Consider the following 56,974-nt stretch of genomic DNA (forward strand, 5'->3'; position numbering starts at 1 on the left):
GGCAGGTACTTGCCGTCGAGGGTGATCACAGCACGGTGGCCACCATCCGGGTCCGGAACCTTCTGGATGTCCAGACGGAAGTTGATGGCGCTGATGATGCCGTCGCCGAACTTTTCGTGTACCAGGGCCTTCAGCGTCGAGCCATAGATCTGGACGATTTCATAGAATCGGTAAATCGTGGGGTCGGTCGGAACGCCGCCGGGAATGCTGCCGCGCACGGGAATCGTTTGCAGTTGCAGCGCCGCGTCGTCACCGAGTTCAAGCTTGTCGGCGACCTTCTTTGCCACTTCAGCCGGCAGGGGGTGTTGGCCAAGCAGGGCGGCCGTCACGAAGGCCAGCGTTAGGCCCGAGCCCTCGTTGATCTCTTCGAAGGTCAGATTCTTGCGAATCTTCGAGTCGATGATGGCGTCGGTAAGAGCTTGACGATTCGATTGGCTGTATTGCGATTGAGGCATTTTCAAATCTCCTGAGGATGGGAGGGAAGGCTCAGACGGTTGCGCTGAGTCGGGGCGGGTTCGCGGTTACCCGGGGGTTTTCCGCAAGGGAAATGAAGCGGTTGGTAGTACCATCCAGTGCGTTGATGGAACCGGTCTCGATGTCATAGACCCAGCCGTGCAGGTTCAGGCGACCTTGTTCGATCGCGAGCGCCACCGACGGATGCGTCCGCAGATTGGCCAGTTGGGCAATGACGTTCTCACGCACCATCGAATCAATCCTTGCGCGTTCGGAAGCGTGCTCTCGCGCTTCGTTCACCGCCTTTGCGGCGTCCGCATGATGCAGCCAGCCAGCAACAGCGGGCATATGGTCCAGGCACTTGCACGTAGCGACAGCAGTCATCGCACCGCAATCCGAGTGACCGCAGATAACGACGTCCGTCACATTAAGACCGGCAACTGCGTACTCGACGCTCGCCGACACACCGCCAGGCTGTACGCCATAGGACGGGACAATGTTTCCCGCATTACGGATGACGAACAGCTCGCCGGGCTCTTGCATCGTCAGCAGTTCCGGCACGACACGGCTGTCAGAGCAGGCAACGAAGAGAGTGCGAGGATTCTGGGTAGTAGCGAGGTGCTTGAACAAGGCGGTGCGCTTCGGAAACTCTTCGCGCTGGAACTTCAGAAAGCCTTCGATAAGATCTTGCATGGTGGCGCTCCGGTGGGTTGCGGGGGACTCGATGTGCAAAGAATGGACGATCGCATCTATAGCGTCCAAGACTGGTTTAATATCGAACCTATTTGTAATCTAAATAGTTGCCATGCTGCTCCGACACATCCGTTACTTCTTGGCCGTGGCCGAACACGGGAATTTCACGCGAGCAGCTGAGGCGCTGCATGTCTCGCAACCGACGCTTTCGCTCCAAATACGGCAGCTTGAGGAGAGCTTGCGAGCACAATTGTTGGATCGCACTGGGAGGACCGTGCGCTTGACGGATGCGGGCGCTGCGTACCGGGCCTACGCGCAAAAGGCGCTTCAGGATCTGGAGGCAGGCAAGCGTGCGTTGCACGACGTACAGGATTTGACTCGTGGCGAGCTCCGTCTCGCCATCACGCCTACCTTTACGCCATACCTGATTGGTCCTCTGGTAGCCGCCTTTAACGAGCGGTACCCAGAGATTTCGCTCGGAATACTGGAGATGCCACAGGAGCGCATCGAAGCAATGCTTGCGGATGATGCACTCGACATCGGCATTGCATTCGAAGAAATATCGCACCCAGACGTCGAATCGAGACCGTTGCTGGTCGAGACACTCGCAATGGTCGTGGGTCCCCTGCATCCTTTCGCCAGCAAGCGCACGGCGCTTTCGCTGAAGCAATTCGAGCGAGAGAAGTTCGTTCTGCTCAACGAGCAGTTCGCAACGCGGCTGTACATCAACCGCTACTGTCGGCAACACGAGGTCGTTCCACATATCGCGATGGAGTCCAATTCGGTTAGTGCGGTGATAGAGATCGTGCGACGAACAAACATGGCGACACTGCTTCCTTCTGCGGTTGCAGACACGCAGGAAGGCCTGTATCAGGTCAGACTTGAGCCGGCGCCATCGAATCGAGTCGCGGCACTACTGCAGCGTAAGGACGCATACCGTAGCGCCGCATCACGGGCGTTCATCGAAATTGCCAGTAATTTGCAAGCCTGAGCGGGCCGAGCTTTCCGCGTTGGAAGTGATAGCCCCTACAGTCCGAAGAGCGCCTGGTGGCGAAAGCAGCCTTGGTTTCGGCGAAGCGAAGTCCGCCATGAGTAGCGGTGTTCCCTACGCAGCGCTCGGCGGCGGGGCGTGCTGGCGCTGGCCGGCACGTCGAGCGAGGTAGTGCGAGTTGGGAAATGAACTCGTGTCATTTCCGTTCTCTTTGCCCACAAAACGAGGCTCCCGAGCAACGCGGATTGCAACGGAAAGGGCGACGTCGCCGGACGACAAGCAGGCACTGGGAACTGCGTCCTCGGCTGAGTATGTGCAATTGAGCCTTGCATGGCTACGTCTCCTGCATCGGTTCTTTGAGGGATCACAGGTCGATGGTAGGAGGCGATTGTCTTCACAATTGCTACAGCCCGAAGCGATATCGAGCAGTACAGATGGCCGGAGCTTTCGCGGACGTTAGCCGAGAATTGAGTCGCGTCCGGACCGCTTCCGAGACGCACGGAAGGGGCTGGTCACCCAGGCACAGCAGTGTGGGAAGCAAGGTGGGGGCAGCATAGCTTTTGCCGGGAGGCAAAAGCCGCGGAGATATCGCAGAAGAAAATGGCAGTCTCCCTTCTCGCGTACTACGAAAAGGGAGACTGCCACACTTGGCGCGTTATCCGTGCGGAAGTTGGGTAAGGCGATTAGGCAGCTGAATCCAGGAGAGCCAGAATCGACGTGGAAATTTCACGCAGATGGGTCTCTAGCGCAAAGTGGCCGGTATCGAGCATCTGTACCCGAGCGTTTGGGTTGTCGCGCCGGAAGGCTTCCGCACCAGGAGGGGTGAAGAACGGGTCGTGACTGCCCCAGATAGCAAGCATTGGCGGTTGATGCTCGCGGAAGAACGCCTGGAAGGCAGGGTAAAGGTCTAGGTTGTTTGCGTAGTCAAGAAACAGATCCAGCTGGATGTCTGCATTCCCAGGGCGCTCCATTAGCGCTGCATCGAGGTAGTAGGCTTCTGGTTCGATTGCTTCGGGGTTTTTGACGGCGTGAACATACTGCCAACGTGTGCCTTCCAGCGTCAGGGCGTCGCGCAGGGCATCTCGGTTTGCACTGTTGTTTGGTGCATTCCAGTACCGACGAATCGGATCCCACGCATCGCCGAGGCCCTCAAGATACGCATTGCCATTTTGGGACACGATAGCCGTCACTCTTTCGGGCTTGGCAAGGGCGAGCCGCAGTCCGACGGGTGCGCCATAGTCAAAGATGTACAGCGCATAGCGAGTCAGACCAATCGCTTCGACGAACGCCATCATTGTCGTCGCGAGATTGTCAAACGTGTAGATGTACTTTCGTTCCTCAGGGACTACGGTGAACCCAAACGCTGGAAAGTCAGGCGCGATGACGCGATAGCGCTGCGCCAATAGCGGAATAAGGTTGCGAAACATGTGCGACGAGGACGGGAAGCCATGGAGGAGGAGCATCACCGGAGCGTCGACCGGCCCTGCTTCACGATAGAAAATCTGGACTCCGTCTGCCTCAATGGTCCGCACTGACACTTCCGGGATGGCGCAGGGTGTAGCAGTCATGGTTGCTCCTGAATGCATTGTGGAAATTTACGCAAAAAGCCCGGAGCCGTGGCTTCAAGTCCGCGCACGCCATGCAACGCCCGCTACCAGGGGAGACGATCCTGGTGCCAACGTTGTTGCAATACACGGGCCGAAATACCCTGCCACGGCCCCATATGGGGAATTGAATGTCGCGGGAAAGCCTGTGAGAGGGGTGTCCCTGTCGGGAGGCAAGCTGAGGAGGCCTGCGAGACTTTGGCGCCGCGACAGGTGAAATATAAGCAGGATGCTGCAGGACCGTTCGGAACAGTTTGCTACATCGACTTGCAGTACAGTCCATTGCTACCATCCAAGGCCAGTTCGGTAGTAGCAATGGACTCTGCCGCTGATTGAAGCAATAGGCGAGGGTGGTATGCACAGAGCAACCTACAAGGCATCCTTGGGCGAGAGCTGCCCGCGATGTTGACTCCGCACCGAAAGGGGAACTGTGCAGCCACGTCCACGGGGGAATACAGTTCGTGCTTGCTTCGGTAGCGGCTAGCGTTGCGCATCCGGGCGGTATGCGCAACGTGGGGATTAGTCAAGGTGGATGTGGTTGATCCTTGCAATGTTTTGCCATACGAATAGGTCCGCTTGGACTGTCTGCCCGAATTGTTCTGGGGTCTTCAAAGGCGGATCTACAAGGTTAAGTTGTAGGAACCGCTCACGGAGTTCGGGCGCAGAGAGCGTGCCTAGGATTTCCCGATGTACTGCTGTGATGATGGACTTTGGAGTTCCTTTGGGTGCGAAAACTCCGTACCACGCGTCGGTGTCGAAAGGATAGCCCTGCTCGGTCATTGTCTGCAGCGTAGGCAGCGCCGGCCCTCGATGTGACCCTGTGATGGCAATACCCCTCAGCTTTCCATTCTTGATGAGGGGGACCGAACTTGTGGCATCGACGAAAGCAACCTGTATCCGACCGCCTTGCATGTCCTGGTAGATCTGTCCGATGGTCTTATATGGAACATGTCGAATATCGAGGCCATTTCGATTTTTCAAGGACTCCATGACGAGTTGACCAGTTGATCCTGGCCCCCAGGTTGCGTAGTCGTACTTTCCCGGATTCGCTTTCACTAACGTTACGAACGCCCGAAGGTCGCGCGCCGGGAAGTCGTTGGAAACCACCAGATGAATGCCGCCGGAGAAGATCTGCGCCACCGGCACAAGGTCACGCGTTACATCAAACGGCAACTTAGTAAGCAATGCCTGGCTAATGACGGTCGATGACGAGCTCGCAAACAGGAGCGTGTAGCCATCGGGGGATGCCTTAGCTACGGCATCGACACCAATTACTCCGTTGGCGCCGGGCCGATTGTCCACGACGACAGGCTGCTTCAGCGTTCGGCCTAGACGTTCTGCGAAGATACGCGCGATAGTGTCAGGCCCGCTGCCCCCTGCACTTGGCAGGATCAATCTCACGGGGCGCGCGGGCCAGGTCTCCGCCAGCACCGCGCCCGGCAGGCATGCCAAGAGGAGACACGCCGACAAAGTGATGCGGCTTGAAGCGGTGGAAGCAGCCTTGCCACATAGCGTCCTGAATTTCATGTGAGTATCCTCTTTGGTATGCCCGATCGGCTCTGGTTTGGGTCAGGCTGCCGTACGCACGGCACCGATGGAGAGTCCGCCGTCCACTACTAGCATCTGGCCGTTGACGTAGGACGATTCGGTGCTGATGAGGAACAGAGCGGCGTTGGCGACTTCCCAACCGGTGCCTTGGCGTCCAAAGGGCAGAGGGCGCGCCGCCCGTGACGGGCGGGCTCGGGAGGCATCTCGTCCCATTGGCGTGTCGATCAAGCCTGGCGCAAGCACATTGGCCCTCAGTCCTGACCCTTGACCCGCATAGGCGACGGCGCGGCCAAGCGCCATCAGCCCAGCCTTCGACGCTTCATAAGCTGGTAGACCGCTTAGGGGAGAGATGGCCGCGGTCGAGGCGACGAACACGACTGAGCTGCCTGGCTGCATTACAGCCGCCGCTTCCTGTGCGCAAAACATGGGCGCTCGCAGGTTCAGGTCCTGTACACGATCCCAGTCGGCGGGATTTTCGCCGCCAAACCGGTTTTGGTTGCCAATGCCAACATTGACAACTAGCCCGTCCAAGCCGCCCATGGCGTTTGCTGCTTCGCGAACCATCTGCGAAATCTGAGCAGGGTCTGAAACATCCGCTTGAACGACGAAGCCCCGGCCTCCTTCGTTCGCGATCCAGTCAGCCGTGTCTTGTGCCGCTTGCGGGTCGATATCCGCACAAACTACTGTCGCTCCCTCACGCGCAAAGAGTACGGACATAGCGCGCCCGTTGCCAACAGAAGGGACGAGATCGACGGTCTGGCGTTGGCCCGCTCCCACCACTAGGATTCGCCGTCCGGCTAGGCGCCCCTCTTTCCGGGCGGTGCCAAGCGCTGGCGAGAAAATCTGGTGTTCTGGGCTAGGTTGTAGAGTGTCAAGCACGGCGCATCTCCAAATGTTCAATCGGTGGGTTCTCAATATCGACTTCGAGGTTTTCCAGTAGGCGTGACACCAGCATGTAGTAGCCGACGGTCAACAGCAGTTCCATCGTCTGCTGATTTCCGATTGCCTTCACCACGCTTTCATACAGGTCTTGCGGTGCCTTGACGTCTCGTACAACAGCGTCAGTAAATGCGACCACGAGTGCCTCAAGCGGATCCAGACCTTCGATTCCTCCGTGCATGAGTACCGCTTCGATCTTTTCCTGAGGCACACCGGCGGCACGAGCAACTCGACGATGTTGGTGAATTTCGTAAGACGCCTTGCACAGCGCGCCAACACGAAGGATGGCTAGCTCGCGCAGCGTTGCGGGCAATTCCGATTTGGTGAGAATCGCGCGTCCCAGCGTCAGGAATCCGATAGCTGTCTCAGGAGCATGGGGAAGAATGCGGTACAAGTTCAGTGGCGGTCGGCCACGTACGAGCTCACCGAGCTGACCAGCCACTTCGTTGACGTCAAAATATGGCATGCGAGCCATGAGGTCTCCTTTAGCCGCTTTGACGCGGCGTTTTGTGTTGGATATAGCGTTGGCGTTGTGGAGATCAGGGCAGTACGTTGCGCTCGTCCTGGCGCAGCACTAGGTCCCATATCAGCGCTGCTGTCGGGTGCTCCCGCTCTTCGAGTACATGGGCGACCAAGCCGGCGCAACGCCCGATTAGTGCGAGGCCGCGCCCGAACAACGGATCTAACCCCATGTCGGCCAGAATGGCGCCGATTGCTCCTGCCGCGTTAAGAGGCAACTTGCGTTTGCTGCCCCTGACAGCTGGGTCGCCCGAAGCATCTACGAGTGCAATTGCCAGTCGGCAATGTCGCCCAAAGAATCCGTTGGCCTTGGCGGTATCGAACAATGCCGGCACCCGAGGATCGCCTTCAGTGTGAATTGGGTGGCCCAGGCCGGGGAGGGTGAGTCCCGTCTGTCGTGCGTTTGCCACCACGCGGTGCGCTGTCTCAATAATTGCCGACTCAGGTGCGTCCTGTTCCAACGCGGCGGCTTCTCGTAAGAGTAGTTCTGCTGTGTTTTGAACCGTGCCTAGAAAGCGCTCTCCCGCGCCAAGAAGGCCCGCGGCCACGGCGCCTTGTAGCGACTCGGGTGCCCCAAGCCACGTCATTCGCGTGCTTATCGCGCTCGGGGTCAGCCCGTGGTCCACGGCCGTGACAAGTAGCGTGTCGACCATGCGCGCTTCAGCTCTCTCTGGGAGCCTTCCCAGAGCAACCAGGCACAGCATCTGTACGAAATCTAGTTTCCCTATCACCTCGTGCGTGAGATCGCGCCCCCGAACCACAATACGCTCGGGAGTGGTGGTGCCAATCTCGGTTGTTACGCTCTTGCGGGAGGTGTTCATGTGGTCAACCCCACCGTAATGCCTCCGCAGACATGCAAGATCTGTCCTGTCATAAAGGAGGCCCGTGCGTCCAGGAAGAATTCGACGGCATGGACAATGTCGTCCGCCGTTCCCATCCGTCTCACGGGAACGCCGCTGACGATACGTTGCGTCAAAGCTTCCTGTGCCGGATTTGCAGTGCCGAAGGCCGCGGTGGCGATTGGGCCTGGGGCAACAGCATTGACGGTAATGCCATCGGAGCCCAATTCGAGCGCCCAGGTCCGAGTCATTGCATTGAGGGCGCCCTTTGTCGCGGCGTAGGCCGTCCGGAGCTCCTTGCCAAGCGCCGCTCGGCTAGAGATATTCACAATCCGGCCCGCTCGGGTTGCTCGCATGGCGGGCAGAACTGCTTGCAAGCATTGAAGGGCGGCGCGGGTGTTTACCTGCATCTGATAGTCGAAATCGTCCAAAGTGGTGTCGTCGATGCTGGCGGCCCGCAAAGTAGCGACATTGTTGACGAGTCCGCCAAACGCGTGCTTGCCGCATGCATCGCGCAGGACTGCGGCGAGGTCGGCTTCGTTAGCCATGTCGGCCTCATAGAACTCGACGACATTTGGCTCTGGTGGCGAAATGCGGTCGACGCTAACAACATGGCAGCCACGCCTGGCCAATGTCTGACATAGCGCCCAGCCAATGCCGCCGGATCCTCCGGTGACGAGTACGAATTCAGGGCTCATGATGCGAGCGTCTCCTTGGTTGCCCTGTTGTCAATTTCTGAGAATCGATGCCGAAGAGCTTGTTTCGAAACCTTGCCGTTTGTGGTCAGAGGTAGGCTGTCGAGGAAGTGGATTTTTTTCGGGGTTTGAACGGGGCCGAGCCGTGCTCTGACGACGCCCATGAGCGTTTCGGGCGCAACGTGTTTGCCCGGCTGAAGCTGGACAGCTGCATGAACGGCTTCACCCCAGCGAGGGTCGTCGACACCAAAGACTGCGCACCGGCAGACAGCCGGGTGTTCCCCCAGGGCGTTCTCGACGTCGGTTGGGTAGACGTTAAAGCCACCACTTATGACTACGTCGCGCAGCCTGTCCTTTAAGTACAGGAATCCTTCCGAGTCCAGATAGCCACCGTCCCCGGTGTGCAGCCAGCCGTCGATAAGTGTTTCGGCAGTCTTGTCTGCTTGTTTCCAGTAGCCGCCCATAAGCAAATCGCCTCGAACGACGATTTCACCGGTCTGGCCCGGCGGGAGCAAACGGCCATCCGGAGCCATAATCCCGATTTCCGTTAGCGGCGTGGCACGGCCAACAGATCCGTAGCGCGCAGGATTTCGCATTTCGGTTGCCGGCATGTGTGCGATGATCGCGGGCGCTTCGGTTTGTCCGAAAGACGTTTCAAGGGTGCCGAACATCTCGATGGCTTGGGCAATGCGGTCCGCTCGCATCGGAGCGGCGGCGTAGACAAAATGCCGTAAGTTCGACCAGTCTCGTTCGTTCACGCCTGGTTCGTCGAGTAAGTCGTAGATGAGCGTGGGAGGCATGAACGTTGCCGTAATGCGACCCTTCTCGAGTTGGTCTAGTACGGACTTCGGCTTGGTCGAAGTCGCGAGCACGATGGTGCCTCCGCAGGAAAACACAGGAAGCAGGAAAGTCGACGTGCCGTGCGTGATGGATGCCACCGCGAGATATCGTTCGTCTTGCCTCAACTGCATTGCCGTGAGGATGGAAACGACTGTCGCGTTCCAGGCGCGCAAGGATTGCATGACACCTTTTGGTGCGCCCGTTGTGCCGCCGGTGAACTTGATAGCCTGAGTTTCGGACAAGTCCCGTGAGTGACGTCTTGGAGTGCATCCGTGCCATGCTTCGAGCAGGTCCTCCAAGCGCTCCGTCTCGCGGGATTGAGTGCCGAAAGCAAGCTGATGCGTGACACCCGGTACGGCATAACAAGCTTGCTCGCGGTAGGCGTCGTCGAACACGAGAACCGATGGCGAAGTGAATTCAGTGATCCTGGCGAGCTCCGGGCCGGCACTGCGTGGATTTAGTGGTATCCACGTTTTGCCTGCCGCAAGAGTCGCCATTAGTGCGACCACGTGGAGGACGCTATTTCCGGCACAGATAGCCACCCGTGAACCTATGGCCGGATCGATATCCTGGAAAGCCGCTGCAAGCGCAGATACTTGAGTGGCCAGTTCGCTATAAGTCACTGAAACATCTTCCGTCTCAAGAGCAATACGCTCAGGGAACGCGCTTGCAGTTCTCATAAGAAAATCAACGGGTTGCACAATTTCTCCGTTTTGAAGAGTCGGGCGATGAGATCGCCGTCATGGACGATATCGAAGTGGTCACTCGGGCTTTGCTCCCGACAACTTGACGATGCGCGCCCATCTGGCCATTTCGTCGTCTACAAAATGAGCAAACTCTGTGGGGCTCATGACCTGCGTGTCGGCGCCCATTTCCATAAAGCGTTTCCGCAACATGTCACCACTCACCGCTTTCCCTACGGCGTCATTCAGACGATTTACGACCTCAGGCGATGTATTTGCCGGCACAAAGAGTCCGCTCCAATTGCTTACGACGTAGCCTGGAACGCCGGCTTCCGCGAATGTGGGCACGTTGGGTAGTGCTGGTAGACGGCGCGCCGATGTAACCGCAAGAGGGCGGACCAGCCCCTTGGCGATCAGAGGAAGCGAAGATGGAACGTTGTCGAACATCAACTGAACGCGACCGCCCATTAGGTCCGTGAGGGCCGCAGACGCGCCGCGGTACGGCACGTGAGTGAACCGGGTTCCGGTTAGTGTCTGGAATAGCTCGCCAGACATATGAATGCTGCTGCCATTTCCCGACGAACCCATCATGAGTTGACCGGGATGGCTTTTCGCCAACGCAACCAACTCACTGACGGTGCGGGCCTGCACACCTGGATTGACAACTAGAACATTGACGCCAGAAGAGACCAACGCAACTGGTATGAAGTCTTTGCGGGGTGAGTACGACAAGTTGCCGTAGAGGCTGGGATTGATGCCGTGGGTACCGATGGTCCCGAGCAATACGGTGTAGCCGTCAGCGGAGGCATTTGCGACAGCTCCTGCCGCGATGTTGCCCCCAGCACCTCCGCGGTTGTCCACCACAAATGGCTGGCCAAGTATTTGTGTCAGTTGCTGCGCCAGGAGACGGCCGAACACATCTGCGGTACCACCGGGAGGGAAGGGGACGACAAGTCGAACCGGTCGGGATGGGTAGGTTTGCGCTGAGGCAGGTGTGGCAATAGTCCAGACGGCTGCGATGGCGAGCAATCCTGAGAGAAGGCGGTGAAGCATGCAGAGTCTCCGTTGCGGGGCGCCTCTTCGTGCGCATCCATGAAGAAATTTCGGAAAACGTTTTCATATCCACTGCGGACAAAAAACGCAGTAGTGGTAAATTAACAGTCGGAAAAAATGGCGTCCAACTGTGGAACGTTTTCATTAGGGAAGACCATGACGCAACGGGTATCTGTGAGAGATGTTGCCGAGGCTGCGGGCGTTTCGATCGGCAGCGTGTCACGTGTTTTGAACGGGACAGGCTATGCGAGCGAAAAATTGAAGGCTCGCGTGCTATCCGCGGTGGAGTCACTCGGATACGCGCCGAGCTTTGCTGCGCGGCATCTGCGCACGGGGCGAAGCCGAACGGTGGGATACCTAGTTTCAAACATCAGAAACCCGCTTTTGGCAGCACACTTCAGCGAGGTCGAGCGCCATATGCAAGCGGCCGGATATTCGCTGGTCGTGGGAAATACGCTAGATCAACCGCATCGGGATCGAGAACTGGTATCGCTGTTTGAGACGCGTCGGTTGGAGGGAATCATTGCCGCGCCGAGCGTGGAAAGTGAGTCCCCGGCGGAATTCTTGTTCGGTTCATGCGAGCTGCCAGTCGTGATCCTTGACCGCGAAACACCGATACCGATGGACGTGGTCATGCTCGACCATCGGGCCGGCGTAAGGCAGTCGGTTGAGTACTTGGTTTCGTTAGGGCACCGACGCATCGCACTATTCGGACCAGGCGAGCACATCCGCCCGGGCCGCGAGAAGCTCTTGGGCTACCAGGATGGACTGGCAACTGCCGGCATTGCCTACGACCCGCTCCTCGTATTCATGTCGAGGTCCGCAGTAGATTCCTCCAGGGCGCAGATGAGTGCCATGCTGGCCTTAGGGCGCCCACCCACCGCCATCATTGCACTTGGCACTCGGCTGCTCTCGGGGGCTGTATATGCCGCGCGCAAGGCGGGTATGGAAATCCCTCGTGATCTCTCTGTTATCGGGATCGGTACGTCCGAGACGCTCGAGTTGATGTACCCACCTCTGACCACGCTTCGCTTCAATATCGAGGCGGCGGCCGAGGCCGCGGCGCGACTGATGTTGGAGAGGCTCGAAGGCATTGCAGATACTCCCCCCAGAAATGTCACTGTGCCGCTCGATCTCGTGTTGGGCGAATCATGTGCTACGAGGGGTCCGCGCGCGCCTGCACCAACGTAACGATCTCAAGATTCCGTCAACACGGAATCAGTAGGTTTCAGGAGAGGCTTGTTCTGCACATAAAAATAGCTTGCTATTAGATAGCGCACGATTTATATTGGGCGCATGGAAACGAAGCGCGCATCCCGTGACGAAGACAAAGGGATCTCCCAATTGCTGGAGCACCAATTCTGCTTCTCTGTCTACGCGACATCGCTCGCCCTGAACAAGCTCTACCGAAAGCTCTTGGCACCGCTGGAGTTGACCTATCCCCAGTATCTGGTGCTGCTGGTGCTGTGGGAGTCCGATGACCTTACCGTCTCGGACATCGGATCGCGCCTGTTTCTTGATTCTGCGACCCTGACGCCGCTGCTAAAGCGTATGGAAGCGCAAGGGCTGGTCACGCGGGAGCGCGACAGCCGGGACGAGCGCCAGGTCAATATTCAATTGACGGAAGCAGGGCGGGCCCTCCAGGCACGCGCAAAGTCTATACCCGAGTCGGTACTTTGCGCGTCGGCGTGCAGTGATAAGAAGCTGGCTGATCTTGGGGCTGAGCTTGATGCGCTCAGAGCTCGCTTTGCGGATGGCAGTCCGTAGGTTCTCCGGTTAGATCTCGATTTTTCAGGCATCCCGACGGCAACGCGTCGGGTGCTTACTGGTAAATATATAGCGCGCTATTTAATCGTTAGCTATATATATATGGATGGGTATCTTACCCTCAATCAAGGAGTTGAATATGAAGTCCGTTCGTAGTGCCGCTGCAGCAGCAGTACTTGGTCTGATGGCCGTAGCTGGTTCCGTCGCTCATGCTGCAGGCAGCCCCGGGGTTGAACACAACACGCAGGCTTTCCTGGAAGCGCTAGAGGCCGGCGGAGGTAAGCCGATTGAGCAACTCAGCCCGAAAGACGCACGTGCAGTGCTCACTGGAGCTCAAGCTGGTGTGAAGCTTCAACTGCCGAAGGCTGACGTCCAACAGAAGACCATTCGCGCGGACGGTCAGGACATCTCGCTGACCATCGTTCGTCCTGCGGGCGTTAAGGGTACGTTGCCAGGGTTCATGTTTATCCACGGTGGCGGATGGGTGCTGGGAGACTTCCCAACTCACGAACGTCTTGTCCGCGACCTGGTCAACTACTCCGGCGCAGTGGCAGTGTTCGTCAACTACACGCCGTCGCCGGAAGCTCGATATCCCGTCGCGATCAATCAAATCTACGCCGCGACCAAGTGGGTGGCGGAGCATGGTAAGGAGATTGGCGTAGACGGATCCCATTTGGCTATCGCCGGCAATAGTGTTGGTGGAAATATGGCTGCCGCGGTGAGCCTGATGGCCAAAGACAAGGGCGGACCGAAGCTGCGCTATCAACTGCTGCTCTGGCCCGTAACCGACGCCAATTTTGAGACCGCGTCATACAAAGAATTTGCGCAAGGCCATTTCCTGACCAAGAACATGATGAAATGGTTCTGGGACAACTACACGACGGATCCTCAACAACGCGCCCAGTACTATGCTTCGCCGCTCCGCGCCAGCATCACCGAGCTGCAGGGCCTGCCTCCCGCGCTGATTCAGGTCGCCGAGAAGGATGTGTTGCGGGACGAAGGTGAAGCGTACGGCCGTAAGCTAGATGAAGCAGGCGTGCCGGTTACTGTTACGCGTTACGACGGCATGATTCACGACTACGGCCTTCTCAACGTCGTGAGCACTGTGCCGGCAGTACAGTCGGCGATGCGCCAAGCAGGCAACGAACTGAAAGTGCATCTGAAGTAAAAGAGGCGCCGGCGGGGCAAGAAGAGTGCCTCGCCGGACTTGCACTCAAAAAAGTGGCCCGGGAACCCGATAATGGCTTCTCGCAGGTCTGGCGATTAGTTGGCTGACACAGCGGAAGTTCCCTCGCTGATAGAGTACATTTCCGCGATAGCTCCGGAGTTCTTGATGCCCGTCCCCGTTAAGAGGACGACTGTCTCTTCGTGCGACTGAATCGCACCGCGTTGTGTAAGGCGATCAAATCCTGCGACTGCAGTCGCCGAGGTGAGCTCGGGCAGTAGGCCTAAACGCGCGATTCGCCTGAGAGATTCAACGATTGCATCTTCTTCCACGGCCACGGTCGCACCGCCGCTTTCCCTCACAGCATTGATAACTTGCGTCAGGCGCAAGGGGTGCGCAATAGCAGTCCCCTCAGAAACAGTCTTTCGGACCTCGCGTGGAACTGGACTTGTCACACCAGCTTGGAAGCTGGCGTCGATGGGCGAGCAGTTCAACGGCTGACAAACAAACAGCTTGGGCATTTTCGATATCTGTCCCGCTCGCATCAGCTCAGAGAACGCTAGAAAGCAGCCGAGTACATTACTTCCAGCGCCTGCGGGCATGACGATGTTGTCGGGTGCCCTGAAGTTCAGATCCTCCCAGATCTCGAAGCCGACCGATTTTGTCCCCTCGAGAAAGAATGGCTGCCAGTTGTGGCTAGCGTAGAAGATGCGCGACGATTGCAGAACTGCCTCGTCCTCACAGGCCTGTCGAGGACCGTCGACCAACTGGACCTCAGCGCCGTAGGCGCGCATCTGTGCGATCTTTGGCGGCGACGAGTATGCGGGCGCGAGAATCTTCACGCGCATATCTCCGGCGGCGCCATATGCGGCCACCGAGGCCCCACCATTGCCGGAGCTGTCCTCCAGGACGGCCGTGATGCCTTGTTGGCGGAGTATTGAGAGCATCACAGTGGTGCCTCGATCCTTGAAGCTGCTCGTAGGGCTGAACCACTCCAGCTTGAAATACGGCCTGTGGTCGCCCCAAGGCTTCTGAATCAAGGGCGTGCAACCTTCACCCATGGATATTGGATCAGCGATCTCGACCGGAAGCGATGCGCGATAACGCCATTGCGAGCGAAGACTTCCATCGATGTCATCTCGCGAGAATCCAGGCTGTGGCGAAATCATGAGCGGCTTACGGTCATCCGACCACCACCGCGGTGTATCTAAAGGATAGGTAGTGCCGCTTAGTGGCTCAACGTAGTGCGATTTCAAGATTCAGACTCCTGCGTGGCGCATACCAGGGCTCTCACTTTTGAGAGAGGGATGGCCGTGGTGTTCCAACGGGTTTGGGCAAGAAGGTCACCGGCACTGAAACCGGTGTCTTCCGCTGCGCCTTATGAAAGACGGATCAGTACTTCCAGAAAATGCGTTGCAATTCCTTTGTATCTCGGGTCTTGGTCATAGCCAGCGCCAGGAGAATGCGAGACTTGGCTGGGTTCTGGTCCTCTGCCACCACATAGTCGTTCTTGTCATCGTTGGTCTCGCCGTTGCGGACGACGTAACCGTAGGCGAGCCGCGTGGATCGAACGATGACCACGTCTTTTGCGCGAGCTTCTTTCAACGGCCGGTCCATGTAATCGGGGACGCTGCCAGCGCCAAATCCTGCCCAGACCAGCCCCTTTGCACCTGCCGCGATGAACGCGTCCGTTGCGATGCGATTCATGTTGCCGTGGGTGTAGACTACGTCGGTCTGAGGCATCGACTTGATCTCATCGATGTCGAACTCGGATTTCGTCGTGTGCGGACGGCTCGGCGTGTGGTAGAAGCGTGGCTGACCTTCAATCACCATCCCGAGTGGGCCGTACTGCGAGTGGAAGGTCTCAACTTTTAGGCTTTGCGTCTTAATGACATCGCGGGCGCTGTGGATTTCATCGTTCATCACGACGAGCGTTCCCAGGCCTGCTGCCTGCTTGCTGCCCGCCACAATTACCGAGTTATACACATTGAGCGGACCATCCGCGCTGAGGGCGGTGCTCGGACGCATAGAGCCGGTTAACACCACGGGCTTCGTACTCTTGAGAGTCAGGTTGAGAAGGTAAGCCGTCTCTTCCAGCGTATCGGTTCCGTGGGTGATAACTACCCCATCGACGTCCTTGGATTTGAGCAGTTCCGACACACGATTGGCCAACTTGAACCAGCGCTCATTGTTGAAACTCTCCGAGCCAATCTGGAGCAATTGCTCTCCGCGGACATTCGCTACGTTGTGCAGTTCGGGTACTGCGGCGATGAGCCTGTCAACACCGACAACGGCCGACTGGTAGGCGTTGACATTTGCGCTGGATGCTCCGGCGCCGGCGATGGTGCCCCCCGTGGCAATGATGACAATATTGGGCTTTGTTTGCTCGGCTGCCTCTGTCTGAGACCAGGCGGCGGGAGCGGCAGCCATTAGAGTAGTAGCCACTACGGCACTCTTAAAAACGCTCAAGAGATCCATGAATTTCTCCTCGGCGGCTTAGCCGCCTTTGGTTACAGGAAGGGAACTACCACGCCATGGCGCGACCAACACGGGGTCGCTTCCACAGCGACAGAAGTCAACCGGGCTGACCCTGAGCGGGTTGAGCCGTGGCCGTGTGGGGGGACAATTCGACCGATTCCAGAAGTTCAGTTTCTGAGACCTCATCCCCAAGTTCGTTCTCCCACTTGGCCACGACCGCGGTGGCGATGCTGTTGCCCAGCACATTGGTCGCTGTACGCCCCATGTCGAGGAACTGGTCAATAGCCATAAGGAGCAACATGCCCGACTCGGGGAGCCCGAACATCGGCACGATCGCAGCAACAACGACAAGCGAGCCGCGCGGCACCGCCGCCATGCCCTTGCTGCTAATCATCAGTACAAACATCATGGTGATCTGATGGCCGAGGGACATCTCCACGCCGTATGCCTGCGCGATGAAGACCGCCGCAAATGCCTGGAACACCATGGAGCCATCAAGGTTGAATGAGTATCCGATTGGCAGCACAAATCCAACCAGGCGCTGGCTGACGCCAAATTGCCTCAGCCTTTCGATCAGACGAGGGTAGGCGGCTTCGCTGCTCGCGGTCGCGAACGCAATCATCATCGGCTCGCGCATCGCACGTACCAGAGGCAACGTGCGCTCTTTCAAGAGAGCCTTCGCTACGAAGAAAAGCACTATCCACAAGAAAGCCAGTGCCACGTAGAAGTAACCGATCAACTTTCCGTACGTAGCGAGCACGTACAGGCCTTGCAGGGTGACGGTGGATGCCAGCGCAGCGAAAATACCCAACGGCGCAACCAACATCACGGCATTCGTGACGTGCAACATGACCTGCATCAACTCGTCTGCGCCACGTTTGAGGATGCTCCCGGTGGGCGACTTCAGTTTGCCGACGGCAATACCAAAGAACATCGAGAACACGACGATCTGAAGAATCGCGTTATTTGCCATGGCCTCCACGACGCTTTTCGGAAAGACGCTGGCCACGAAGTCCTTCAGATTCAGGCCGCTGGTCTTCAAGCCGGTCGTGACATCGGAGGCCGGAAGTTGAAGATTTAGCCCGACGCCGGGATGGCTCACATTGACGAAGAAAAGGCCGATGGCCATCGAAACAATCGATGCGACAACGAACCACCCCAGCGCTTTTGCACCGATGCGACCGATGGCCTTGGTGTCATCCATGCTGGCAATGCCCGAGACAAGGGTCGCGAATACCAAGGGCGCGACGATCATTTTGATGAGCCGCAGGAAAGAGTCGGTAATCAACGCCAGGTAGCCGGCGAGTTCCTTGGCACCCGAGGGCGACATGGTGTTGTGGCAGACGTAACCCACCAAGATGCCAGCCACCATAGCTATCAAGGTCCAACGTGTCAGTCTGTTTGATGTCGATTTCATGTTTGTCTCCATTCGATAGCTTTTGTTTCAGGCGTCGTCGGGGATGCGTGCGACAGCCTCCACCTCGACAGAAAGTCCGAAGTGCAATTCGGATACGCCGGCTACGGCGCGCGCAGGCCGATGGGATCCGATCCATTCGCCATAGAGGCGGTTGAAGTCCGGCCACCTAGAGATGTCCGTGACATAGACTCGAACCTGCACAAGGTCGCTTTTGGTCAGCCCAGTCCGCTCCAGGCACGCCTCGATGTTTGCGAGAACCCGGAGGGTCTGCTGCTCAAAAGAGGCTTCCTTCAGAGGCTCGCCCCCAGGTGTGATAGGGAGCATCCCGGAGATAAAGGCAAGGCCGGCAGCGGTACTGACATGTGAGTAATGACCAGCGGGCGGCGAAATGGCTTCGCTGTTCATTAGAGAGATACTGTGGGCGTCGAGTAATGGCATGAGTTTTTTTGGGACGAGTTTGCCCACATCGCTCTCTCCGAAGGAGTAGCGAAGGGCGTCTTTGGTGGATGGAAAAATGCCCCTAAGGGGCCCTAAAGCCGGGCGCGCCTAACTTGGGAGCTGACCTTAGGCGGCCGCCATCGGCTGCACGCGGGATGGCCGCGTGGCGTCCAGCGATGAGGGCGAGGAGGGTGTACGGTGCTGGTAGTCATCGAAAGTCCTCGGGGCGGCGTTCTGATGGAGCTATCGATTACAGGCGCCGCGCCGCGGTGACCTCTAGACCGTCGCCGCTCGCGCGGCAAAACGTGGGCCGGCCGGTAGCGGGATCGAAAAGCGAGCCTTTGGCCCGATGCGCTTCGCCTTCGATTGAGCTGTTCGATGGCCAATAATCTACGGACTTGAAACCCAGCAAGCCCTGGCTGCCAACATCGTCGGACGTAGTGCCAACGATGCCAACTGAGCTCAACGCCTTGCGAACCGCCGGAGACAAGCACTCGGCGTGTAGACCATGAAGTTCGAACGCCTTATTTATCGATGCGACGCCTTCGCTTGGTACGGGCGACTGCTCGACGACGTTTTTGTCGACGCGGAGAGGCGTGGCGTCACTTGGCATCGCTATACACTGTTGTACGCGAGACCCCCAGGTGGGCGGCGATGGTGTCCATGGCGCGACGGACTTCGAGCAAGCCGGCCGCCTTGAGTTCCCTGACAAGCGTTCGCCGATCCTCCGGCTTAAGAGACCGCGGGGTCGATGCCATGCGCGCAGCAAATTCATCAATGCGAGCGCGAATCAAGTCGGCGCCGGAGGGATCCAACGATTCCGTTACTGGGGTAGAGCCTTCGACAGCCGTAAACCGGCTCAACGCGCTCTGGAATCCCTGAAATAGCGTGAGGTCGACGTTCATGCACAACGCGGCGATGTAGTCGCCATTAGAATCCTTGATCCCGATGGAAGTGCTTTTGACTTGGCGACCGTCCGAAAACTGGTTCGGATAGTTGGCAATGATCTGCTGGTAGGCAGGGTCCATAATTCGGGCCAAGCCGAGTTCTGTCGCGGGATGACCGACCTCGCGCCCGGATAGGTTGTTGTGAATCGCCAGTACAGCGTGAGCGGGGTCCAAAAGGTCATGGACTACAACCTCGGTAAACGGCGCGAAGGTCTGGGCCAGGCCTTCTGCCACTTGTTTGATCTGCGCTAGCAAGAGCTGCTGTTCGGGAGTTCGCTTTTTCATGCTGTACAGTTTGGTCAACATTGTACGTTTTGTAAAGTAAGGGAAAACCATTTAGGGCGTCCAGCGTGTGGATCGAGGCGGATACAGGACGGGATGGGGTTACAACGTCGCATTCAGACTGGTGCGTCTGGACGATTTGTTCGATGACAGCGGCTGGCCGCGGCTTTGGCGCGCCGAAGACCCCCACGTGCGTTGACGCGGTTATGTCGTTCATAGGTCGCCGAGAAGGATGTGTTGCGGGACGAAGGGGAGGCGTGCGGTCTGAAGCTAGATGAACCGAGCGTTCCGGTTACCTTTACGCGTTGCGACTGCACGCTTCACGACTAGGGACGTCTAAGCATCGCTGCGAACCAGTTGGCGATGCGCCACGCAGGGAACGAATTGAAGGTGCATCTTCGGTAATATGGGGAGGACGCAAGCACCTAGCCGTGCCTCCTCGCTCTCGAGGAGGCACGGAAGCTTGCAGGGGTATGGTTACACAATAAATCGTGTGCTAGCCCCGCCTTCCATACTCGCGAAGTGGTATGGATTACCCGAGGCGAATGACGTACCCATCTCGTGGGTGAGTCGTCCCGGCATGCAGCTCTGCGATGCGCTGCTGTGCGGCCGCCATGCCGGATTCCTCCACCACCGTGAGCCAGCCCCGCGAGGGCTCGCGGACGTGATCGATAAACTTGCGTTGCGCGGCATTGAATTTTTCATTGACCACCGCCGGACCCCAATCGGCGTTGCGCTTCCTGATCTGCACCGGAGCGAAGTAGAACTTTGGCGTCGGACCGGGCAAGTCCTCATCCTTCAGAAAGGCTGTGTTCTGTGCCGAGCCTGCATAGCAATCGTAGACCAGCGCCGCGCCGAAGTGAGAGTGGACGCGGCGCCGCAGTGCAGCGTCGCCGGAGAAGTCGACATACAAGGTGGGGATATCTCTCGCCAGGCTATCGAGCTCGTCATACACCACACTTTCGTGGTAGGCGTTCAGGCCGTCGACGAATTCGCGATTGCTGGCCGAGGTCAAAGCCGTCAGGGTGAGACCGGTTATCTCGTCTAGGCAGAACGCCGTCCCGTAGGCTGTCTTGCTCGATGCACTCGAGAATACGATCCGGCGTGCGCCGAAGAATGCGTTGTCTTGAAGAAAATCGGCCAGCATGAATGACGTGATGAATAGTGGCCGGTACAGCATCTGGTAATTCTCGAGCACGGGATCATAGGCGGCATCATGGCTCACGCGGGTGTACTGGTTGTAAGCTGACACCAGCGGCTTGCGGTGCGCAGCGCCATCGTAGAATCCGCGTTCGGTCACGCGCTCGGGCTCCATGCGCACGTGACTGGCAATCGGGAAGTAGCCATAGAAGCGTTCCCCGGGTTCCACACCCTCTACCGTTGAAGCCACGACGTCGGCGAAGCCCCACACCGGCATATGTCCCCATTCAGGCTTGCCTGTGGGAAAGAATTCCCAGTACTGCATGGCGTCGCCAAAGGCAGCGTAGGTTATATTGTTGGTGGTCAGAGCGAAGCGGTCCAGGCACAATACGATTTCACCGTTGGCCAGGCCGGTGTCATGCAATTGCGTCACGCTCTCCATGCGGCTCTCGCCGAGTGCGTTCTTGCGGGTGAGAAGGCGGTGGCTGGCGCCTCGGTTAAGCTGAGTCATTTTTGTCTCCTGTGCGAAACCATTTATGGCTTCACTTTATCGGCGCAAGACCCGCGCCGGGTTCGGAAACACCACCGGTCCTGGTGAGCTACCGGCAGGCCGCGCCAAACCGCTGAAGCGGCCATCACAGGCGCGCGCAAGGTTTACTGTGCAGGCCATCTATGAAGCTTTTGTTCGGATTTGGCGCGACGAGGGCCCAGCGGCCGCCACCACGCGCACTGTGGCGCTTGAGGCTGGCTATTCAGTCGGTACCCTTTACGAGTACTTCCCGAGCCGCGAGGCCTTGTTGTCCGGATACGTTCGGCACATCGTTGAGACGATGCTGGCCCGCATGCACTCCGAGGTGACAGAAGCAACCGCGCAGTCATGGCAGACTCGGGTGGCGCACCTCGTCCGTCTTACCTGCTGCGACCCAAGCCTGAAGCTACCTTACTTTGATCTCGCTATGCTCGAGAGCGAAGATCTCATTGCCGCGCCCAAACATCACCGCCGCGTATTCGACGAATTCTGTCGGACCTGGCAGGCGGCGCTGGCCGCGTGCCCGGACCTTCCTGCGCCGGTCAACATGGAAACTGTTCAAACGCTCGTCACGGCAGTGTGGGGCGCACGACGGTACCGGCTCCTGCTGCCCGATTCCCCGCCAGCCGACCGTGTGTGGATCGATGTCATGGTGCAATTATGCCTGCGCGTCCTCGGATGCACAGACGGTACCCGATCATAAGGACACCCAGTGACATGCCCGGCGCGGCCTCGCGGCAATACGCGCCAGTCGCCGTACTGCTCGCCAGCACCGTGGCGGGCCTTCAACGCATCGATGCGGCAACGATTCCATATCGCGGCGTCACTTGCCATGTCTATGGCGTGCTCCATGGCCTGACCGGCGGCACCAACCGCCAGTACAAAGCTCTGGTGGAAGACGCGGTCGAGAATGCTCCGGGGCACGTTGTATTTGGCGAGACGAAGTTCGCGAAGCTGTACAGGGGCATCCAGGTCGAGATGGACGACTGGACCGAGATTCCGCTGCGCGGTGCGTTCCGGAGGCAGCTCAAAGCCGCGCTCAGGCCGATGCGCATGTTTATGGTGGCCGCAGGCATGCTGCGCGAGCGGCGAACCGTTCGCGGACCGCTTCGGAGCGAACGGGTTTCGTCGTCTCCAGGACATCGGTGGCTCTGCCGCCTTCCATGCGCTCTCGCCAGACGAACGGCGCTCGGTCATCGACCCTCTGTCACAGGCCAGGCCCGGCTCAATCGGCGGCTCGCGACCCTGAGCGGGCCGTCGACACCATCGGAGCCAATGACGGAAGAGCGGCCAAATTCGGTCTTAGAGATCACCAGTTGCGGGTCCCTTCAAGGGGTTCCGCTAAGCGCGACGCAGTGCCAGGAATGTCCCATTAGGCTGGTGGAAGATGATCCCGTCCACCACCTCTTCGGAAGGCCGTCGAAACTCCACGCGGTAACCTTCGAGCTTGCCTAGCTCGAAGGTTCTTCCGTCGAGAGGTTTCAGCCGATGGGCCTGGTAATTCGCGATTCGCAGCGTCAAGCTGCCTGCCGCGTCCAGGTCGACCTCGACCTCTTGTGAACCGTGTGAAAACGTCCCGGCACAAAGTGCACGAAACCGTGGGTCCATGACATCGCCGGTGGCGACGCGGCGAAAGACAATATCGGCAACCATCGGCTCCAGCGGGGCGGAGACTTTGTCAATGACGCCTTCGCGGTTGTAGCCAAAGGTCAGGGGCAACTCGTCGGGGTGAATCTCCGATGGCTTGCGCGAGGTCGCAAACACATCGTAGTGACGATGCTGAAGCTGGCCCGACATGCCTCGCCAGCTCCATGTCAGCGTGTCTCCGTCATTGGCGATGGTCATGCATCCGTAGGCAGGGTGTCCATACGCGCCGGCGTACTCGTGCAGCGTATGGCTGGGCTTCGTTCCCGTGCGGTGGCTTTCTCCACTAGCGGCGCTGTCGATTTTCCGCTGCGCGACGATTTTCCGGCGCATATCGCCGAAACGGCCGAGCCAGTCGATCGGTTCATGGCCACATAGCCTGTCAAACGCGGCAAAGGTCAGCAACTCGGCAACCTCGCTTGCCGCATGGTTCGTCAGGACGGCAACGCCAATGCGGCGTTCGGGAAGCATGGACATCAACGTCCCCCAGCCTACCCACGAGCCTGAATGCGAGACCTTTCGCTCACCGCGATAGTGTTCGATCGACAAGCCCAGTCCATAGTGAACATCTCCAACTTCGGCAAGGACCGACCGGCTCGTATGCACGCGTGGGGTGGACATCTGCCGGACAATATCCGGTGCCAGTAGTTGTTTGCCGTCGACCGCCCCTTCGTTCATCAGAAAGCGCATCCACTTCGCCAGATCCGTGGCCGAAGCGTTCAAGCCGCCGGCAGGCAGGGCTCGTATTGGCGTCAGACTGGCGCGTACAACCTGATCTTGCGTCTCGATGTGCGGATGAGCGTGGTCCTGCGCATCCGCGAGCGATTCAATGGACATACTGAAGTTCTCGAAGCCCAATGGACGCAACAGGCGTTCCGTGATGTAGGTGTCCCAGCGCATGCCTGTGATGCGCTCTGCGACGTGCCCGGCAACAAGATAGCCAAGGTTCTGGTACTGATAGGTATCACGGAGATCGCGGCTCGGTTCCAGATGCCGAAGGGCAGCCACAATCTGTGCGGTGGACAGGTCGCCCGGCGAGTGGATCCAGTCGTGTCGAGGCAGTCCGCTATGGTGGCAAAGCAAGTCGCGTACGGTCACCCGTTCGGTTGCCACCGCATCGTGGAGCCGGAACTCCGGAAGGTACTCGCGCACGGGCCGCGTCCAGTCGAGCTTGCCATCGTCCACCAGGAGTCCCAGCCCTGCCGCCGTGAATGATTTCGTAATGGAGCACAACAGGAATTGCGTGTTGGCGGTCACCGGCAATCGCGAATCGATGTCACGAACGCCATAGCCCTTCATCAGGACCGCTTCCTGATCCTTGATTACGACCAGCGCCAGGCCTGGCAACCGCCATTCGGCCATCGTCGCTTCGACAAGGCCATCGAAGTCATTCAGCATCTGGGGCTGCTCCATCCTGAATCCGAACAGACGCTAAATCTAACAAATGTCTGAAATCAACGGGGAGTCATGAAGTGGGGTATGTCGGCCCAACTCCATAGGGGCGAGGGCGGAGCGGCGGTAGAGTCGGCGGCTACCGGACTGTCATCGGTCTGTCGCCGTTAGTTGTCCGACTGACAGCAAATGGCCGGACCCGGTCGTCAACCCACATTCACGGGCCAGGCCCAGCTCAATCGGCGGTTCGCGACCCTTCTCTGCCTGTTGATGTCCCCAACGCGAACGGCCGTAGTTCTTGGGAAAGCGGCCTTTGCCAACCGTCTCTTCGCATTGACCTCGTGCGTCAGAGAGTCACAAAAGCCACGCAGGTCGCGCTGCCCCATACTGGCTACTTGCTGGAAGGCACTCAAGGGGCTCCGGCCTGTCGCGTCATGAAATGGAGAGTCATAAAGCGGCATTAAGAAACGCCTAGCAATCGGGGCAGCAATGGTCCGGAAAGCTTGTACGCCTCGTCAATAAGATGTACTGCGCGAAGGCAATCCTCGACGCCTGCTGGCGGAGAATCGCCTCGATGCCATGCGTCCAACGTCTCTCGCAACATCTGGAAGGAGGGATTCCCATCTGGCTCCCCGGGAAGGTTTTCTTCGCCATCCGCACTGACAACGCGAAGCATGCCATCCTTGGCCATGAGCAGCGCCTGTTCGCCGCAGATCTTCCATTCCCCATCCGCGCCATCGAGTAGCCGGTCCCGAGTTGGCAACTTCTGGGCGCCTTCCGCCGTGCGCCTAGGATAGGCGTTGCCAATTTCAAGCGTGGCCAGTACGCCGCTCGCGCTTCGCAGCAACACGCTTGCGTAATCCTCCACTGGTTGCCCCAAGGCTCGATTGCTAATCTGTGCTCCTGTTACTTCCCATGGCTCGTCAACCAGGACCATGAGGGCATCCAGTCCGTGCGTTCCCAGGTTACGAAGGCAACCGCCGCCCGATGCGTCCGGGTCGAGCATCCAGCCGGAATCCCATGCCGGATAGCGGGACGAGCTGAACCGATTCATACGGATATAGCAGTGCGACAGTCGCCCGAATTGGCCTGAAGCCAGCATCTCTTGCGCCTTGCGCATGAACGGGGCGCGCCGCTGTGGGAGGGGGACTGCGGCGAACCCGTTCACCGACGATGCCTTTGCCGCGATGCCAGCTACTTCAATGGCATTGCGGCCCATTGGCTTCTCCATCAAAAAGGCGAATCCATGATCCAGTAGGTAGTGAGCGGTTTCGGCCATCTGGTCGTGTCGACCAAGGGCGATGACAAAGTCTGGCTGGCGCTCGCGCAACATCGTCCGATAGTCCTCGTAGACGGCGCAGCCTCCAATGGCTTCGGCCCGACGCGCTGCCACTGCTAGGTTTCGGTCCTGGACAGCGACGAGTTCGACATCCTCCATCTGCACTAATTGCTTCAGATAGGCGGCGTCATACACAGAATGCCAGTGGCTGACATCAATGGCTGCAATACGGATGGGCATGAAGGTTCCTGTTGGGTTGTGGTGTTCCATGCTGGCGCCATTCACCGCGCCTAGTCATCGGAAGTGTACAAAAAGTTGGTGTACGAATCAAAGTTATTGACAGCTAACCAATCGTTTGTATACTCACCAATCATGTCGCGTGATTTCCCGAGTGCGCGAACGCGCTGCCTCAGACGGTTTCAACTAACAGGAGACGCTCTTGAAGTTCTGTAGATTTAACGCCAATCAGATTGGCGTGGTGCTTGGTCATCACATTGTTGACGTGACTGCGCATGTCGAACGTGTGTTGGATGAATGGGCGGACGAGCAGGGGGGCGATCCGCTCGTGGCCAACCTCGACCGTATTCGTAGGTCGCTGCCAAAGGATCTTTCCACATTGCCTCGTGTGCCGGTGGATGAGGTAAGGCTTTTGTCGCCAGTGCGTTTGCCCGGAAAGATTGTGGCCGCCCCAGTGAATTACCATGCGCATATTGCGGAAATGTTGGCCAGCAACATTTCCCCAGGTCATAACCTGGCCGATATCGAGAAGGCTGGCCTGTTCATGAAAGCGACATCGTCGCTCGTCGGACCCTCGGAAGGGATCGCAGTACGCTTCCTTGAGCGGCGCACCGATTTCGAAGTCGAATTGGTGGCGGTAATCGGGCGGGAGGCTTCTGAGGTATCGGTGGAGTCGGCGCTGGACTATGTGGCTGGGTACGCAGTCGGTCTCGATATCACCGTGCGTGGGACTGAGGACCGGAGCTTCCGGAAGTCGATCGATACCTACACCGTCGTGGGGCCGTGGCTAACAACCGCTGACGAAATTGCAGATCCCAATGCGTTGCAGCTCACGCTAACCCAGAACGGAAGTGTTCGGCAGAACACCTCGACAGCAGACATGGTGCTGGGTGTCGCAAAGCTCATCGCCTTTGCATCCTCCTTCTACACACTTAAGCCAGGCGACATTCTATTCACCGGTACGCCGCAAGGGGTGGGTCCCATTAAGCCAGGCGACAACCTTCATGCAGCGTGCGAGCGCCTGGATTCCATGAGTGTCGTCGTTCGTGCGTACTCGTCGAATTCGCGGTGAAGGAGGAGGGGAAATCGTGAATGACATCGCCAAGCCGACGCCGAAGCCGCTTATCGAGGCTCTTGAGGACGTCAACTCGCAGCCACTATGGGACCGCTACATGCGGCTTAACACGCGCGAGCCACAATACCATCCCCCGATGCACTGGCCGTGGACTTCGATGGCGCCGTTGATCGACCGGGCAGCCACGGAGATCAACATGGAGGAGGCGGAGCGCAGAGTGCTGTTACTCACGCACCCCGACTTTCCAGGTACGGTCTTTACTACTCCGACACTGTCTGGCGGCCTGCAGGTACTCAACCCCGGAGAGTCCGCCGGCGCCCATCGTCATACACTCGCCGCGCTGCGGATCGTGATGACGGGAAAAGGCGCGGTAACGACGGTGGATGGCAAACGCTGCGAGATGTCGCCAGGAGATATGGTGCTGACACCCGCGTGGAGCTGGCACGAGCACAGCCATGAGGGCACAGAACGCATGGTCTGGTTCGACGGTCTGGATTATCCCCTCGCGAGGCATCTCGGTGCGGTGTTTTTTGAGATGGGTCCGGGCCCCGTGCCTCCTCGTGGCCTGGCGGCAGAGCCAGATCCAAGCCTCGCGGAAGGTGGGATGCTGCCGGAAGGCGATTCCTCCGTGGTTCCGTACTCACCGCTGTATCGGTACGCCTGGGAGCGCGCGAATCGAGTACTGGCAGCGATGTCTCCGGGAGCGGACGGTTCTCGACGTCTTCGGTATATCAACCCTACTGATGGCGGCAGCGTTATGCCGACCATCGACGTGGAGGCGCTGCGTCTTTCTGCAGGTAAGCCGACGCTGCTGCAGCGCACCACTTCGAACGCCATGGTGGTGGTGATCGACGGGGAGGGACTCAGTTCTATTGGTGAACACGTTTTCGAATGGAAGCAGCATGACGTGTTCACCCTGCCGCGCTGGCAATGGATGCAGCACATGGCGCATTCGAAGGAAGCCACCTTAATGCTGGTCAGCGATCGTGAGTTGATGCGAAAGCTCGGTTACCTTCGGGAGCAAAGCCGCTCAGACTTGTCGACGGCATCGAACTAAGCAAGACGGGACGGATAGTCCCGTCCAGTAGCAAACATCAAAACAAAATATCTGGAGACAATAGTTATGCCCCACATAAACTGGCGCCGAGCGCTCTGCTTCGCATGGGTCGCATGCGCGTACGGCATTCTGTCAGCTGGAGCCCATGCGGAAGACTTCCCGTCCAAGCCCATCACAATCATTGTTCCATTTACTGCCGGCGGCGCGGCGGATGTCGGTGCCAGACGAATTGCGGAGAAACTGGCCGAAGGTCTGGGGCAGCCAGTGCTGGTGGACAACCGTCCCGGAGGCGCTGGTCAGATCGGCGCCAGTGCAGTAAAGAATGCGCGCCCCGATGGATACACGCTGTACCTCGCGAGCGTAGGTTCTCACGCCATCAATAGCTCGCTTTATACGAGGCTAAGCTATGACCCGGTTAAGGATTTTGTCCCGGTCGCACCGTTGTTCTCGTTCACGCACGTATTGATCGTGCCAAACAGCAGCCCGGCGAAGACGCCGGCTGAACTGGTGAGCTTGGGACATGCAAAGCCCGGTGGACTCGTCTATGCATCAATGGGTGTTGGCACCGGCGGACATCTTCTGTCCGAGATGTTCCGCTCACGCACGAAGGTAGAGGCCACCCATGTTCCCTATAAGGGCTCCTCACAGGCCGTCGCTGACACCGTTGCCGGTCGCTTCGACTTCTTCTTTAACGGAATCGTTGATTCCCTGCCGCTCGTACGAGAAGGGCGCGTCCGTGCCCTTGCTATTGCAGATACTCAGAGGTCCCCGCTGTTACCCAATGTTCCTACGATGATTGAGCTTGGGTATCCCAACTTTGTTCTGAACGCCTGGTTTGGAATCGTCGCACCGACTGGTACTCCGAAAGCCGTGATTGCGAGGCTTAACGCGGAACTCAGCAAGGTCACACGTAATCCGGAAGTAGCCGCAAAAATGGGAGAGCTTGGGGCGAAGATGATGAACAGCACACCTGACGAGTTCGCATCGATGATGAGAGACGAGACGACCCGGCTTGGGAAAGTCGTGCAACAGTCAGGCGCCCACATCGACTAAGACACGTCATGCATCGGGATCGCTCCCACCGTCAACCGCATCTGACGGACCCATGACGTAGCGCTGACCTGCAGGCGGCGATTGCGCGGCCTGCCCCTTTCAAGCAGTTTCAATTGACGCGATGCCCGGCTGGCAGGCCGGCGCTCGCCCTAATTCAACCTCAGAGGAGAAATTCATGGTCCATCAGACGGGTAATTCCACGCAACCAAATAAGGAAGTTGTCATTATTGGCGCCGGCATTGGCGGCCTGACATTCGCGCTGGCATTGCACCGGGTCGGCATTCCATGCCGGATCTACGAAAGTGTGTCCGAAATCAGGCCGCTTGGCGTGGGCCTGAATCTCTTGCCGCACGCCATGAAAGAGCTGGCGGGACTCGGTCTCGAGGAAGAGCTTCTTGCCAAAGGTCGTGAGACACGGGAGTACAGCTTCTTCACAAGTCATGGCCAGCTCGTCCACCGCGAGCCGCGCGGCAAGTTCGCTGGCTATGCGTGGCCGCAGGTCTCGATTCATCGTGGCGATTTGCAAATGACGCTACTTGATGCGGTCCACGAACGCTTGGGAAAAAATGCTATCCACTTGGGGCAGCGTTGCACGGGAGTTGAGCAGGACGAAAGCGGTGTGACGGTACATCTGACCGACTCGGCCACCGGTCAGTTGTTGCCGCCTACTCGCGCCCAGACTGTTGTGGCCTGCGACGGTGTTCATTCTGCTATTCGGAAGCAGTTTCATCCGGCCGAGGCAAAGCCGCGCTACCAAGGCTCGACCCAGTGGCGCGGAGTGACGCGTGCAAAACCGTTCATGTCTGGAGCGAGCATGGCGTATGTCGGAACCTATCGCACCGGGAAACTCATCACGTACCCCATTCGCGACAACATCGATGGACAGGGGACTCAGCTCATCAATTGGGTCATCGAGTATGCGAAGCCGGAGGAGGATGAGCGGGACTGGAATCGAAAGGGACGGGTAGAAGATTTTATCCATCTATTCGAAGACTGCCATTTCGACTGGCTCGATGTTCCAGAAATGCTTCGCGCGGCCGACGCCGTCTATGAGTATCCAATGGTCGACCAAGATCCCTTGGAGTATTGGACGGTTGGGCTTGTCACGCTTCTAGGCGACGCGGCGCATCCAATGATGCCGCGGGGGTCAAATGGTGCAGCACAGGCAATTATCGATGCCACCGTTCTTGCGGCGCTGCTGGCTTCTGAGGACGATCCGCGAAGCGCTCTCCAGCAATACGAACAAAAGCGACTCAAGGCGACCGGTGACGTAGTTCTTGCCAATCGGGAAATCGCTCCCGACGCGATTCTGCTAGTGGTGGATGAACGTTCGGGGGGCAAGCCATTCGAGCGCATCGAGGACATCATCTCACAGGACGAGTTGCGCGAATGGCAAGAGCGCTACAAGCGAGTCGCCGGATTTGATGCAGACACGCTTCGCTCGTCCGCTGAGAACACCTAATTCACCAGTCGGCACTCTTCATCAAATTCAAGGATACATCGACATGATTGAGTTACCTGGCTACCGCCGGCCCACAACGGGTACCCAGCCTGACTATCTGTTTCCGCGTTACGTGGCTACTCAGAAGCGTTCTCCAAAGCAACCGCTGGTCTGGCTGCCGCATACGCTTTCCGAAATTACCGGTCCAGTATTCGGCCACCAGGATATTGGCGAGAACGACAACGATCTTACCGCTCAGCATAGTGGCGCACCCATTGGCGAGCGCATCATCGTGAGCGGACGGGTATTGGATGAGAACGGGAAAGCGGTTCCCCATACCCTTGTGGAAATCTGGCAAGCGAATGCCGCAGGGCGCTACCCGCATCGGGTAGATCAGCACGATGCCCCGCTCGATCCGAACTTCACCGGGTGCGGCCGCACGTTGACCGACGCCAACGGGCACTATCGGTTCCTGACGATCCGTCCTGGCGAGTACCCGTGGCGCAACCACTACAACGGCTGGCGGCCCGCGCACATTCACTTCTCGGTGTTTGGGCCCGCGTTCGCCACGCGGCTTGTCACGCAGATGTACTTCCCCGGGGATCCGTTGCTTGAGTACGACCCAATGTATCTCTGTGTGCCCGACGAGAAGGCTCGTCGCCGCTTGGTCAGCCAATTGGACTGGGAAACCACCGTGCCGGAGTTCGCGTTGGGATATCGATTTGACATCGTCCTCCGTGGGCGAGAGCAGACCCCATGGGAAAACCGATAGCTGCGCCGCAGTTCCTTTCTGGAGAATGAATATGAGTCTTCATACAACGACGTCACAGACTGCGGGTCCGTACCTGCATATTGGCTTGACGTGGCTCGCTAGTGACGATTTTGCACCGGGGGCTGATGGCGAGCGCGTGGTTATCGCAGGCCGCCTGCTAGACGGCGATGGACTGCCAGTCAACGATGCCATGCTGGAAATCTGGCAGGCCAACGCCAAGGGGCGCTATGCCCATGCAGAGGGCGGTCTTGAGCCTCTGGCTGGTTTTCGAGGATGGGGGCGGGTAGCGACTGACACAAACGGGCAATTTCGCTTCCGGACCATCAAGCCTGGCAGAGTCCAAGGGCCCGACGGTCAGTGGCAAGCGCCTCATCTTGCGGTTGCCATTTTCATGCGCGGAATCCTGCGTCAACTGGTTACCCGCATGTACTTTCCTGGCGAACCCGGTAATGCCCTCGACCCGATTCTGGCCAGGGTGCCGGAGGCTCGCAGGAGGACTCTCATTGCAACCCGTGTGGATGATGGAAATCTAGCGTGGGACGTGGTTTTGCAGGGCGACAAGGAAACAGTGTTTTTTGATTGCTGAACTGTCGTTCTGTCGCGCGTGAAAACCTTAATCCTGCTCCTCCTTCACCACGCGACGCTGTGTCCGTCTGCGGGGCTTCGGCTCCGCGACTGCATCGCTGGCCGACTTTCCTTTGCGGGGTTGGGCCGGCGAGTCCGATACCGGCGACTTGCGTCCGATTCGTCCCTGCACAGCCAAATCGTCCATGCGCGAAGGGTCGAGCGGAGCACGAGAGTAGGCGTTGTTGACGCTGACCAGCCTGGACAACATCTCCATGAACGCACGCTGTTCGCTCTTGCTCAGAGGCGCAAGTATGCGCGCCTCGCTTCGGTCAAGCTGGCGTTCAATTTCTGCAAGGATCTCTTGGCTCTCGGGCGTCACGTTGAGCAAGTTGATGCGGCGGTCCTCTGGCGAGCGCGTGCGCGTGACGAGGCCTTTCTCCATCAGTCTGTCGATGACTTTGACCATTGTGGTCTTGTCCATCGCGATCATGCTCGACAGCGTCATCTGATCGATGTTCGGCACTTCTTCAATCATCTTCAGCGCGGCGTACTGACGTGGAGTCAGGTCATTGCCTGCTGTCTCCTCCAGGAAGAGGGCAACCGAGATCTGATTGAGGCGCCGAATCAAATGACCCGCGCGGGAGTAGAAGACTTCAAGAGACATGGCAGTAGTTCCTGTTTCGAGCTGGGCTGACATCGAATAGCCACATTGTACTGACTATTGGTACGGATATTTGAAGTCAACCAACGATTTGTAGGCTACTTAAACAAGAAGGTACACAAGAATCATGAGCAAACTTCCCATTACGTTGGGCTGCTGGGATTACGATCGGGTTTCGGCCCTTATGTCCAATGACATTGCCGTCGATGGTGTCGACCTGAATTTCCTGGCCCAGCCAGTGGAGGAGACGTTCTTCCGTATGCTGAGGCATCGCGAGTTCGATGTTGCGGAAATGTCGTTGTCTTCCTACGTGGTCTCGCTCACACGGAAGAATCCGCCGTTTGTGGCGATACCGGTATTCCCGTCGAGATTCTTTCGGCATTCTTGCATTTTCGTGTCGGCCGTCAGTGGGATTCGGGAGCCGTCCGACTTGATCGGCAAGCGCATTGGCGTACCGGAGTATCAGATGACGGCGCCGGTCTGGATTCGGGGAATTCTTGCGGACGAGTACGGTGTGGCGCCGGACAGTGTCGAGCATTGGACGGGTGGGGAAGAGCAACCGGGCCGGGAGGAAAAACTCAAGCTCGCGCTCCCCGAGCGCTTCAGGGTCACCGCTATCGGTCCCGAGCAAACACTCTCCCAGATGCTTGCCGACGGGGAGATCGATGCGCTGTATACGGCTCGAACGCCATCGACGTTTCATACCCGACCGCAGGACGTGCGTCGTCTATTCGAGCGATATCAAGAGGTGGAGGTCGACTACTTCCGTAGGACTCGCATCTTTCCGATCATGCACACGTTAGTGATTCGCCGCGAAGTATACGAGGCAAATCGCTGGGTTGCGCAATCGCTATACAAGGCATTTTCCCAAGCTCAGCGGAAGGCATACGAGGATCTCCATCAGACAGCCGCGCTGAAAACGATGCTCCCATGGCTGACCGCTCACGTCGAAGAGACGGAAAGGGAACTAGGCCGTGACTGGTGGCCTTACGGCTTCGCTGCGAACCGCCACGTGCTGGAGACGTTTCTGCGGTATCACCACGAGCAAGGATTGTCTCCAGCTGGGCTGACCCCTGAGATGTTGTTCGCCCCCGAAACGATGGAGCGATTTGTTATCTAGAAAATCGTGACTGGCGCTGTTCAAGTGCGACTTGGATAGCGCCATGCTCGGGAGTACGGAAATGAAACTACAACAGTTACAGGACTTCGTCTCCATTGCGCAGTGCGGCAGCATACGCGCTGCGGCGCGGGCGCGTAACGCGTCCCAGGCCGGGCTAACGCTAAGCCTTCAGCGCCTGGAGCGTGAGTACGGCGTGAGTCTGTTTGAGCGACGTCCGCACGGGATCGCACTCACGACACACGGAGAGCGCGCGTTACAGCACGCACACGCGGTGCTACGGGAATTCGAACGCGCAGACCGAGCACTACGCCAAATGACGGCGGAAGGGCATGATGAGGTCCACGTCGGGGTCTCCCTCGACCCATCTCTCACCATGGCAGGTAAGGTACTTCGAGATTTTCAGCAAAGATACCCGAAGACGGAGTTGGTGGTAGTTAGTGGCCCTTCGGTTGAAATTCTGCGCGCCTTGCGAAACGGCCGGGTTGAGCTTGCTGTGACCGGCGTACCGGAGGGGGCTGCCGTGGCTGGCCTTACCACTCTATCTCTCTACAAGAGTGCCTCAGCGGTAGTTTGCCGGCAACAGCATCCCATGGCCGAGGTCAGTTCGGCTGCGTCGCTCACAGAGTGCGATTGGGTACGTCTGGCCGGAGAAAATGGATTCGAAGGAGGGGCTTCCCAATGGAAGCAATGGTTTGACCTGCCTTCCCTGCCAGCACCCCGCTCGCTTATGGTCGTCAACTCGCTGCTAGATGCAGTGGCGGCGGTGCGCGAATCGGATCGACTGACGATGCTGCCGCGCGCAGTGGTTTCGCATTGGGTGGGGGGGGAGATTCTCCGAGCCCTCGATCTGGACGTTTCGTTGCCTGAGCATCAGATTTCCCTCGTCTATACGATGGATCGTCCTCTGACGGAGCCGGCAAAGTTGCTGCGCGCGATGTTGACATCATACGCTCGGTTGAATGCGTCTCTGGCCGGAGTCGCGGACGTTCCGGCCAGGTGGAACCCGGATCAGAACTTGTGTCGAATACCTGTTACGACAAGCGTTTGATGTTGGTTGCTGGAAGGTGCCAAAAGGTAGATATCTGCCTTGGCGCCCTGAGCTTTCTGGTACACGCCGAAGAGATAGATGTCAGTGCGCTTCGAGAAGAAATAATCAATGCTCAGCTGTCCCATGTGCCACTTTGGACTGCTCGAGAATCCGCTGTACGACCCGTTTGTGAACACATAACCCGCGCCGAGTACTAGTGAGGGGGTCAGATTGTAGGTAGCGTTCAGATCGAAGTTGTTGAGGCGAAGCCCAGTGTTGTCTTTGTAGTCGTACTTGACATAGGTGTACATGCCGTTAATGCGAGTGGCGCCAATGCTGTAGCCGGCTCCAAGTCCCGCAACGCGCTGCTTGCCAACACCGACCGCCGGATTGAGCGGGCTGGAGTGGAACAGCACGAACGGCGCACCCGCATAGTCGTCAGTCACTGCGCCATTGGGGTTGTTGCTCCCAGCCAATCCCGGGTTGTCGAGTTGCAGGTACGCCGATGCCACACGCAACGACCCACTTTCGTAGATTCCGCCGATGCTGAACGAGCGGTTGTTTGCCGCCCCTGCGATGTCGGACAGTGAATAGGTGGCTTCACCGCGGAAGCCGCCCCAGTTTGGCGTCACGTATTTGACAGTATTGTTGTGACGGTAGCTACCAAATACATTGTCGTTGTCGCCGATGTGCGTAGCAAGCCCAGAGGCGGCGACCGGCGCCGACATGATGTCAAGCGTGTCGTAGATGGCGTCATACTGGCGGCCAAGCGTCACAGAACCGTACTGATCGTTTCCCAGTCCTACATACGCTTGCCTGCCGAACAGCCTTCCACCTTGCTGGGACCTGCCGTCGTCAACGGCGAAGCCGCTTTCGAGTACAAATAGCGCCTTGTTCCCGCTTCCCAGGTCCTCAACGCCTCGAATGCCCCATCGATTGTTCTGCATAGTGCCTGGCAGCATCTTGACAGAGGAGTGCCCTCCCTCGTTACTCGCGTATCCGATGCCAACGGATAGCAGTCCATATAGTGTTACCGACGACGATTGGGCCTGCGCCGCGTCACATATGCCAAGTGCTCCTCCCGCCAGCAGCAAGGCCAAGTTTGCTTTGTTCACGTCTCCTCCTATTTGTAGACCCGACTGTCTCGGGCTTCTTGCTAACAGTGTGGTTGAAATATGGTGGCGTACCAACCGTTAGTACACGTAATATTGATGCCGAACCGGACTAAAGGGAAGATTGCGTTTGGTTATCGCGATCGGTAAGAAGATTTGCGTTTCAAAAGAGACCCGCCCGTCGGCGAAGCGACGTGGAGCAGTGGCATTGAAGAAAAAAGGGGGCGGACTCAGGGGTGGCGGGCATGCTGTGAGTCGCCAGTTTCAAGCGTGCCGCACAGGGCGCTGTGTTACTCGCGTGCGCCGAAACCCTTTTTGGGAGGCAGCGAACGCAAGTACGCGACAATAGCGTCAACGTCCTCCGGTTTCATGTTCTGGTAGTAGGAGAACGCCATCGGGAACCTGAGCTGTCCACCACCCTTGCGAATTCCCTTGGTAATAGCATCCTTGATTTCCTGATCGCTCCAGTTGCCGATACCGCTGATAGGGTCGGGGGTAATGTTGCGCGACACGTTGTAGACTTCGCCGGTTTGCCAGCGTACGAACTCCGCGCCACCTGCCCCGAGCCGATTGGCATAGTCCTTCTTGGCACCTTCGCCCGGTGTATGGCACTCCATGCAGTGAGCTACTGTCGCAAGGTAGCGGCCATAAAGAATCTTGTTCGTCCGGGGTACATCGGGTACGGAGATCCTGGGGCCATAGCCGCCCTTAGGTGGGGGCGGATCAAGGCGAGAGTTGGTGCGTGGGACGGGATTGTTGACCGCCGGAATCGAGCGCATGTAGATGATCAGCGCGTTGAGGTCGTTGTCCGATATCTTCCGGAACACGTCGATGGGCATCCGCGAGGTCACTAGCGTTCCGTCCGGACGCTTTCCATATCGCACCAGGTCGGCAATCTGTTTGTCGGTCCATTTTCCGATGCCCGTTTCGGCGTGTGGAGTCAGGTTGGGGTTGGTCCAATAGGTGCCCTCCGGAAGCTTTCGGTTGCGTCCCGCCAGTTCCATGCCAGGCAGCGGATTATTGTTCTTGTCCAGCGTGGTGTGACAATTACCGCAGGCAATGACAGCGTTCATTAAATAGCGGCCACGCTGAAGTTGTGTCTCGTCCTGGGCGCTCGCGTTGCCGAGCCAGAGTAGAGCGTAGACGAATATGGAAAACGCGCGGCGGGTGGCGGTTTTCACGTGATGGTCGATCATGGATGTAGCCTCCTGTGCGAAGGTCAGAAGCGATGCGAGATACCTACATCCACCATCGTCGAGGCGACGTTCTGGAGCGTCTTGTTACGTGCCGCGTCGGTGTAGAGGTAGGTGCGTTTGCTGAGTCCGTACTGCAGGCCTACGCCGTAGCGCGTGGCCGTCGTCACGCCAGGCAGGTTGCTGCGAGTGGCGGCATAGCCAAGCCGGATGGTTGTTGCGCTCCACACCGGAATGCGCGCGCCGCCACCGTAGCCAGTCAGGCGTGCCGGACCCTCAGGATCATTGATGGCGAAAGAGCCGAGCAATGTGATGCCTTCTAGGACGTAGGCTGCGGCGACTTGGCTGTATTTCGTGTTGAGGTTATTGACTTCATAGCCACCCATGAGCGAAAGGGGGCCCTCGCTGTAGTTAAGCGAGATACTGATGGGATAGCTTCGAGAGCCGGGGTTATCCTCTTTCGCCTGTACACTGACCCGCCCGATCAGGCCTCCAAAACTGGGGGTGTCATAGAAAACCGCGTTTCGCCAGCGGGATACCTGTCCTGGTACGGCTGTTCCCACGCCCGTCGTATTGACCGAGGCGTCTTCTGAGTTGTAGAAGGCGGTCAGTAACGGCTGTAGCGCTGCCACAGTGGTGTTGAGCCACGGGTCATAGGTCACGTTCGGTTGCTGTACGGCGGTCAGTCCGCGGCCGAGGCGGAAATGTCCGAATTCTCCGCGTAGGCCTACCCGCGATTCACCGCCGAAGAGCGGCGCATTGTTGTTGCTCTCCAGCGTTCCGGTATCGGGCTCGAAGCGCATTTCTAGCGCGAAGGTAGCAGCCAGGCCGTTACCCAAATCTTCGATACCCGAGAAGATCAGCCGATTGTTGTTGCCGCGGTTCATCGCCCAGGATTTGCTCGGCCCCGACGTGTAGCGCACGCCGACATCCATCAAGCCGGCAATGCTGACTGACTGCGCTGCAGCTGGACCTGCGCAGGTGCACGCTCCTGCAGCAGATAGAAAAATCCGTCTCAAAGCCATTGGTGCCTCCCTGCATTACTTGTCTATATAGAATGTGTACAAACGGTTGGTATACTATCTATATGTGTATGCAGACATACTGGTGCTTTCCCTGAACGCACTCGAATTGCAGATCCCTTTGGTTATCGAGATAAGGGTTTCAAATCAGGGGAGAATTGCTCGCCGACCTACCGCGTAGAGGCGCTATTCCTTAGAGCGTGGGGGGAGGGCTGTGGTCTGGTTCGACCTCAAAGTAGGGCAGCACGCACGCCGTGCATGGTCGTATCGGAGGTTATGACTTTGCTGAAGCGATTCTCGCCTCGATGGCTTTGATAAAGCGTACCAAGCCACCCACGTGACCGACGATTGCTATGTTTCAAGCCAAAGACATTGCATCGTTGGTTTTGTCCATTGCTGCGTTAGTCTTTTCTGCGTTCTCGTTTTGGCTCAACTATCGCAACAGCAGCCGCAACGTTACGTTGGGTCGAAAGCCCGTCCTGGTATTCGAATATGACGGTGGCGTGGGTTGGATACTCCGGAAGGTAGGCAATGGCCCCGCGCTGAACGTCATCGTCGCCCAGCGATTACTTACCGGTGAATGGCTCAACCCCGTCAGAATTCCTCCCTTGGGAAAAGATGGAAGAATGGTGCTGACATGGCTAAATCACGTCAACACCACGGGGCTGGGCGCAACATATGTGGACTCAGAGAACGTCCCCTATACGTCAATCTGTCGAAAGGACCTGAGTCGCATCGAAGAGGGGGTGAAATCTGGTCCCTGGCCCGACGAGGAAATTGGGCGCCACTGGGATAATCCAAGGTGCGTCGCGTGGCGTCGTCAGGCAGGAGGCCTTCAAGCGCCTCCATTACTCCGAAATGGCATCCTTCTGCGCATCAGCGATCGCATCAACAATGATCCTGAGCGTCCCGTCCAGATGTTCAATCGTCTGCGTCGTCGCTCGCTTGATATCACGCTGCCGGTAGAGCTCAAGCATGTCACTGTGTTCCGTATTGGACGGCGCGATGTGCGAGGGCCGGAAGTAGAGCGAGAGCGAAACATACGGGGCAGAAGCGTCTCGCAGCGTTTTGACGAGCTGAGCAAGCCGCGTAGATTCCTGAGACGCCCAGAGCGCAGCATGGAACTCGAGATTGAGTTCGGTCCAGCGGGTGATGTCTTCAGTCACAAGCATCTGCTGATGAATCTGCTCGGCTACCGCAAGGTCCTCGGCGGAATTGCTCTTGATGGCCTGCTCTACCATCAACGGCTCGAGCACCTTCCGAAGCCGATAGATCTCCTGGACGTCCTCCAGCGTCAGGCCTCGCACGACCGCTCCGCGGTGCGCATCGAAAAAAACAAGCCCCTCCGACACAAGAATGCGTAGCGCTTCCCGCACGGGAGTGGTGCTCATCTCCAACCGCTGTGCGAGTTCCTCCTGGCGGAGGCGCTCGCCTGCCTTTAGGCGCCCCTGCAAGATTTCGGTACGCAGCGCCTGAACTGCGTACTGGAACGCAGTCAGCGGGCGCCGCGTTGGGGCTTTGGGCTTGGGCTCAGTGAGGGTTTTCAAGTGGAGGTGTCAGTGTTCGGCATTGCCGCGGAGTTTACCCCACTCGGCCAACCCGGCTGCCAGGTCGGATGCGGCTGTATTCGCGCCTAGCAGGGCCGCCAGAGCCAGTCGTGCCTTGAGTGGTGACAGCCATCCGGCAAGCAGGGCGCCCCGTTTGGCCAGGTCAATCTCGGAGCCTTCGAATCCATAGGTTGCTGTGGCCGTACAGCCCCCTCCCGTGCGACTGGCAACCACGACGGGGACTTGCCGCGTGAGACTTTCAATGCGTCTTGCGAACGCCGCAGACACGTGGCCCGCGCCAAATCCCGCGACGACGACGCCCTGGTATCCCGCGTGGATGGCGGCGCTGGCGAGCTCACCATCATCACCGAGGAGGGCAGTGACCAGGGCGATCCTGGGCAATGGGGTACTCGGCCTCGCAAGGACGGTGCGGTGTAGCGGGGCACCACAGTAGGTCGGCGAACCCTCGATGACGCGGCCGAGGGGACCGAAGTCCGGCGACACAAATGCCTGAACAGACAGGGCATCCCCTTTGGCGACGAATCTTGCAGCGTGGATGGTGTCGTTCATGACGACCAGCACCCCGCGACCCCGGCTATCTGGAGAGACGGCGACCTGGACGGCCGCCAGCAAGTTTGCCGGACCGTCGGCCCCCGCGGAGAGCGGTGTGCGCATCGCACCCGTCACGATCAATGGCTGTGCGTGACTCCAGTACAGGTCCAGCAGGAAGGCGGTTTCTTCAATCGTATCGGTGCCTTGCGTCAACACCACGCCCGTTGCGCCGTCGCGAACCTGTTCCTCTGCCCACGCAAGACTCTGCAGTACATCGGAGGTGGATAAGGAGGCACTTGGGAGTCGCAAAATGGAAGCGGCGCCAATCTCGGCAACGGCATTGAGTCCAGGGATGGAGGCCGTCAGTTGCGCTGCGTCAAGCGTGGGGACAACGCCGCCCGAAGTCGCCGAGGGCGTCATGCTGATGGTGCCGCCAAGGGATCCAACCGCCACATAGGGTAGTGCAAGAGTCATAGGATGCTCCGGAACATTGAAAGTAAACACTATGCATTATATATAATGTACAGTAGCAGCGGTTCGGACCGCTAGAACATCGCTGCAGGCCACAACAGCCAACAACAACCAACGGAGACTCACATGGAACACCAGGGAGTACAGCCCGGGCGCTACCGATTCGCGATCTTCAGCTTGATCGTCGTCATCGCTCTCATTAACTACATCGATCGTGGTGCCATCGCGTATTCGGCTGGCCAGATCATTGGCGAGTACGGCTTCGATCGCGCAGGCTGGGGCGCAGTGCTTGGCTACTTCGGATACGGCTACATGTTCGGTGCTCTCATGGGCGGGGCCCTGGCCGACAAACTGGGGGCAAAGCGCGTGTGGGTAATCGCTGGCACCGCCTGGTCACTGTTTGCCATCGCCATGGTTTGGGCGGGAGACATCGGGATCGCGATGTTTGGCGGCTCGGCGCTGACAGGCTTCGCGACAGTGCGCGTGCTGTTTGGCTTTGCAGAGGGGCCTGCCTACTCGATTATCAACAAGACGATGGCGGCCTGGGCGGCGCCGAGCGAACGCGGCTTTGCGGTGTCGATTGGCCTGCTGAGCACGCCGTTGGGGGCACTGCTGACGGCCCCCGTCGCGGTGGGTCTACTCCTGCTCACTGACAGCTGGCGAGTCATGTATGTCGTGCTCGGCGTTGTCGGCCTTGTGCTTATTGTCTTGTTCTCACGCGTCTATACCAACCAGCCAGATGAACATCCCAAGGTTGGTGCGGCGGAACTTGCACTGATCAAGGCGGGGCGGCAACAAGCGAGCAGCAATGCTGCGGGAGCAAATCTGCCGTGGTGGACGTTCTTCCGAAGCCGTACGCTGGTCTGCAACTCGATCGGATACTTTTCGTTCATCTATGTCAACTTCATGCTGTTGACCTGGACGCCGAAATACCTGCATGACCAGTTCAACTTTACCCTGTCATCGCTCTGGTACGTTGGCATGATCCCTTGGGTCGGTGCGTGCGTGACGGTGGTGCTGGGTGGCAAGATCTCGGATTGGCTGATGAAGCGCACGGGCAGGCTGGTGGTCGCAAGGAGCTGGTTTGCTGCGACGTCCCTGCTTCTGACCGCGGTGTGCTTTGTGTTTGTGTCGCAAGCACAAAGTGCGTGGGCGGTGATCGGCTTGATGACCCTCGGCAACGCACTGAACGCGCTGCCCAATTCCGTCTATTGGGCCGTGGTCATCGACACTGCCCCATCCAAGGTGGGTACCTTTAGCGGAATCATGCACTTCATCGCAAACATCGGTGCTGTCGTGGCGCCGACCTTGGCAGGCGTCTTGTCGGCCCGCTATGGCTATTCGTCGATGTTTGTCGCGACTGCCATCGCGGCCGCCGTCGGTGTGTTTGCGATGCTGCAGGTGCGCCCAGGTGAAGGCAAGCAGTTCCAAAGCGGCGACGCTCTTGCCGTGACGCGCTGATTGAAAGGGGTGTGCAAGCTTTGGCGGGAAGGAGAAGACGGACGACTTCCGTCTTGCCTTCCTCACCACTACTTCGCTAAGCCTTAATCAAGTCGATAATGTCCATCGCCAAGCCCGCAGCTATCGATGCATAGAGATAGGTGGCCGCCACAACGCCAAACTCAAAGACAACAAAGGTACGGAGGTCATATGCGACAAATCTCCGTCTGACGAGCAACGCTTTGAGCTTTGCTGTGGGGAGATTCGACACCAACTGCTCGAATCCAAGACGGCGAGAGATCCCGATACTGTGGGAAATCGACATGCTGATAAATGCCACGAGGAATACAACCTGCATAACAGGTGGCAGCTTGTCCAGCGATGGAGCGCCAATCAAGGTCTTACCTATCGCTATGACGGCGGCGATCGCAAAGTAGGCAACTCCAAGTACGCAGATGCCCCATCTTGCGATAACAATCGCGACTGTCACGGCCAGCTTCCTGGTTCTGCGGGAATAGTCAGAGTATGAGCGCTGACTCTCGATGACCAACATGGCAACTAGCGCGCATGTCGCTGAGATGGCGAAGTCCAGCACGCGATATCCTGTCTTCATTATTAGCCACGAAGCCAGAAGGGATACGCACCATGTAACCAATTTCCACTGAAGCTTCTGGTCGGACGTAAGTCCCCTCTTGTAAAAGTCCTGCGTCACGCCGGGGCGAATGCTCATCGACAGTCATCTCTAAACACTACTCGCCTGCGATTGTATTCGTTTTATTGAGGAAAGCGCTCCAATGTCAATATTTTGTGGCGGTAGGGGGAGAGCTTCTAACGGCGTCGAGTGATGGTCAATTTGCAGGATATAACTGCTATGTACTGGCGATCCGATCGCCCCCCCCCCGGGGGAGGCTGGTCAGGGTCTAATTTCCTGCAACGCTTTCGAGAGCGTCTTGCCGCAATTCCTTCTTCGCGAGTTCTTCCTTGATCTGGGCCAGGCTGGGCGTAACGATTGGCAGAAACGCGGCTTCGCGCAAACGGCGAGAGAAGCCCTCGTTGCGGCCGACCATATATGCGGAGCCACCCCGAGCGCGAAGTTCCGCCTGAACAGCAGCAATGGCTAGTTCAGGGAGTTCAATGCGAATGCCAAACAGGTTGCGAGCATCCTTGGAAAAATGCCCACGGGCAAGGCCTTCCAGCATGTTTGCTCGGGCGCTGAGCAGTTGTAATTCAACCTTCGCAATGTCGCTTGCCAAAACAGTGCCTGCCTTCGTTTTCCGTCGGGCTTCATCAAGGCTTCGCCTAGCCAAGCCAATGGCGAGGCCACACTGCAGCGCCAGGAAGGCCGGTCTGACGCGAGGCAGGAAGGTGCGCGCATCCTCCGCGATGAGCCACTCCCTTGCGATCGGGACATTGTCCAGTTTGGCAGAGGCGGTATTGCTCCCTCTTAGTCCTACAAGATCCAGATCTGCACTACGTTGAAGCCCTTCTGACGGAAAAGGGACCACATACACCCCTGGGATGCCGGACTCGTTGTTGATAGCGGCCACTGCCAGCAGAAAACCGGCAGGATGGAGATTGGTTGCCCACGGCACGTTCCCGTTCGCTGTCCAGCCATCGAGCCGCCCTTGCACCGTGATCTGTAAGCTTTCGGTGCCGCCAATGAACTTCATCGCATTGGACAGTCCAGTTGCGCCCGCGACGCTGCCCTCCAGCAATTGGGACAGGCACCTGCCTCCCAACGTCTTGTTTCCACTCTGCAACACATATTCGACGAATGAGCGTTGCGCCCAGAGAACAAAGGCGGCGGTTTGCGAGTACTCGGCGACTTGAGCGATGCACTCGACAGCAGCATCGAGCTCTCGACCGTCCCCCCCAAGATTCGCAGGCACCCCTATCCTGAACAAATTCGCTTCGGCAAGCCGTGGCAGAACCTCCTGCGCCTTGCCAGCATGGGAATCAAGTTCTTCGGCGTTGGCTGCCAGCCATGCCGTTAGTTCGACGCTAAGGAGGTTCATGATTGATTAGGCAGAAGGATTCCAACGGTAGGCGTCAAGCTCCGGGTTCAGTGGTACTTGTGCCAAGTTGTTGCCGAAGTTGCAGAGGGTGGCAAGGCTTACGCCCAAAACGACTTCCAGGGCCTGAGATTGCGTAAAGCCTGCATTAAGAAAAGCAGCCAATTCCTCGTCCAGAACGGCACCGCGGTGACGGATCACCGCTCGAGTGAAGACGGCAACGGCCTGCAGTTTCGTGTCGGCAAGGTCGACTTGCTTGCGAAGAGCGTCGACATCTGCGGCGTTCATCTTCGCCTTCTTATTGGCAACTGCTGTATGACCTGCCACGCAGAATCCGCAACCATGGGTGGCTGCCGCGGTGATTTGGACAGTCTCGCGTTCGGCCAGTGTCAGCGACGCACGACTGTTGATCTCGGAAACGGTTAGGTAAGTTTCCAAAGCTGCCGGAGCGTTTGCCAAGGCAGCGATGAGATTTGGCAGAAAGCCATTGTTTTCAATGACTTTGGAGACGAACGGCCGGCTGCCTTCCGGAGCGGATTCAGCCGTGTGGAGCAAGATGCGATTTTGGGAAACGGACATATCAAGTTCGGTTGCAATTGCACTCTGTGGAACCCGCGGGTAGGACGCCGCAGGCTGCTCCGAACCCTCGGTGCGCTATTGCGCTAGGCGTAGCCCGAACAAGGGAAATCGAAGACCCCTCCAAAGTAGTTCATGTTTCAGGGAGGCAATGAATACAGTTTGTTCGAAAAGCTCGTTAGGAACTGTGCCGTTCTTAGGGAAGGTAAGCTCCTCGCCGAACTGTGGAATCAGGGTTTGATTCTCAAGAAGCCAAACTCCGATAGAATCTGCTGCGCTTCCGGGGTAGAAAGATACGCCGCGAATCGCTCTGCTGGAGGAGACGAACCCTTCAGCACTGTGACTGCGTACTGCGCCGTGACTGCAAGTTCCGGCGGGAGAGCAAGGGCTCTCGTAGAGGGATCCTCGGGCCTGGTGCGACGACTACAGTAGCCAAGAAATACGTCCACGACGCCGGTGCGCAGAAGAGTGCTGACTGGGCCAGCACCCTGTGAGGCCGTCAAGGACGTCTTTCCGCCCACAAGCTGTTTGGCCTTGTTTATCAGGATCTCTTCGGAGCCAGGTATCACGTCACCGGCATTCCGGAAGACTTCCCAAGCATAGTCGCCGCCTGGATCGCTCCCGGGAGTGGATGTCCCGACTGAAATCTCCTGATCCAGAAGCTTCTCCAGCAGATTGTCTTCAGCGATATCCTGACGCCATAAGGTGTACGCACACATTCGGTTTCGCGCAAAAACCGTCGCTGGACCGGCAATTCCCGCCGTCGCCAAGCGCTGCGGATGGGCAAGATTGGCCGAGACGAACAGATCCACCCTGTCGCCGCTCAAGATTCGGTCTCCTAGCAAGCCAGCGGGGCCATACACATCGGAAAACTTCACACCTGTTTGAGCGGTGTACGCCGACTGGATAGCAGATAAGGCGCCTCTTAGGCTTCCCGCGGCGTACACCGTAAGCGTTTGGGCTTCCGACGAAGTGCTGGCAAGCATTGTGTACACAACAAGCGCCACAATCGGGCGGATGGCTCTGAGCACTGTCAGCATCTCAGAAGCTGAACATTAAAGAAGCCCGAACGGTTCGAGGCTCGCCAAGCTGTGCTGTTGTCCCGTCCGTTCCGTTATAACCATTCTGTCCCGTTGGTGCGATGTTCGCCCAGTAGTGGCGATTCCCCACGTTGTTGACTGTCAATCGCCAAGTCGCGTGTGCTCTGAGCAATCGCGCTCGGTACCGAAGACCGAGGTTCACGATCGCGAACGAACCGGAGGAGTTTGCTCCTACATTGTCGGTAGGCCGGCGGCTCATATAATTGACATCAACATTTGCAGCCAGTCCTGGGACGGCAGCAAATCGGTATTCCGCGAGTAAGTTGGCAACTGCATGGGCGATGCCCAGCACTGGCCGCCCAACTGCGCCATTGCCCCGCGAAAGGACTGGGTCTAGCAACGCAACGGATGCCAGGACGGAAAGGTCCCTAAACAGCACGGCGTCGGCGGATAGTTCCAGCCCGCGATTGATTTGATCCCCCTGCACCGCATATCGATTGTTCGAGCCGATGTACGCGAGAGGACGACGGATCTGGAAGATCGCAGCAGAAGCGTTGACGGCGGCTAGCTTCGCCTTGACCCCCAATTCCCATTGTTTGCTTCGGTAGGGGGCGAGATTCTCGCCGGAATTGGCTGTACCCGCCGGCGCAATGTCGCCTTGCTGGATGCTATTCGCATACGACAGATAGGTCGTAACGTTGTTTTTGGGCTTGTACATCAGGCTGAATGCCGGGCTGGTGCCCGTGGCTGAGTACTGACTTGTCTGCATCCCTTGCTTGTTGAAGCTTTTGCTGGCAATCCAGCTCTGGCTCAGTGCCACAATAGCCGACCATTGCGAACTGAAGGTGGCTGTGTCCGCAAAGGTGATCGACTGCTGAGTCGAGTGTACCGAGTGGAATCGGCTCGCAAAATCAGGCCAGGACGGCTCGGGGAATATCTTCGGGTCGCTCAGCGTGGCGCTTCCCAAGTTGATAGCCCCCGTCTTGTAAGGCGTGTAACGGTCCCACGCGAAGCCATTGGTGGCTAAAGTCACGTCATGGCGCACCTGCCCCGTACGAAAGGATCCGTCCAACGAAACGGCGTTACTTAGAACCTTGTCCAAACTGTAGGTAGTGGTTGCCGCCGTAGTTGTGTAGTTCCCTTTGAGGCTCGTTATGGTGTTGGTTGGAACCGTTGAGTTACGGTCGCTAGATTGCCATTGCACGGCCGCTTTGACATGCCAGCCGCTACCAAGATCATGTGTCAGTCGCCCGCCGACGGTATTAATGATGTTGTTGTCCCCAGCATAAGGCTGACCGTATCCCGCTCGGGTAGGGTCAGGTGCCGTGGGTAGTGCAATTCCCTTTTTTACTGCGAACGTACCCGGTAAGCCAGTAGTGGTGTAGTGGTACGTGCTGGCGGTGAATTCGGCAGTAGTGCTAGGGGTAATCTTCGCTTCGAGTGCGAGGCTACCAAGGCGTCTGTTGAGCGAACTATCGGCAACATAACTCGCTCCGGCTTGTTCCATTAGATTGAGGCGGTAACCGAACTGCTTATCAACTCCAAAGCGTCCGCCCAAATCGACGTGCGTGCGCTGAGATGTCGAACTAGCATATTCGACCGTCAACTCGCGTAGCGTCTCTTCCGTCGGGCGCTTCTGCACATAGTTGAACGTACCAGCAGGGTTTGCCGGTCCATACAGTGCGCCTGACAATCCATTCAACACCTCAATATGATCAAACTGCTCAATGGGGTAGTCGGTGGTGCCGGCAACATTGAGGCCGTCAATTCGTGTGTTCTGAACGACGGAGCCCTGCATTCCGCGAGTCTGGGGCCGAACATTTTCACCTTGTACCGAGGGAATGTAGCGAAGCGCTTCCCTGACGCTGTGCAACTGTTGATTTTCGATGAGTTCTTGCCCGACCACTTGGACTGAGTAGGGGGCGTCCAGGAGGGGACGCTCTCCAAGCGCGCCTAGATACGCAGCTTCCGACGAGAAACTGGGCTGCGGGGGGCCTCCCTCTACAACGACCTCCGGGAGGGTTGTGGATTCCTGAGCTTGAGCGGCGAACGGACCGACAGCGGAAACACTGGAGGCGGTCAGCATAGCGACGATTCTGATTCGGTGGCGTCGATTGTGGAGAGGTTTTGCGGAAATTTTCATTACTAGGGGCGATCTTGCACTAAGGCCCGCAGAGAATGCGTGCGAAGCGCCAACGTCTGCAGAATTGGACGAGCCCCCTAGGAAGGATGAGCAATACCAGCGTGAAACCACGTGGCGTCGCCGTGGCGGGAGTCGTCTTCGACGTCCGAAAGACTAGAGCGTCCCCAACGTGCTAATCGGACACAGTTCCTAAGTTGTACTGGCAACACAGCCGCGTTCTTAGGTTGGAGGGACTGTTGCTGTAAGCCGTTTGTGGAACTGTGCTCATTGCGAGTTCGATGGCCTTCTACGATAAGGACTGGTGAACCTCCGGCCGGACAAATGGTTCGGATGACGCAGCATGGCGTCATCGGGAACTGGCGGTCAGCCAGAGTGATGGCGACGCGCGAGCTACCACGCTATCCCCGATGAGTCCGTGGGCCGACAAGCCTCTCGAGCAGCTCTTCTTTTTTCAGACCTTTCACGCATCAGAAGCATGGTGACAACTCAGAAGCAATCCTTGGCTTGTGCCGTTTTGACGGTGAGCGATAGTCGAACGCCGGCATCGGATACTTCCGGTGATCTCTTAGTGAGATTGCTCGAAGATGAAGGGCATCGTTGCACGCGACGCGAGATGTCTGGTGCGAACAAGTATGTCATTCGGCGTGTTCTAAGTGACTGGATCGTGGACCCAACCGTACAAGTCATTCTGACCAACGGGGGCACGGGGTTCTCCTCGAAGAATTGCGTGCCTGAAGCCGTCTTGCCATTATTCGACCGCGAAATCAGCGGATTCGGCGAGCTATTCCGCTCAATTTCGTTTCAGCTGGTGGGGACGTCTGCTATCCAGTCGCGTGCTGTGGCTGGCGTTGCGAACGGGCGAGTCATCTTCAATCTGCCAGGCTCAGAAGACTCGTGCGAGACGGCGTGGCGGCATATCATCGGCCCGCAACTCGACGGCACGACGCGCCCTTGCAACTTTGCTACTGCATTGGAGAAGGGGCGACTCGTATGCTGAAATTCGATTCCGCGCAAATCCTATTTGCGAACAGTGTTGACGTTATCCAGGAAGCCGACCGTATCTGGATCGGGGTAGCCACAGGGCGAGTTCTGGCTACAGATGTCGTGGCGCGCGCCGACTTGCCTTCGGCTGACAAATGTTCGCGGGACGGGTACGCCATCCGCGCTGCGGACTGCTGCGATAACGCATGCCTGACGCTGCAACAGGTGTGCTTTGCGGGTACGGAACCCGAAGCGCTTCGTCCTGGTCATGCCATCCGTGTTTTCACCGGTTCGCTGGTGCCATTAGGCGCAGATACCGTAGTGTCGGACGAATGCGTGGTGATAGCGCCTCAGGATATCCGTGTGTTGGATGTACCCGAGGAGGGGGCCAATATTTGTCGACAAGGAGAGGATGTCGTCGCCGGAACGCTCCTGGCGAAGGCAGGCACTATCCTTTCCCCAGGACATATTGCGGCGCTTTCTTCGCAAGGTGTCGAAGAGCTTCAAGTCGTCCGTCTGCTGGAAGTCGGCCTGGTAACGACGGGCAATGAGGTGGCTGTGCATGAGGAGATGCCAGCGCGGCACCAGGTGCACGATGTTAACGGTCCGATGTTCGAGTCTCTTGTCGAGGCGATGGGTGCTGTTGTGAAGAGTCGGCGTCACGTTCCCGACTGCGAGCTAGCGCTACGGACGGCCATGACGGAGCTAGCAGATGAGGTCGACGTAGTCTTGGTCACCGGCGGCATGTCAGGAGGCACAAAGGATCTCGCTTGTTCGTCTCTACTTTCGGCGGGCGGCGCTCTCTTATTCCAGAAGGTGGATATGACGCCCGGAAAACCCGTCGCTGTCGGTAAGCTGCTAGGGAAACCGGTTGTCTGCCTACCTGGCAATCCCGTGGACGCGTACGCAACGTTTGCATTGCTAGTGACGCCAATGCTTCGAAAGCAGCAGGGAAGAACGGAAGTTTTTCCACCCATTACCTACGTTAGCTTAGCGGAGAGGCGGGGCGGAAAGAGCCAGCAAGATGAGTTCCTACGAGTTCGACAATCGACTCTAGGTCCCTCGAAGAATCGGATCGAGGTGCAATTGCTACAAGGTGAGAAATCGCTATCTAGCTTGGGCGAGTCGACGGGGCTTGTACGTGTGTCATCGCAACACAAGGGATGTGACCACGAAGTTTTTCCGTATTACGACTTCTCTCGTTGGCTATTCTGAATTTTGGTAGTGGGAGGTTGGGGGGCGTAGCCCTCCAACCTCATTGGCGTCAAGGCTGTAATAGCTCCAGCCCATACGTTGTCACGGCGGCAGTTGGTCGTCGGCCGCGAGGCCGTAGAAGTACTACCGCACCAACGTCCTGCAACGATGACAGGAAGGCGTCGGCCTTGTTCGTTGAAAGATGCGCTCGGTAGGCTAGCGTGTCGATTGCGACGACAGGAACTCCCGCAGCGCGGTATTCTTGAAGTGTTGATATCAGTGCAAAGACCATTGGGTCCAAAGGGAATTCGCACCCCTCGACAACGTCGATGGTACTGGTGGCCGCACGTTTGTATTGTCTAGACATCTTTCTAGGTTTTTGCACCGATACGGCGGAAGCTGCCGAATCTTCTTTGCCAGCACGGAAAACGCCTAACCGCCTCCCACACCAAGGATTCTTCGCCGTCGGTTATCAAGCTGACAAACGGATCGCAGCATCGAATGCCGATACTCATTTTCGGAAAATCTGGTAATACAGTTGTAGAATGCCTCTAAAGAGGGGTGGCTCTCTACGTAATTTCTGTTTCAAGCGAGGAGATGGGGATGGCAACGTACAAGGAACTCATTGCACAAAAAGAAGCGCTGGAGACTAAGCTAGCGGAGGCTCGTGCAAGCGAAGTAGCGGGTGTAATCGAGACCATTCGCAATCTGATGACCGAATATGGATTGTCGGTCGAAGATGTGGCGCCCCGTCCCCGACGTGGCCGTCCGCCGGCAGATGGCAAGAACGTGACTGCTACTCGGCAGCCGCTACCCGCCAAGTATATGGACCCGAAGACGGGAAAGACATGGTCTGGCCGTGGTCGCGCGCCGGCATGGTTGGGTAAGCGTCCGGAGCGGTTCCTGATCCAGGAGTAAAACTACTACGCTGAGAACGGCATCATTGCCGTTCTCAGAAGCAAGGATTCTTCCATTGCGCTTCGTGGGGTCCAGTCGCGTTTGCTCGACCTTCGAGGACACGTTGGACCTAGACCTGAATTGGTCCAGTAGCCATTGCATTGGACTGCTTAGTCGGACCATCTGCTCAAGTCCTGGTTCGAAGCAGGGTGCACTTGACCAGCGACATTCTCCACGCTCTCGAACCTCATTTCGGCCACTATCCGGCCGTAAGCGCCTCGGTTATCGAGAGCCGCTATTTCACGGCAACCATTCGCGCCGAGACCACTACGGAATTTCTTTAGGCCGCGAAGTCGGCTTGCTCCAGGCTATATCCCGGAGGCGCAGAGACACCCGTGCGGTCCATTCCTGCAATCTGGCCGCTGCCAGCACGCGCGCCATCCGTAAAGGGATCACGCGCGCCCTTGATGTCGCGAGCGCCGTCCGTGTACGGATCGCGCGGGCTCTTGATGTCGCGAGCACCCTCGGAGTACGGGTCACGGGGACTGCGCACATCACGAGCACCATCCGTGTAGGGATCGGGACGGCCGATACCGTGTGCGCCGTCGGTGAACGTGTCGTACTTCGTGTGGTGCAGCATGGAATCAGCGCCTTGTGCATGGGCTGGCGAAATCACGAGTGCCGCTGCGCTCACAATGAGCGATGAGAGCAGGACGGAGAGGGTGGCGGTTTTCATAATGCTTATCCTTACAAGTGGTGCATAGGGGAACAGCCTTGCCGAGGGTCGCAGTCACTTTCATCAACCTGTGCTGCGATCCCTTGGCGTCGTACTGTGAGTGAAATGGTAGGGGAGAGAGCGATACCCCTTCGCATACAAAGATCCAGCATTCCTTACAGAACAGTCGCGGCCAAAGTTGGACTAACGCTGCCCGTGTTTTGAGCCTGGCATCGCCATCGCGACGGTGTTTCGCCGGCGAACCGCTTGAAAACGCTGGCGAAGTGCGCCTGCGTCTGGAAGCCGACCTCAAGAGCAACTTGTGCGATGGGCGTGGTGCTGTTCTCAAGCAGTTCCTGAGCCTTCTCGATACGGCGACGCAACAGGTAGTCGTGAGGCCTTTGTCCAGTTGCGGCGCGGAACTGTGCTGCGAAGTGCATCCTTGTCAGGCCAGCTGCATCGGCAACGTGTTCGAGCTTGATGGTCTCGGCCAGGTTGGCATCAATGTATTCCGTTGCCTTACGTAGTCGCCACGCGGGAAGGGGCGCCGCCGCAGATCGATTGGCGCGTTGATATCCCGCGGTCAGAAGTCCGAACACGCGAGTGGCGATAGCTGCGCACAGACTGTGTACGTAGACTGTTCCGGTATCGATTGGCTCGTCGGACTGAAGCAGTGCTTGGCCAAGCCTTTCGATCGCAGAGTCAACTAGAAGGCTTTGACATGGCATTTTTGGGGTTTCTTGTAGCCCATATCGCTCCATTGCGCTTCTGTTGACGTGAAGATGAAGTACGTCGCAGGAGTCGTGTAGCCGAATCCGAGTCGATTGTCCGAGGCGTGACACCAGGATTGAGCCCGCTGCCACCCGGCCGGAGTGAATAAGATGCTGGCCGCGCCAGTAATCCATGCTCGTCCGTTTTAGATAGAGGGTGATCGTCAGGTGTCCGCGATCCGTTGTCGCGTCATGCAATTGACAGTCACCGCCCGTGGCCTGCCATCGTGAAACGATGAAATCCGTGGCGTTCGACTCAAAGAGTTGGTCAACGTCTTCTGGGGGAAGGCTTCCCGTTTCCGTACAGAAGCTGTGGGATGGTGGCATCGCAGCTGTGAAGGGTGGGAATGGCACAAGCGCCTTTTTTGCGTGGGATTGAGCTAACGTCATGGCGTGTCGTAGACCTAGGCGAAGCGAAGTTTTACGTTCAAGCAGCGATGGGTGTGCGAATTCCAGCCGAAGCGAGTTGACCAAGCGTTCGGATCGCGGCCTCATACTCGGGCGTCCATTCGTTGCTGAAATTCAGGCGGATGTGGCGATTGAATTGATGGTCCGAGCCGAAGAGACGTCCTGGTGCGATGGTGATGCCGCAGGCAAGGGCATCTCGGTAAAGTGCGAGTGAGTTTGCTCCAGGCGGCAATTCAATCCAGAGCACGTAACCTCCCCCCGGGGCAGAAACCGTCGTCCCTTGGGGAAAGAAGCGCTGGACCGCCGCCCGCATGATGTTGGCGTTCTGCGCGAGCGACTTACGCATGCGACGGAGATGGTGATCGTAGCCATCGTTGCGTAGATACTCAGTGAGGGCGAGCTGAACGTTGGCAGGCGTGGTCACGGTGCTCAGGAACTTGAGTTTTTCGACTTTTTCCCGAAACCGCCCAGGCATCGCCCATCCGATACGATGGCGGTGGGTCAAGCATCGCGAAAACGAGCTGCAATGCAAAACTAGACCACGAGTGTCATAGGACTTCAGTGAGGTGGGATGCCGAGCCCCGAAGTAGAGCTCACCGTATTCGTCGTTCTCTATGATGGGAATGTCTCGTTGCGTGAGATATTCCACCAATTCGCGCTTCTTCTCCTCGGGCATCTGACGGCCGAGTGGGTTCTGGAAGTTCGCGGTCAGCATGCACGCAGCGACGCGCTCAGTTGCGACAACCGCTGCAAGTGCCGCCATATCGATGCTGCCTGTGGTATCGCAAGGCACTTCAATAGCGCGCATGCCGTGCTGCTTGATCGTTTCGAGCATGCCGTAGTAGCACGGTGACTCCACGATGACCGCATCGCCCGGCCTGGCCACGGCCTGGAGGCACAGTCGCAGCGCCTCGGTCGCGCCAAGGGTGACGATGATTTCGCTTTGGTCAACTTGCTGACCGTTTTCAAGATACCGCCGAGCCAATTGACGGATGAAAGAAGGGTTTCCAGGGGGGAGGTCGTCGAGGAGCGTCCCGTTGGAATGGCGCCGAGCGCGGATGCTTGCGTACTGTGCAATGCGCTGACACGGTAACAGTGCAGGGCTGGGATACGGCGAGCCGAGCGGCAAAGCGTCATCTGACTGGATAGCCCGCAGCGTCGACAGCATAAGCTGAGCGACATCGACGTCCTCCGGGACTGGCTGTTGTGTCTGCTCGACCATCACTGCCGGACCGGATATGCGCGCGCGAACAAAGTAGCCAGATTGGGGACGACTCTCGATGATCCCGCGACTTTCAAGCAGAAGGTAGGCGCGCAAGACTGTCGAAATGCTCAATCGGTGCTGCTGACTTGCCTGGCGAACCGAGGGAATCTTGTCGCCCGCCCGCAAAATGCCCTGGTCGACGGACTGTTCAATGATGTTCGCCAACCGCTGATACAAAGGCGCCGCTGATTGGCTGGCAGAGCTTTCGGTTTCCACTTCCACAATGGATGTCGTCGTCGTGTTCATTGCTGGGCTCCCCTCGGTAGCTGAAAGATACAGACCTGTCTCTTTTTAATAGATACAGGTCTGTCTGTCAAGGAACATCGATGACGTTTCCCGAAAGTCGATATTTGTCCACAAAAAGAAATGAGCAAGACAGGTCTGTATTGGCTATACTCGAGCGGACTTTAATTTGGAAGCAGGGTATGTCTGAAGCCGCAAAGCTCTCCCCGAGAGCCCGTATCCTCGACGTTGCCGCAAGGCTCTTCGCCCGAGACGGCTTTCGCGCGACCGGTATCGATCGCATCATCGCTGAATCCGGAGTGGCTAAAATGTCGCTCTATAGGCACTTTGAATCCAAGCATGCGTTGATTCTCGCAGTGCTGGATGAACGACACGATGCTTGGATGCGGTGGTTCGTCGAAGAGGTGGAGGCGTCGTTAACAGCCAACCCTGTGATGGCAGTGTTCGCCGATGTCTTGGAAAATTGGTTCGAGACGGAGAGCTACCGAGGGTGCACGTTCATCAATGTCGTGGCCGAAACTGGTGCTCAGGACGACGACGGACTTGTGCGAAAGGCGATGGCCCACAAGGAAGCGCTACGGGCGTATGTCGAGCAGGTCGCGACGAGGCTGGGGCATAGCCGGCCAAGCGCGTTGGCCGAGGAAGCGATGCTGTGCATCGAAGGGATGATTGTCCGCTACCAGATGACTGGTAACCCGGAAGTGGTTGCAGCAGGGCGCCGTTTCCTGACTCAGTTGAGCGAGGGAACGGCGCGCTCGAAGGCGGCCGCCGTCTTCAGTGGCTAGCCCACTGAACTGCTGCGACGTCCACGCCGTCCTGGTGCATTTCCCAGAGCGGGCTCAACGCGCGTAGCTTGTCGACCGTCGTCCGCAGCATCTCAACAACTGCATCTACCTCTTCCTCAGTTGTGAACCGCCCAAGCGTGAATCGAATGGAGCTGTGTGCGAGTTCGTCGCTACGGCCGAGCGCACGCAGGACGTATGACGGCTCCAACGATGCGGAAGTACAGGCAGAGCCTGAAGACACTGCGACACCCTTGATACCCATGATGAGTGATTCGCCTTCGACAAAGTTGAAACTCACATTGAGGTTGTTTGGCACGCGCTGCTCCATGCTGCCATTGAGGTAGGTCTCATTGATTGCAAACAGACCTTTCATCAGCTTGTCGCGAAGCGCGCCGACGCGGGCGGCTTCCTCTGCAAGTTCGAGTCGAGCAAGCCGGAATGCCTCGCCCATTCCGACGATCTGATGCGTAGGCAAGGTGCCCGAGCGCATACCTCTCTCGTGGCCACCGCCGTGCATCTGCGCTTCTAGGCGGACTCGAGGTTTGCGGCGAACATACAGTGCACCAATTCCCTTCGGACCGTACGCCTTGTGCGCCGTCACGGTCAAAAGGTCGGCCTTAAGAGTCGTCAGATCAATGGGGATTTTGCCGGCGGCCTGAACCGCATCGCAGTGGTACAGGACTCCTGCGGACCGACATAGCTCCCCAATCTCTTCAACAGGTTGAATCACGCCTGTTTCGTTGTTGACCATCATGACGGACACCAACACTGTGTCTGGTCGCAACGCATTGCGCAGTTGCTGCAAATCGACTAGTCCATCGGCCTGGACGTCGAGGTAGGTCACCTCGAAGCCTTCACGCTCCAGTTCGCGACAGGTGTCGAGCACCGACTTGTGTTCAGTCTTCACGGTGACAACATGGCGCCCCCGTGTTTTGAGAAAGTGCGCTGCACCCTTGATAGCGAGATTGTTTCCTTCCGTGGCTCCGGAGGTCCAGACAATCTCCCGCGGATCGGCATTCAGTAGCTCGGCGACCTGCGCCCGGGCAGATTCAACGGCTTGCTCGGCAGTCCACCCGTACACGTGACTTCTTGACGCAGGGTTCCCGAAGTGCTCAAGCATGAAAGGCAGCATGGCTTGTACGACACGTGGATCCATCGGTGTCGTCGCACTGTAGTCCATGTAAATCGGGCGGTCGTTGTTCATCTCGTTGCTCCAAAGTCTCGAACCTGGCTCGCTTGGCAACAAACGCCTCGAACCTGTTGCAACGCATTCTAGTGAGACAACGGAGCGTTTGGAGCACCGTTACGACTGAACTGAGAGGATTCTTCCAAAACTGTATCTCTCTGAAGTGCTGCGAATTCCCTACTCTGCGCAGGGTGACAGGGCGAAGTCCTTCGCAACCTGGCACTTCGCGGCAATAGCCCGAAGCCAACACTACGGAGAGCATTACGATGCACGGACTTACAGCGCTGGATCTTGCGCGCATCCAGTTCGCATTTACAGTTTCATTTCACATCATCTTCCCAGCGATCACGATAGGCTTGGCAAGCTTCCTCGCGATCCTCGAAGCTTGTTGGTTGCGCACCAAAAATCCCGTCTACCAGAACCTGTTCCATTTCTGGATCAAGATTTTCGCGCTGAACTTCGGTATGGGTGTCGTCTCGGGCCTCGTGATGGCGTATCAGTTCGGCACTAACTGGAGCTTCTTCTCAGAGTTCGCGGGCGGCATTACAGGACCGCTGCTGACGTATGAAGTCCTTACGGCGTTCTTCCTGGAAGCAGGCTTTCTCGGCGTCATGCTGTTTGGCTGGAATCGCGTCGGACCCGGCTTGCACTTCCTTGCGACAGTCATGGTGGCCGTTGGAACGCTCATCTCCGCCACCTGGATCCTTGCATCGAATAGCTGGATGCAAACGCCTGCCGGCTACGAGATTCTGAATGGCCGCGTAGTCCCGACTGATTGGCTGGCAGTGATCTTCAATCCGTCGTTCCCGTACCGCCTTGCGCATATGGGAATTGCAGCGTTTCTGTCCACTGCGCTGTTCGTAGCAGCATCTGGAGCATGGCAACTGCTAAAGGGAAACCGCTCACCGGCGGTCCGCAAGATGCTCTCGATGTCGTTGTGGATGGTGCTGATTGTCGCACCGCTGCAAGCAGTGGTCGGTGACGCGCACGGACTCAACACGCTCGAGCATCAGCCGGCGAAGATTGCGGCCGTCGAAGGGCATTGGACGACCGCTTCCAAGGACGACAAGAATGGTTT

Annotated in this window: 52 protein-coding genes (2 of these 52 only partly in view); 19 read left to right on the top strand and 33 right to left on the bottom strand. The window is 57.9% G+C overall.

Annotated features, from left to right (window positions below; all coding sequences use genetic code 11):
- Both cynS and AC24R4_RS00260 read right to left on the bottom strand, forming a co-directional pair.
- Positions 1-455 carry the 5' portion of a cyanase gene (cynS, locus tag AC24R4_RS00255; protein ID WP_487521867.1) on the bottom strand. Its footprint begins 16 nt before the window's first position, so the window shows 455 of its 471 coding nt (coding positions 1-455); it begins with the start codon at positions 453-455; its stop codon lies off the left edge, out of view.
- Between the two features lie 31 nt (positions 456-486).
- A complete protein-coding gene (locus AC24R4_RS00260; RefSeq protein WP_487521868.1) occupies positions 487-1,146 on the bottom strand; it encodes a carbonic anhydrase in 660 nt (219 codons plus the stop codon).
- 112 nt (positions 1,147-1,258) lie between these two features.
- On the opposite strand from AC24R4_RS00260, the gene cynR reads away from it, so the two are divergent.
- Positions 1,259-2,137, top strand: a complete 879-nt coding sequence (gene cynR, locus AC24R4_RS00265; protein WP_487521869.1) for a transcriptional regulator CynR — start codon at positions 1,259-1,261, stop codon at positions 2,135-2,137.
- 683 nt (positions 2,138-2,820) lie between these two features.
- On the opposite strand, the gene AC24R4_RS00270 is transcribed toward cynR, so the two are convergent.
- From AC24R4_RS00270 to AC24R4_RS00305, 8 genes are all read right to left on the bottom strand, one after another.
- Positions 2,821-3,705: an alpha/beta fold hydrolase gene (locus AC24R4_RS00270; protein ID WP_487521870.1), complete on the bottom strand. Its 885-nt coding sequence runs from the start codon at positions 3,703-3,705 to the stop codon at positions 2,821-2,823.
- Between the two features lie 555 nt (positions 3,706-4,260).
- Positions 4,261-5,268 carry a Bug family tripartite tricarboxylate transporter substrate binding protein gene (locus AC24R4_RS00275; RefSeq protein ID WP_487521871.1) on the bottom strand — a complete coding sequence of 336 codons (1,008 nt, stop codon included), beginning with the start codon at positions 5,266-5,268 and terminating at the stop codon, positions 4,261-4,263.
- A 42-nt stretch (positions 5,269-5,310) separates the two neighbouring features.
- Positions 5,311-6,168: an SDR family NAD(P)-dependent oxidoreductase gene (locus tag AC24R4_RS00280; RefSeq protein WP_487521872.1), complete on the bottom strand. Its 858-nt coding sequence runs from the start codon at positions 6,166-6,168 to the stop codon at positions 5,311-5,313.
- The gene (locus AC24R4_RS00285; RefSeq protein WP_487521873.1) at positions 6,161-6,703 is read right to left on the bottom strand and encodes a carboxymuconolactone decarboxylase family protein; all 543 of its coding nucleotides are present in this window, start codon (positions 6,701-6,703) and stop codon (positions 6,161-6,163) included. Before AC24R4_RS00285 ends, AC24R4_RS00280 begins: the two co-directional genes overlap by 8 nt.
- 64 nt (positions 6,704-6,767) lie before the next feature.
- Positions 6,768-7,568 (bottom strand): citryl-CoA lyase, encoded by an 801-nt coding sequence (locus AC24R4_RS00290; RefSeq protein ID WP_487521874.1) that lies wholly within the window; start codon positions 7,566-7,568, stop codon positions 6,768-6,770.
- The gene (locus tag AC24R4_RS00295; protein WP_487521875.1) at positions 7,565-8,284 is read right to left on the bottom strand and encodes an SDR family oxidoreductase; all 720 of its coding nucleotides are present in this window, start codon (positions 8,282-8,284) and stop codon (positions 7,565-7,567) included. The genes AC24R4_RS00290 and AC24R4_RS00295 overlap by 4 nt, the downstream gene beginning before the upstream one ends.
- A complete protein-coding gene (locus AC24R4_RS00300; RefSeq protein WP_487521876.1) occupies positions 8,281-9,822 on the bottom strand; it encodes a class I adenylate-forming enzyme family protein in 1,542 nt (513 codons plus the stop codon). The genes AC24R4_RS00295 and AC24R4_RS00300 overlap by 4 nt, the downstream gene beginning before the upstream one ends.
- Before the next feature lie 60 nt (positions 9,823-9,882).
- Positions 9,883-10,857 (bottom strand): Bug family tripartite tricarboxylate transporter substrate binding protein, encoded by a 975-nt coding sequence (locus tag AC24R4_RS00305; RefSeq protein ID WP_487521877.1) that lies wholly within the window; start codon positions 10,855-10,857, stop codon positions 9,883-9,885.
- Between the two features lie 156 nt (positions 10,858-11,013).
- Here AC24R4_RS00305 and AC24R4_RS00310 point away from each other — a divergent pair, with 156 nt between their 5' ends.
- From AC24R4_RS00310 to AC24R4_RS00320, 3 genes are all read left to right on the top strand, one after another.
- Complete coding sequence (locus tag AC24R4_RS00310; protein ID WP_487521878.1) at positions 11,014-12,048, top strand: LacI family DNA-binding transcriptional regulator; 1,035 nt, start codon at positions 11,014-11,016, stop codon at positions 12,046-12,048.
- A gap of 105 nt (positions 12,049-12,153) precedes the next feature.
- On the top strand, positions 12,154-12,624 hold the full coding sequence (locus tag AC24R4_RS00315) for a MarR family winged helix-turn-helix transcriptional regulator (protein ID WP_487521879.1): 471 nt from the start codon (positions 12,154-12,156) through the stop codon (positions 12,622-12,624).
- 139 nt (positions 12,625-12,763) lie between these two features.
- A complete protein-coding gene (locus AC24R4_RS00320) occupies positions 12,764-13,792 on the top strand; it encodes an alpha/beta hydrolase (RefSeq protein ID WP_487521881.1) in 1,029 nt (342 codons plus the stop codon).
- Positions 13,793-13,887: 95 nt separating this feature from the next.
- Here AC24R4_RS00320 and AC24R4_RS00325 read toward each other — a convergent pair whose 3' ends face one another.
- The 6 genes from AC24R4_RS00325 to AC24R4_RS00350 form a co-directional block, all read right to left on the bottom strand.
- Complete coding sequence (locus AC24R4_RS00325; RefSeq protein WP_487521882.1) at positions 13,888-15,045, bottom strand: threonine synthase; 1,158 nt, start codon at positions 15,043-15,045, stop codon at positions 13,888-13,890.
- 136 nt (positions 15,046-15,181) lie between these two features.
- Positions 15,182-16,267 (bottom strand): asparaginase, encoded by a 1,086-nt coding sequence (locus tag AC24R4_RS00330; RefSeq protein WP_487521883.1) that lies wholly within the window; start codon positions 16,265-16,267, stop codon positions 15,182-15,184.
- A 97-nt stretch (positions 16,268-16,364) separates the two neighbouring features.
- Positions 16,365-17,684 (bottom strand): dicarboxylate/amino acid:cation symporter, encoded by a 1,320-nt coding sequence (locus tag AC24R4_RS00335; RefSeq protein WP_487521884.1) that lies wholly within the window; start codon positions 17,682-17,684, stop codon positions 16,365-16,367.
- A 27-nt stretch (positions 17,685-17,711) separates the two neighbouring features.
- Positions 17,712-18,122 (bottom strand): RidA family protein, encoded by a 411-nt coding sequence (locus AC24R4_RS00340; protein ID WP_487522952.1) that lies wholly within the window; start codon positions 18,120-18,122, stop codon positions 17,712-17,714.
- A gap of 602 nt (positions 18,123-18,724) precedes the next feature.
- Entirely contained in the window at positions 18,725-19,354 is a 630-nt protein-coding gene (locus AC24R4_RS00345; RefSeq protein ID WP_487522953.1) for a helix-turn-helix transcriptional regulator, read from the bottom strand.
- A 529-nt stretch (positions 19,355-19,883) separates the two neighbouring features.
- On the bottom strand, positions 19,884-21,002 hold the full coding sequence (locus tag AC24R4_RS00350; RefSeq protein WP_487521885.1) for a DUF2855 family protein: 1,119 nt from the start codon (positions 21,000-21,002) through the stop codon (positions 19,884-19,886).
- 25 nt (positions 21,003-21,027) lie between these two features.
- Between AC24R4_RS00350 and AC24R4_RS00355 the strand changes: the two genes are divergently transcribed.
- On the top strand, positions 21,028-21,723 hold the full coding sequence (locus AC24R4_RS00355) for a TetR/AcrR family transcriptional regulator (protein ID WP_487521886.1): 696 nt from the start codon (positions 21,028-21,030) through the stop codon (positions 21,721-21,723).
- A gap of 638 nt (positions 21,724-22,361) precedes the next feature.
- On the opposite strand, the gene AC24R4_RS00360 is transcribed toward AC24R4_RS00355, so the two are convergent.
- A complete protein-coding gene (locus AC24R4_RS00360; RefSeq protein WP_487521887.1) occupies positions 22,362-24,077 on the bottom strand; it encodes a serine hydrolase in 1,716 nt (571 codons plus the stop codon).
- 439 nt (positions 24,078-24,516) lie between these two features.
- Positions 24,517-25,605: a Gfo/Idh/MocA family protein gene (locus tag AC24R4_RS00365; RefSeq protein ID WP_487521888.1), complete on the bottom strand. Its 1,089-nt coding sequence runs from the start codon at positions 25,603-25,605 to the stop codon at positions 24,517-24,519.
- A gap of 169 nt (positions 25,606-25,774) precedes the next feature.
- Between AC24R4_RS00365 and AC24R4_RS00370 the strand changes: the two genes are divergently transcribed.
- The 6 genes from AC24R4_RS00370 (at position 25,775) to pcaG (ending at position 31,556) form a co-directional block, all read left to right on the top strand.
- A complete protein-coding gene (locus AC24R4_RS00370) occupies positions 25,775-26,644 on the top strand; it encodes a fumarylacetoacetate hydrolase family protein (protein WP_487521889.1) in 870 nt (289 codons plus the stop codon).
- A gap of 16 nt (positions 26,645-26,660) precedes the next feature.
- A complete protein-coding gene (locus AC24R4_RS00375; protein WP_487521890.1) occupies positions 26,661-27,704 on the top strand; it encodes a cupin domain-containing protein in 1,044 nt (347 codons plus the stop codon).
- Between the two features lie 66 nt (positions 27,705-27,770).
- Positions 27,771-28,757, top strand: a complete 987-nt coding sequence (locus tag AC24R4_RS00380) for a Bug family tripartite tricarboxylate transporter substrate binding protein (protein ID WP_487521891.1) — start codon at positions 27,771-27,773, stop codon at positions 28,755-28,757.
- 175 nt (positions 28,758-28,932) lie between these two features.
- Positions 28,933-30,219: a flavin-dependent oxidoreductase gene (locus AC24R4_RS00385; RefSeq protein ID WP_487521892.1), complete on the top strand. Its 1,287-nt coding sequence runs from the start codon at positions 28,933-28,935 to the stop codon at positions 30,217-30,219.
- Between the two features lie 43 nt (positions 30,220-30,262).
- Complete coding sequence (gene pcaH / locus AC24R4_RS00390; RefSeq protein ID WP_487521893.1) at positions 30,263-30,970, top strand: protocatechuate 3,4-dioxygenase subunit beta; 708 nt, start codon at positions 30,263-30,265, stop codon at positions 30,968-30,970.
- Positions 30,971-31,001: 31 nt separating this feature from the next.
- Entirely contained in the window at positions 31,002-31,556 is a 555-nt protein-coding gene (pcaG, locus tag AC24R4_RS00395) for a protocatechuate 3,4-dioxygenase subunit alpha (RefSeq protein ID WP_487521894.1), read from the top strand.
- A 27-nt stretch (positions 31,557-31,583) separates the two neighbouring features.
- On the opposite strand, the gene AC24R4_RS00400 is transcribed toward pcaG, so the two are convergent.
- Positions 31,584-32,201, bottom strand: coding sequence for a MarR family winged helix-turn-helix transcriptional regulator (locus tag AC24R4_RS00400; RefSeq protein WP_487521895.1), 618 nt, complete (start codon positions 32,199-32,201; stop codon positions 31,584-31,586).
- A gap of 124 nt (positions 32,202-32,325) precedes the next feature.
- Between AC24R4_RS00400 and AC24R4_RS00405 the strand changes: the two genes are divergently transcribed.
- Together AC24R4_RS00405 and AC24R4_RS00410 are read left to right on the top strand one after the other, a co-directional pair.
- Positions 32,326-33,318: a substrate-binding domain-containing protein gene (locus AC24R4_RS00405; protein WP_487521896.1), complete on the top strand. Its 993-nt coding sequence runs from the start codon at positions 32,326-32,328 to the stop codon at positions 33,316-33,318.
- Between the two features lie 61 nt (positions 33,319-33,379).
- Positions 33,380-34,366 (top strand): LysR family transcriptional regulator, encoded by a 987-nt coding sequence (locus tag AC24R4_RS00410; RefSeq protein ID WP_487521897.1) that lies wholly within the window; start codon positions 33,380-33,382, stop codon positions 34,364-34,366.
- On the opposite strand, the gene AC24R4_RS00415 is transcribed toward AC24R4_RS00410, so the two are convergent.
- From AC24R4_RS00415 to AC24R4_RS00435, 5 genes are all read right to left on the bottom strand, one after another.
- A complete protein-coding gene (locus tag AC24R4_RS00415; RefSeq protein WP_487521898.1) occupies positions 34,327-35,460 on the bottom strand; it encodes a porin in 1,134 nt (377 codons plus the stop codon). The genes AC24R4_RS00410 and AC24R4_RS00415 overlap by 40 nt on opposite strands.
- A 287-nt stretch (positions 35,461-35,747) precedes the next feature.
- Positions 35,748-36,653, bottom strand: a complete 906-nt coding sequence (locus AC24R4_RS00420; RefSeq protein ID WP_487521899.1) for a c-type cytochrome — start codon at positions 36,651-36,653, stop codon at positions 35,748-35,750.
- Positions 36,654-36,676: 23 nt separating this feature from the next.
- The gene (locus AC24R4_RS00425) at positions 36,677-37,675 is read right to left on the bottom strand and encodes a porin (RefSeq protein ID WP_487521900.1); all 999 of its coding nucleotides are present in this window, start codon (positions 37,673-37,675) and stop codon (positions 36,677-36,679) included.
- 845 nt (positions 37,676-38,520) lie between these two features.
- Positions 38,521-39,219 carry a GntR family transcriptional regulator gene (locus AC24R4_RS00430; protein ID WP_487521901.1) on the bottom strand — a complete coding sequence of 233 codons (699 nt, stop codon included), beginning with the start codon at positions 39,217-39,219 and terminating at the stop codon, positions 38,521-38,523.
- A gap of 9 nt (positions 39,220-39,228) precedes the next feature.
- Positions 39,229-40,245 (bottom strand): asparaginase, encoded by a 1,017-nt coding sequence (locus AC24R4_RS00435; protein ID WP_487521902.1) that lies wholly within the window; start codon positions 40,243-40,245, stop codon positions 39,229-39,231.
- 123 nt (positions 40,246-40,368) lie between these two features.
- On the opposite strand from AC24R4_RS00435, the gene AC24R4_RS00440 reads away from it, so the two are divergent.
- The gene (locus tag AC24R4_RS00440; protein ID WP_487521903.1) at positions 40,369-41,703 is read left to right on the top strand and encodes an MFS transporter; all 1,335 of its coding nucleotides are present in this window, start codon (positions 40,369-40,371) and stop codon (positions 41,701-41,703) included.
- 76 nt (positions 41,704-41,779) lie between these two features.
- Here the strand turns inward: AC24R4_RS00440 and AC24R4_RS00445 are convergent, their stop codons facing one another.
- The 5 genes from AC24R4_RS00445 to AC24R4_RS00465 form a co-directional block, all read right to left on the bottom strand.
- The gene (locus tag AC24R4_RS00445) at positions 41,780-42,412 is read right to left on the bottom strand and encodes a hypothetical protein (RefSeq protein WP_487521904.1); all 633 of its coding nucleotides are present in this window, start codon (positions 42,410-42,412) and stop codon (positions 41,780-41,782) included.
- Positions 42,413-42,602: 190 nt separating this feature from the next.
- The gene (locus tag AC24R4_RS00450) at positions 42,603-43,697 is read right to left on the bottom strand and encodes an acyl-CoA dehydrogenase family protein (RefSeq protein ID WP_487521905.1); all 1,095 of its coding nucleotides are present in this window, start codon (positions 43,695-43,697) and stop codon (positions 42,603-42,605) included.
- Positions 43,698-43,703: 6 nt separating this feature from the next.
- Complete coding sequence (locus AC24R4_RS00455) at positions 43,704-44,273, bottom strand: carboxymuconolactone decarboxylase family protein (RefSeq protein WP_487521906.1); 570 nt, start codon at positions 44,271-44,273, stop codon at positions 43,704-43,706.
- Between the two features lie 227 nt (positions 44,274-44,500).
- Positions 44,501-45,310 carry a molybdate ABC transporter substrate-binding protein gene (modA, locus tag AC24R4_RS00460; RefSeq protein ID WP_487521907.1) on the bottom strand — a complete coding sequence of 270 codons (810 nt, stop codon included), beginning with the start codon at positions 45,308-45,310 and terminating at the stop codon, positions 44,501-44,503.
- A 1-nt stretch (position 45,311) separates the two neighbouring features.
- Positions 45,312-47,396, bottom strand: coding sequence for a TonB-dependent siderophore receptor (locus AC24R4_RS00465; RefSeq protein ID WP_487521908.1), 2,085 nt, complete (start codon positions 47,394-47,396; stop codon positions 45,312-45,314).
- A 532-nt stretch (positions 47,397-47,928) separates the two neighbouring features.
- Between AC24R4_RS00465 and AC24R4_RS00470 the strand changes: the two genes are divergently transcribed.
- The 3 genes from AC24R4_RS00470 (at position 47,929) to AC24R4_RS00480 (ending at position 50,546) form a co-directional block, all read left to right on the top strand.
- The gene (locus AC24R4_RS00470) at positions 47,929-48,450 is read left to right on the top strand and encodes a molybdenum cofactor synthesis domain-containing protein (protein ID WP_487521909.1); all 522 of its coding nucleotides are present in this window, start codon (positions 47,929-47,931) and stop codon (positions 48,448-48,450) included.
- Complete coding sequence (locus AC24R4_RS00475) at positions 48,444-49,649, top strand: molybdopterin molybdotransferase MoeA (protein WP_487521910.1); 1,206 nt, start codon at positions 48,444-48,446, stop codon at positions 49,647-49,649. Before AC24R4_RS00470 ends, AC24R4_RS00475 begins: the two co-directional genes overlap by 7 nt.
- A 582-nt stretch (positions 49,650-50,231) precedes the next feature.
- The gene (locus AC24R4_RS00480; protein WP_487521911.1) at positions 50,232-50,546 is read left to right on the top strand and encodes an H-NS histone family protein; all 315 of its coding nucleotides are present in this window, start codon (positions 50,232-50,234) and stop codon (positions 50,544-50,546) included.
- 319 nt (positions 50,547-50,865) lie between these two features.
- Here AC24R4_RS00480 and AC24R4_RS00485 read toward each other — a convergent pair whose 3' ends face one another.
- The 3 genes from AC24R4_RS00485 to AC24R4_RS00495 all read right to left on the bottom strand — a co-directional run bounded on the left by AC24R4_RS00485 (position 50,866) and on the right by AC24R4_RS00495 (position 53,928).
- The gene (locus AC24R4_RS00485) at positions 50,866-51,261 is read right to left on the bottom strand and encodes a copper resistance protein CopQ (RefSeq protein ID WP_487521912.1); all 396 of its coding nucleotides are present in this window, start codon (positions 51,259-51,261) and stop codon (positions 50,866-50,868) included.
- A 155-nt stretch (positions 51,262-51,416) separates the two neighbouring features.
- The gene (locus AC24R4_RS00490) at positions 51,417-52,400 is read right to left on the bottom strand and encodes a helix-turn-helix domain-containing protein (protein ID WP_487521913.1); all 984 of its coding nucleotides are present in this window, start codon (positions 52,398-52,400) and stop codon (positions 51,417-51,419) included.
- A gap of 37 nt (positions 52,401-52,437) precedes the next feature.
- Positions 52,438-53,928 carry an aminotransferase-like domain-containing protein gene (locus AC24R4_RS00495; RefSeq protein WP_487521914.1) on the bottom strand — a complete coding sequence of 497 codons (1,491 nt, stop codon included), beginning with the start codon at positions 53,926-53,928 and terminating at the stop codon, positions 52,438-52,440.
- 179 nt (positions 53,929-54,107) lie between these two features.
- Here AC24R4_RS00495 and AC24R4_RS00500 point away from each other — a divergent pair, with 179 nt between their 5' ends.
- On the top strand, positions 54,108-54,710 hold the full coding sequence (locus AC24R4_RS00500; protein ID WP_487522954.1) for a TetR/AcrR family transcriptional regulator: 603 nt from the start codon (positions 54,108-54,110) through the stop codon (positions 54,708-54,710).
- Here AC24R4_RS00500 and AC24R4_RS00505 read toward each other — a convergent pair.
- Entirely contained in the window at positions 54,700-55,914 is a 1,215-nt protein-coding gene (locus AC24R4_RS00505) for an IscS subfamily cysteine desulfurase (protein ID WP_487521915.1), read from the bottom strand. The two genes, AC24R4_RS00500 and AC24R4_RS00505, sit on opposite strands and share 11 nt — an antisense overlap.
- A gap of 248 nt (positions 55,915-56,162) precedes the next feature.
- On the opposite strand from AC24R4_RS00505, the gene AC24R4_RS00510 reads away from it, so the two are divergent.
- Positions 56,163-56,974: the 5' portion of a cytochrome ubiquinol oxidase subunit I gene (locus AC24R4_RS00510; RefSeq protein ID WP_487521916.1), read on the top strand. 631 nt of this gene lie beyond the right edge of the window; 812 of the gene's 1,443 nt are visible here — the first part of the coding sequence; it begins with the start codon at positions 56,163-56,165; the stop codon falls past the right edge of the window.

This window comes from Cupriavidus sp. CER-90 (genome assembly GCF_057652055.1).

Excerpts from the sequence above, each read along its gene's own strand:
- AC24R4_RS00260 (WP_487521868.1), bottom strand. The coding sequence starts at position 1,146 with ATGCAAGATCTTATCGAAGGCTTTCTGAAGTTCCAGCGCGAAGAGTTT.
- cynR (WP_487521869.1), top strand. The coding sequence starts at position 1,259 with ATGCTGCTCCGACACATCCGTTACTTCTTGGCCGTGGCCGAACACGGG.
- AC24R4_RS00270 (WP_487521870.1), bottom strand. The coding sequence starts at position 3,705 with ATGACTGCTACACCCTGCGCCATCCCGGAAGTGTCAGTGCGGACCATT.
- AC24R4_RS00275 (WP_487521871.1), bottom strand. The coding sequence starts at position 5,268 with ATGAAATTCAGGACGCTATGTGGCAAGGCTGCTTCCACCGCTTCAAGC.
- AC24R4_RS00285 (WP_487521873.1), bottom strand. The coding sequence starts at position 6,703 with ATGGCTCGCATGCCATATTTTGACGTCAACGAAGTGGCTGGTCAGCTC.
- AC24R4_RS00290 (WP_487521874.1), bottom strand. The coding sequence starts at position 7,568 with ATGAACACCTCCCGCAAGAGCGTAACAACCGAGATTGGCACCACCACT.
- AC24R4_RS00295 (WP_487521875.1), bottom strand. The coding sequence starts at position 8,284 with ATGAGCCCTGAATTCGTACTCGTCACCGGAGGATCCGGCGGCATTGGC.
- AC24R4_RS00305 (WP_487521877.1), bottom strand. The coding sequence starts at position 10,857 with ATGCTTCACCGCCTTCTCTCAGGATTGCTCGCCATCGCAGCCGTCTGG.
- AC24R4_RS00310 (WP_487521878.1), top strand. The coding sequence starts at position 11,014 with ATGACGCAACGGGTATCTGTGAGAGATGTTGCCGAGGCTGCGGGCGTT.
- AC24R4_RS00315 (WP_487521879.1), top strand. The coding sequence starts at position 12,154 with ATGGAAACGAAGCGCGCATCCCGTGACGAAGACAAAGGGATCTCCCAA.
- AC24R4_RS00320 (WP_487521881.1), top strand. The coding sequence starts at position 12,764 with ATGAAGTCCGTTCGTAGTGCCGCTGCAGCAGCAGTACTTGGTCTGATG.
- AC24R4_RS00330 (WP_487521883.1), bottom strand. The coding sequence starts at position 16,267 with ATGGATCTCTTGAGCGTTTTTAAGAGTGCCGTAGTGGCTACTACTCTA.
- AC24R4_RS00335 (WP_487521884.1), bottom strand. The coding sequence starts at position 17,684 with ATGAAATCGACATCAAACAGACTGACACGTTGGACCTTGATAGCTATG.
- AC24R4_RS00340 (WP_487522952.1), bottom strand. The coding sequence starts at position 18,122 with ATGCCATTACTCGACGCCCACAGTATCTCTCTAATGAACAGCGAAGCC.
- AC24R4_RS00345 (WP_487522953.1), bottom strand. The coding sequence starts at position 19,354 with ATGAAAAAGCGAACTCCCGAACAGCAGCTCTTGCTAGCGCAGATCAAA.
- AC24R4_RS00350 (WP_487521885.1), bottom strand. The coding sequence starts at position 21,002 with ATGACTCAGCTTAACCGAGGCGCCAGCCACCGCCTTCTCACCCGCAAG.
- AC24R4_RS00355 (WP_487521886.1), top strand. The coding sequence starts at position 21,028 with ATGGCTTCACTTTATCGGCGCAAGACCCGCGCCGGGTTCGGAAACACC.
- AC24R4_RS00360 (WP_487521887.1), bottom strand. The coding sequence starts at position 24,077 with ATGGAGCAGCCCCAGATGCTGAATGACTTCGATGGCCTTGTCGAAGCG.
- AC24R4_RS00365 (WP_487521888.1), bottom strand. The coding sequence starts at position 25,605 with ATGGAACACCACAACCCAACAGGAACCTTCATGCCCATCCGTATTGCA.
- AC24R4_RS00380 (WP_487521891.1), top strand. The coding sequence starts at position 27,771 with ATGCCCCACATAAACTGGCGCCGAGCGCTCTGCTTCGCATGGGTCGCA.
- AC24R4_RS00385 (WP_487521892.1), top strand. The coding sequence starts at position 28,933 with ATGGTCCATCAGACGGGTAATTCCACGCAACCAAATAAGGAAGTTGTC.
- pcaH (WP_487521893.1), top strand. The coding sequence starts at position 30,263 with ATGATTGAGTTACCTGGCTACCGCCGGCCCACAACGGGTACCCAGCCT.
- pcaG (WP_487521894.1), top strand. The coding sequence starts at position 31,002 with ATGAGTCTTCATACAACGACGTCACAGACTGCGGGTCCGTACCTGCAT.
- AC24R4_RS00400 (WP_487521895.1), bottom strand. The coding sequence starts at position 32,201 with ATGTCTCTTGAAGTCTTCTACTCCCGCGCGGGTCATTTGATTCGGCGC.
- AC24R4_RS00405 (WP_487521896.1), top strand. The coding sequence starts at position 32,326 with ATGAGCAAACTTCCCATTACGTTGGGCTGCTGGGATTACGATCGGGTT.
- AC24R4_RS00410 (WP_487521897.1), top strand. The coding sequence starts at position 33,380 with ATGAAACTACAACAGTTACAGGACTTCGTCTCCATTGCGCAGTGCGGC.
- AC24R4_RS00420 (WP_487521899.1), bottom strand. The coding sequence starts at position 36,653 with ATGATCGACCATCACGTGAAAACCGCCACCCGCCGCGCGTTTTCCATA.
- AC24R4_RS00425 (WP_487521900.1), bottom strand. The coding sequence starts at position 37,675 with ATGGCTTTGAGACGGATTTTTCTATCTGCTGCAGGAGCGTGCACCTGC.
- AC24R4_RS00435 (WP_487521902.1), bottom strand. The coding sequence starts at position 40,245 with ATGACTCTTGCACTACCCTATGTGGCGGTTGGATCCCTTGGCGGCACC.
- AC24R4_RS00440 (WP_487521903.1), top strand. The coding sequence starts at position 40,369 with ATGGAACACCAGGGAGTACAGCCCGGGCGCTACCGATTCGCGATCTTC.
- AC24R4_RS00445 (WP_487521904.1), bottom strand. The coding sequence starts at position 42,412 with ATGAGCATTCGCCCCGGCGTGACGCAGGACTTTTACAAGAGGGGACTT.
- AC24R4_RS00450 (WP_487521905.1), bottom strand. The coding sequence starts at position 43,697 with ATGAACCTCCTTAGCGTCGAACTAACGGCATGGCTGGCAGCCAACGCC.
- AC24R4_RS00455 (WP_487521906.1), bottom strand. The coding sequence starts at position 44,273 with ATGTCCGTTTCCCAAAATCGCATCTTGCTCCACACGGCTGAATCCGCT.
- modA (WP_487521907.1), bottom strand. The coding sequence starts at position 45,310 with ATGCTGACAGTGCTCAGAGCCATCCGCCCGATTGTGGCGCTTGTTGTG.
- AC24R4_RS00465 (WP_487521908.1), bottom strand. The coding sequence starts at position 47,396 with ATGCTGACCGCCTCCAGTGTTTCCGCTGTCGGTCCGTTCGCCGCTCAA.
- AC24R4_RS00470 (WP_487521909.1), top strand. The coding sequence starts at position 47,929 with ATGGTGACAACTCAGAAGCAATCCTTGGCTTGTGCCGTTTTGACGGTG.
- AC24R4_RS00475 (WP_487521910.1), top strand. The coding sequence starts at position 48,444 with ATGCTGAAATTCGATTCCGCGCAAATCCTATTTGCGAACAGTGTTGAC.
- AC24R4_RS00480 (WP_487521911.1), top strand. The coding sequence starts at position 50,232 with ATGGCAACGTACAAGGAACTCATTGCACAAAAAGAAGCGCTGGAGACT.
- AC24R4_RS00485 (WP_487521912.1), bottom strand. The coding sequence starts at position 51,261 with ATGAAAACCGCCACCCTCTCCGTCCTGCTCTCATCGCTCATTGTGAGC.
- AC24R4_RS00490 (WP_487521913.1), bottom strand. The coding sequence starts at position 52,400 with ATGACGTTAGCTCAATCCCACGCAAAAAAGGCGCTTGTGCCATTCCCA.
- AC24R4_RS00495 (WP_487521914.1), bottom strand. The coding sequence starts at position 53,928 with ATGAACACGACGACGACATCCATTGTGGAAGTGGAAACCGAAAGCTCT.
- AC24R4_RS00500 (WP_487522954.1), top strand. The coding sequence starts at position 54,108 with ATGTCTGAAGCCGCAAAGCTCTCCCCGAGAGCCCGTATCCTCGACGTT.
- AC24R4_RS00505 (WP_487521915.1), bottom strand. The coding sequence starts at position 55,914 with ATGAACAACGACCGCCCGATTTACATGGACTACAGTGCGACGACACCG.